This is a genomic window from Novacetimonas cocois, assembly GCF_003311635.1.
Lineage (GTDB): Bacteria > Pseudomonadota > Alphaproteobacteria > Acetobacterales > Acetobacteraceae > Novacetimonas > Novacetimonas cocois.
In genome coordinates, this window is sequence record NZ_QEXL01000007.1 from 360 (window position 1) to 49,359 (window position 49,000).

At 63.8% G+C, this 49,000-nt stretch carries 45 protein-coding genes, 3 tRNA genes and 1 pseudogene; 22 read left to right on the forward strand and 27 right to left on the reverse strand.

What is annotated here, in order from left to right; translation table 11 throughout:
* From NJLHNGOC_RS16280 to hpnK, 5 genes and pseudogenes are all read left to right on the forward strand, one after another.
* Positions 1-321: pseudogene (locus NJLHNGOC_RS16280) on the forward strand (transketolase C-terminal domain-containing protein); the annotation flags it as partial.
* 5 nt (positions 322-326) lie between these two features.
* Entirely contained in the window at positions 327-980 is a 654-nt protein-coding gene (locus tag NJLHNGOC_RS06260) for an MlaC/ttg2D family ABC transporter substrate-binding protein (RefSeq protein WP_239021369.1), read from the forward strand.
* A gap of 69 nt (positions 981-1,049) precedes the next feature.
* Positions 1,050-2,228, forward strand: a complete 1,179-nt coding sequence (gene hpnI / locus NJLHNGOC_RS06265; protein ID WP_113595745.1) for a bacteriohopanetetrol glucosamine biosynthesis glycosyltransferase HpnI — start codon at positions 1,050-1,052, stop codon at positions 2,226-2,228.
* 95 nt (positions 2,229-2,323) lie between these two features.
* On the forward strand, positions 2,324-3,748 hold the full coding sequence (gene hpnJ, locus NJLHNGOC_RS06270) for a hopanoid biosynthesis associated radical SAM protein HpnJ (RefSeq protein WP_110531123.1): 1,425 nt from the start codon (positions 2,324-2,326) through the stop codon (positions 3,746-3,748).
* 81 nt (positions 3,749-3,829) lie between these two features.
* Positions 3,830-4,684, forward strand: coding sequence for a hopanoid biosynthesis-associated protein HpnK (gene hpnK, locus NJLHNGOC_RS06275; protein WP_110531121.1), 855 nt, complete (start codon positions 3,830-3,832; stop codon positions 4,682-4,684).
* Between the two features lie 327 nt (positions 4,685-5,011).
* Here hpnK and trxA read toward each other — a convergent pair whose 3' ends face one another.
* From trxA to tsaE, 6 genes are all read right to left on the reverse strand, one after another.
* The gene (gene trxA, locus NJLHNGOC_RS06280; RefSeq protein WP_113595620.1) at positions 5,012-5,341 is read right to left on the reverse strand and encodes a thioredoxin TrxA; all 330 of its coding nucleotides are present in this window, start codon (positions 5,339-5,341) and stop codon (positions 5,012-5,014) included.
* Positions 5,342-5,529: 188 nt separating this feature from the next.
* On the reverse strand, positions 5,530-5,754 hold the full coding sequence (locus NJLHNGOC_RS06285; protein WP_133258675.1) for a hypothetical protein: 225 nt from the start codon (positions 5,752-5,754) through the stop codon (positions 5,530-5,532).
* Positions 5,755-5,913: 159 nt separating this feature from the next.
* A complete protein-coding gene (gene addA / locus NJLHNGOC_RS06290; protein WP_113595622.1) occupies positions 5,914-9,501 on the reverse strand; it encodes a double-strand break repair helicase AddA in 3,588 nt (1,195 codons plus the stop codon).
* Positions 9,498-12,524 (reverse strand): double-strand break repair protein AddB, encoded by a 3,027-nt coding sequence (gene addB, locus NJLHNGOC_RS06295; RefSeq protein ID WP_113595623.1) that lies wholly within the window; start codon positions 12,522-12,524, stop codon positions 9,498-9,500. Before addB ends, addA begins: the two co-directional genes overlap by 4 nt.
* The gene (locus NJLHNGOC_RS06300; RefSeq protein WP_113595624.1) at positions 12,524-13,294 is read right to left on the reverse strand and encodes a nucleotidyltransferase family protein; all 771 of its coding nucleotides are present in this window, start codon (positions 13,292-13,294) and stop codon (positions 12,524-12,526) included. The genes addB and NJLHNGOC_RS06300 overlap by 1 nt, the downstream gene beginning before the upstream one ends.
* Entirely contained in the window at positions 13,291-13,869 is a 579-nt protein-coding gene (gene tsaE / locus NJLHNGOC_RS06305) for a tRNA (adenosine(37)-N6)-threonylcarbamoyltransferase complex ATPase subunit type 1 TsaE (RefSeq protein ID WP_113595625.1), read from the reverse strand. Before tsaE ends, NJLHNGOC_RS06300 begins: the two co-directional genes overlap by 4 nt.
* 220 nt (positions 13,870-14,089) lie before the next feature.
* Between tsaE and NJLHNGOC_RS06310 the strand changes: the two genes are divergently transcribed.
* Both NJLHNGOC_RS06310 and NJLHNGOC_RS06315 read left to right on the forward strand, forming a co-directional pair.
* Complete coding sequence (locus NJLHNGOC_RS06310; RefSeq protein WP_113595626.1) at positions 14,090-15,112, forward strand: NAD(P)/FAD-dependent oxidoreductase; 1,023 nt, start codon at positions 14,090-14,092, stop codon at positions 15,110-15,112.
* Between the two features lie 150 nt (positions 15,113-15,262).
* Complete coding sequence (locus NJLHNGOC_RS06315; RefSeq protein ID WP_113595627.1) at positions 15,263-16,519, forward strand: D-amino acid dehydrogenase; 1,257 nt, start codon at positions 15,263-15,265, stop codon at positions 16,517-16,519.
* A gap of 244 nt (positions 16,520-16,763) precedes the next feature.
* On the opposite strand, the gene NJLHNGOC_RS06320 is transcribed toward NJLHNGOC_RS06315, so the two are convergent.
* The 3 genes from NJLHNGOC_RS06320 to NJLHNGOC_RS06330 all read right to left on the reverse strand — a co-directional run bounded on the left by NJLHNGOC_RS06320 (position 16,764) and on the right by NJLHNGOC_RS06330 (position 20,309).
* Positions 16,764-17,036, reverse strand: a complete 273-nt coding sequence (locus NJLHNGOC_RS06320) for a hypothetical protein (protein WP_113595628.1) — start codon at positions 17,034-17,036, stop codon at positions 16,764-16,766.
* 238 nt (positions 17,037-17,274) lie between these two features.
* Positions 17,275-19,098: a translational GTPase TypA gene (typA, locus tag NJLHNGOC_RS06325; protein ID WP_110531101.1), complete on the reverse strand. Its 1,824-nt coding sequence runs from the start codon at positions 19,096-19,098 to the stop codon at positions 17,275-17,277.
* A gap of 188 nt (positions 19,099-19,286) precedes the next feature.
* Positions 19,287-20,309, reverse strand: a complete 1,023-nt coding sequence (locus tag NJLHNGOC_RS06330) for an adenosine kinase (RefSeq protein ID WP_113595629.1) — start codon at positions 20,307-20,309, stop codon at positions 19,287-19,289.
* 286 nt (positions 20,310-20,595) lie between these two features.
* Between NJLHNGOC_RS06330 and NJLHNGOC_RS06335 the strand changes: the two genes are divergently transcribed.
* A complete protein-coding gene (locus NJLHNGOC_RS06335; RefSeq protein WP_408890631.1) occupies positions 20,596-21,183 on the forward strand; it encodes a bactofilin family protein in 588 nt (195 codons plus the stop codon).
* Between the two features lie 196 nt (positions 21,184-21,379).
* Here NJLHNGOC_RS06335 and NJLHNGOC_RS06340 read toward each other — a convergent pair whose 3' ends face one another.
* Positions 21,380-22,111 carry a GcrA family cell cycle regulator gene (locus NJLHNGOC_RS06340; RefSeq protein WP_113595631.1) on the reverse strand — a complete coding sequence of 244 codons (732 nt, stop codon included), beginning with the start codon at positions 22,109-22,111 and terminating at the stop codon, positions 21,380-21,382.
* A 145-nt stretch (positions 22,112-22,256) separates the two neighbouring features.
* Positions 22,257-23,444 (reverse strand): ribonuclease D, encoded by a 1,188-nt coding sequence (gene rnd, locus NJLHNGOC_RS06345; RefSeq protein ID WP_113595632.1) that lies wholly within the window; start codon positions 23,442-23,444, stop codon positions 22,257-22,259.
* A 126-nt stretch (positions 23,445-23,570) separates the two neighbouring features.
* Here rnd and queF point away from each other — a divergent pair, with 126 nt between their 5' ends.
* Positions 23,571-24,050 (forward strand): preQ(1) synthase, encoded by a 480-nt coding sequence (gene queF / locus NJLHNGOC_RS06350; protein WP_113595746.1) that lies wholly within the window; start codon positions 23,571-23,573, stop codon positions 24,048-24,050.
* A 267-nt stretch (positions 24,051-24,317) separates the two neighbouring features.
* Here queF and atpC read toward each other — a convergent pair whose 3' ends face one another.
* From atpC to NJLHNGOC_RS06385, 7 genes are all read right to left on the reverse strand, one after another.
* Entirely contained in the window at positions 24,318-24,743 is a 426-nt protein-coding gene (gene atpC, locus NJLHNGOC_RS06355) for an ATP synthase F1 subunit epsilon (protein ID WP_110531089.1), read from the reverse strand.
* 31 nt (positions 24,744-24,774) lie between these two features.
* The gene (gene atpD / locus NJLHNGOC_RS06360; RefSeq protein ID WP_110531087.1) at positions 24,775-26,256 is read right to left on the reverse strand and encodes a F0F1 ATP synthase subunit beta; all 1,482 of its coding nucleotides are present in this window, start codon (positions 26,254-26,256) and stop codon (positions 24,775-24,777) included.
* Positions 26,257-26,287: 31 nt separating this feature from the next.
* Positions 26,288-27,169, reverse strand: a complete 882-nt coding sequence (locus NJLHNGOC_RS06365) for a F0F1 ATP synthase subunit gamma (RefSeq protein ID WP_113595633.1) — start codon at positions 27,167-27,169, stop codon at positions 26,288-26,290.
* 16 nt (positions 27,170-27,185) lie between these two features.
* A complete protein-coding gene (atpA, locus tag NJLHNGOC_RS06370; protein WP_110531083.1) occupies positions 27,186-28,724 on the reverse strand; it encodes a F0F1 ATP synthase subunit alpha in 1,539 nt (512 codons plus the stop codon).
* The gene (locus NJLHNGOC_RS06375) at positions 28,724-29,320 is read right to left on the reverse strand and encodes a F0F1 ATP synthase subunit delta (RefSeq protein WP_113595634.1); all 597 of its coding nucleotides are present in this window, start codon (positions 29,318-29,320) and stop codon (positions 28,724-28,726) included. The genes atpA and NJLHNGOC_RS06375 overlap by 1 nt, the downstream gene beginning before the upstream one ends.
* Before the next feature lie 294 nt (positions 29,321-29,614).
* Positions 29,615-31,129 carry an MFS transporter gene (locus NJLHNGOC_RS06380; protein WP_113595635.1) on the reverse strand — a complete coding sequence of 505 codons (1,515 nt, stop codon included), beginning with the start codon at positions 31,127-31,129 and terminating at the stop codon, positions 29,615-29,617.
* A gap of 156 nt (positions 31,130-31,285) precedes the next feature.
* Positions 31,286-31,359, reverse strand: a tRNA-Gly gene (locus tag NJLHNGOC_RS06385).
* Positions 31,360-31,603: 244 nt separating this feature from the next.
* On the opposite strand from NJLHNGOC_RS06385, the gene NJLHNGOC_RS06390 reads away from it, so the two are divergent.
* From NJLHNGOC_RS06390 to NJLHNGOC_RS06405, 4 genes are all read left to right on the forward strand, one after another.
* Positions 31,604-31,680, forward strand: a tRNA-Trp gene (locus NJLHNGOC_RS06390).
* 139 nt (positions 31,681-31,819) lie between these two features.
* Entirely contained in the window at positions 31,820-32,014 is a 195-nt protein-coding gene (gene secE, locus NJLHNGOC_RS06395; protein WP_040512887.1) for a preprotein translocase subunit SecE, read from the forward strand.
* Positions 32,015-32,022: 8 nt separating this feature from the next.
* Positions 32,023-32,553: a transcription termination/antitermination protein NusG gene (gene nusG / locus NJLHNGOC_RS06400; protein WP_110094708.1), complete on the forward strand. Its 531-nt coding sequence runs from the start codon at positions 32,023-32,025 to the stop codon at positions 32,551-32,553.
* 268 nt (positions 32,554-32,821) lie between these two features.
* Positions 32,822-33,250, forward strand: a complete 429-nt coding sequence (locus NJLHNGOC_RS06405; RefSeq protein ID WP_113595636.1) for a cupin domain-containing protein — start codon at positions 32,822-32,824, stop codon at positions 33,248-33,250.
* 229 nt (positions 33,251-33,479) lie between these two features.
* On the opposite strand, the gene NJLHNGOC_RS06410 is transcribed toward NJLHNGOC_RS06405, so the two are convergent.
* Genes NJLHNGOC_RS06410 through NJLHNGOC_RS06420 form a run of 3 tightly spaced genes read right to left on the reverse strand, consistent with a single transcriptional unit; the run spans position 33,480 to position 37,310 of the window.
* Positions 33,480-34,130 carry a PqiC family protein gene (locus NJLHNGOC_RS06410; RefSeq protein WP_239021370.1) on the reverse strand — a complete coding sequence of 217 codons (651 nt, stop codon included), beginning with the start codon at positions 34,128-34,130 and terminating at the stop codon, positions 33,480-33,482.
* Between the two features lie 4 nt (positions 34,131-34,134).
* Positions 34,135-35,802 carry a PqiB family protein gene (locus NJLHNGOC_RS06415; protein WP_110531073.1) on the reverse strand — a complete coding sequence of 556 codons (1,668 nt, stop codon included), beginning with the start codon at positions 35,800-35,802 and terminating at the stop codon, positions 34,135-34,137.
* A complete protein-coding gene (locus tag NJLHNGOC_RS06420) occupies positions 35,799-37,310 on the reverse strand; it encodes a paraquat-inducible protein A (protein ID WP_113595638.1) in 1,512 nt (503 codons plus the stop codon). Before NJLHNGOC_RS06420 ends, NJLHNGOC_RS06415 begins: the two co-directional genes overlap by 4 nt.
* Positions 37,311-37,405: 95 nt before the next feature.
* Between NJLHNGOC_RS06420 and NJLHNGOC_RS06425 the strand changes: the two genes are divergently transcribed.
* Positions 37,406-37,480 (forward strand) — tRNA-Thr (locus NJLHNGOC_RS06425).
* A gap of 261 nt (positions 37,481-37,741) precedes the next feature.
* On the opposite strand, the gene NJLHNGOC_RS06430 is transcribed toward NJLHNGOC_RS06425, so the two are convergent.
* The 3 genes from NJLHNGOC_RS06430 to NJLHNGOC_RS06440 form a co-directional block, all read right to left on the reverse strand.
* On the reverse strand, positions 37,742-38,197 hold the full coding sequence (locus NJLHNGOC_RS06430; RefSeq protein WP_113595639.1) for a hypothetical protein: 456 nt from the start codon (positions 38,195-38,197) through the stop codon (positions 37,742-37,744).
* Positions 38,198-38,283: 86 nt separating this feature from the next.
* The gene (locus NJLHNGOC_RS06435; RefSeq protein ID WP_239021371.1) at positions 38,284-39,297 is read right to left on the reverse strand and encodes an AAA family ATPase; all 1,014 of its coding nucleotides are present in this window, start codon (positions 39,295-39,297) and stop codon (positions 38,284-38,286) included.
* A gap of 392 nt (positions 39,298-39,689) precedes the next feature.
* A complete protein-coding gene (locus NJLHNGOC_RS06440; protein ID WP_110531065.1) occupies positions 39,690-39,881 on the reverse strand; it encodes a hypothetical protein in 192 nt (63 codons plus the stop codon).
* Between the two features lie 137 nt (positions 39,882-40,018).
* On the opposite strand from NJLHNGOC_RS06440, the gene NJLHNGOC_RS16145 reads away from it, so the two are divergent.
* The 6 genes from NJLHNGOC_RS16145 to NJLHNGOC_RS06465 all read left to right on the forward strand — a co-directional run bounded on the left by NJLHNGOC_RS16145 (position 40,019) and on the right by NJLHNGOC_RS06465 (position 45,440).
* A complete protein-coding gene (locus NJLHNGOC_RS16145) occupies positions 40,019-40,444 on the forward strand; it encodes a hypothetical protein (RefSeq protein WP_206059728.1) in 426 nt (141 codons plus the stop codon).
* Positions 40,445-41,193: 749 nt separating this feature from the next.
* A complete protein-coding gene (locus tag NJLHNGOC_RS06450; protein WP_113595640.1) occupies positions 41,194-42,705 on the forward strand; it encodes an aldehyde dehydrogenase family protein in 1,512 nt (503 codons plus the stop codon).
* Positions 42,706-42,928: 223 nt separating this feature from the next.
* Positions 42,929-44,209 carry an NAD(P)/FAD-dependent oxidoreductase gene (locus NJLHNGOC_RS06455; RefSeq protein ID WP_113595641.1) on the forward strand — a complete coding sequence of 427 codons (1,281 nt, stop codon included), beginning with the start codon at positions 42,929-42,931 and terminating at the stop codon, positions 44,207-44,209.
* 179 nt (positions 44,210-44,388) lie between these two features.
* On the forward strand, positions 44,389-44,619 hold the full coding sequence (locus tag NJLHNGOC_RS06460) for a hypothetical protein (RefSeq protein WP_110531059.1): 231 nt from the start codon (positions 44,389-44,391) through the stop codon (positions 44,617-44,619).
* Between the two features lie 15 nt (positions 44,620-44,634).
* Complete coding sequence (locus NJLHNGOC_RS15870; RefSeq protein ID WP_165837858.1) at positions 44,635-44,778, forward strand: hypothetical protein; 144 nt, start codon at positions 44,635-44,637, stop codon at positions 44,776-44,778.
* Positions 44,779-45,083: 305 nt separating this feature from the next.
* Entirely contained in the window at positions 45,084-45,440 is a 357-nt protein-coding gene (locus NJLHNGOC_RS06465; RefSeq protein ID WP_239021372.1) for a hypothetical protein, read from the forward strand.
* 212 nt (positions 45,441-45,652) lie between these two features.
* Here the strand turns inward: NJLHNGOC_RS06465 and NJLHNGOC_RS15875 are convergent, their stop codons facing one another.
* On the reverse strand, positions 45,653-45,814 hold the full coding sequence (locus NJLHNGOC_RS15875) for a hypothetical protein (protein WP_165829348.1): 162 nt from the start codon (positions 45,812-45,814) through the stop codon (positions 45,653-45,655).
* Positions 45,815-45,980: 166 nt separating this feature from the next.
* On the opposite strand from NJLHNGOC_RS15875, the gene NJLHNGOC_RS06470 reads away from it, so the two are divergent.
* Complete coding sequence (locus tag NJLHNGOC_RS06470; protein WP_113595642.1) at positions 45,981-46,394, forward strand: DUF3310 domain-containing protein; 414 nt, start codon at positions 45,981-45,983, stop codon at positions 46,392-46,394.
* Between the two features lie 155 nt (positions 46,395-46,549).
* On the forward strand, positions 46,550-46,834 hold the full coding sequence (locus NJLHNGOC_RS06475; RefSeq protein WP_133258676.1) for a hypothetical protein: 285 nt from the start codon (positions 46,550-46,552) through the stop codon (positions 46,832-46,834).
* A gap of 346 nt (positions 46,835-47,180) precedes the next feature.
* Here the strand turns inward: NJLHNGOC_RS06475 and NJLHNGOC_RS15620 are convergent, their stop codons facing one another.
* Positions 47,181-47,879 carry a hypothetical protein gene (locus NJLHNGOC_RS15620; protein WP_133258677.1) on the reverse strand — a complete coding sequence of 233 codons (699 nt, stop codon included), beginning with the start codon at positions 47,877-47,879 and terminating at the stop codon, positions 47,181-47,183.
* Positions 47,872-48,432: a recombinase family protein gene (locus NJLHNGOC_RS06480; RefSeq protein WP_113595644.1), complete on the reverse strand. Its 561-nt coding sequence runs from the start codon at positions 48,430-48,432 to the stop codon at positions 47,872-47,874. Before NJLHNGOC_RS06480 ends, NJLHNGOC_RS15620 begins: the two co-directional genes overlap by 8 nt.
* Positions 48,433-49,000 lie beyond the last annotated feature (568 nt).

Here is a 49,000-nt window from a genome sequence, read left to right on the forward strand (position 1 = left end):
TGCCAAGCCGCTGGACACCGCGCTGATCGAGCAGCTGGCGCGCAACCATGCCGTGCTGATCACCATCGAGGAAGGCGCGCCCGGCGGGTTCGGCGCCTTCGTCATGATGCACCTTGCGAAAACCGGNCCTGCTGGACCGCGTGCGCTTCCGCCCCATGGCGCTGCCCGACCGCTTCATCGACCACAACACCCAGACCGCACAGTATCACGAGGCAGGCCTCGACGCGCAGGCGATCNACCAATACCGCGCTGGAAGCGCTGGGTGTCGGAATCAGCATGACCCAGCCCTTGCTAAAGACGGCAATCGGACCGAAATCATGATCATTATGAAACATGTCCTGAAAACAACGTCTCTGGCGCTGTGCGCCGGGCTGGTGGCAGCGTCGGCGCTTCCGGCCCTGCCCGTCCTCATCCCTCCGGCGCATGCGGCGGCCGCGTCCGATCCGCAGGCCCCCATCAAGGCGCTTTACGCCGAACTGACCCGCATCGAGGCCAAGAACAGTGGCTCGTTCGAGCAGCGGGCACAGGAACTGGGGCCGGTCATCGACCGCGTCTATGACCTGGAGGCGATCCTGTCCTCCTCCATCGGGCCGCATTACGCCACCCTGTCGGCCGAGCAGAAGCAGACGCTGCTGGCGACGTTCCGCCAGTTCACCATCGCCCGCAACCTTTCCAGCTTCAAGCCCGGCGCCGACGCGCGTTTCACCATCAATCCCGCCGTCCGTGACGCGCCGGTTGGTGGCAACAAGATCGTCGATACCCAGATCGGATCATCCGATGACCCGTCCGGCACGGCGGTCAATTACGTCATGCACCTGAACGGGGCCAAGGGATATCAGGTCGTTGACGTCCTGCTGAATGGCAACATCAGCCAGGTCGGCATGCAGCATTCGGACTTCCGCAGCGCGCTGGCTGGCGGGAATGTGCAAAATCTGATCGATCTGTTACAGAAGAAGATCAAGGTCTTTTCGGCAGGATGACCCCTTGCCCGGGTTACAGGCCGGATTCCCGATGTTATATCATGCACGCGCGACCCAGCCGGAAAGATGATGTCTGTTCTTAACGCCCTTGTCTCACCATCCGGTCTGGCCGCGACTGTCGCGGTGGCCGGGTGCGTACAGGCGACGCTAGGCACTTTTCTGGTCTCGCGCTTCCGCGTGCAGGAAAAAAGCGCCGATCAGGCGGTGCCCATGCCCCCGGTGACGGTGCTCAAGCCCCTGCATGGCGACGAACCCCTGCTGGAAGAAGCGCTTGAAAGCTTCTGCACGCAGGATTATCCCGTCATGCAGATCATCTTTGGCGTGCAGTCGGAAGACGATGCCGCCATTCCCATCGTGCGGCGGCTGCGCGAACGCCATCCCGCGCTGGACATCGAACTGGTCATCGACCCGACCTTTCACGGCATCAACCGCAAGATCGGCAACCTCATCAACATGATGACCCGCGCGCGTCATGACGTGCTGGTCATTTCCGATTCGGACATCCACGTGGCGCCCGATTACCTGCGCCACGTGGTCGGGGCGCTGGTTCCCGACCATGTCGGGCTGGTCACCACGCTTTACGCCGGCCTGCCCGCCTCGCCCACGCTGCCGCGCCTGCTGGCGGCGGGGCAGATCAACCACAATTTCCTGCCCGGCGTCATGCTGTCGCGCTATCTGGGGCGGCAGGACTGCCTTGGCGCGACGATGGCGCTGCGCCGTTCGATGCTGCAGGCCATCGGCGGGCTGGAGGCACTGGTCCCCCATGTCGCGGACGACGCGATGCTGGGCCGCTATGTCCGCGAGCAGGGCAAGGATATCGCCATCGCCGCGTGCATGACATGGACCACCGTGGGGGAAACCTCCCTGCGGGAGGTGCTGGCCCATGAACTGCGCTGGGGCCGGACGGTCAAGACGCTGGAACCGCTGGGCTATGCCGCGTCGGCCATCCAGCTTCCGCTGTTCTGGGCCACGCTGGCGGTGGTGCTTGCGCCGCATGCCACGTGGACATGGGTGTTTTTCCTGTTCGTATGGGCGGCGCGTGCCGTGTGCGCGTTCATCATGGACCGCGCGCTGGCGCAGCGTAGCCTGATTCCACTGTTCCTGCTGCCGCTGCGTGACTGGCTGTCGGCCGCCATCATGGTCGGCAGCGTGACAGGAACGCGCGTGGCGTGGCGCGGACAGACTATGCACATTTCGCCACATTCCGCTATGACATCCCGATCACAACCTGCCTCCCCCGGTGACTGACCCCGCCGGGGCCGGGCAGGCCGAACCCAACCAGTCAAGGCAACTGCGGTCGCGCGGGGGAGTGAGCCCCTTTCAGACCCGAGGATTCGCGTAACATGATGAAGACCCTGTTTCTCCAGCCGCCTTCCTTCGACGGATTCGATGGCGGGGCCGGTTCCCGCTATCAGGCCAAGCGGGAAATCAAGTCGTTCTGGTATCCGACATGGCTGGCGCAGCCCGCCGCCATGGTGGAGGGCAGCCGCCTGATCGACGCGCCCCCCGCGCGCATGGGCATGGAACCGATCCTTGAGGACGTACGCAACCGCGACCTCGTCATCATGCACACCTCCACCCCGTCCTTTGCCTCCGACGTGCGGGTGGCGCAGATGCTCAAGGACGCGAATCCGTCGGTCAAGATCGGCATGGTCGGCGCGAAGGTCGCCGTTCAGCCGGAGGAAAGCCTGCTGAACGCCGCCCCGGTCGATTTCGTGGCACGTAACGAGTTCGATTACACCATCAAGGAAATCGCCGAAGGCCGCGACTGGAAGGATGTCGATGGCATCACGTGGCGCGACCCCAACGGCAAGATCATCTCCAACCGCGACCGCGCGATGATCGAGGACATGGACAGCCTGCCGTTCGTGACCGAGGTGTACAAGCGTGACCTGAAGATCGAGGATTACTTCATCGGTTACCTGATGCACCCCTACATCTCGATCTATACCGGTCGCGGGTGCAAGTCGCGCTGCACGTTCTGCCTGTGGCCGCAGACGGTGGGCGGCCATCATTACCGCACCCGCAGCCCCGAACACGTGGCGGCCGAAATCCGCCTCGCACGGCAGTATTTCCCGCAGGTGAAAGAATTCTTCTTCGACGACGACACCTTCACCGACGACCTGCCCCGCGCCGAGGCCATTGCCCGCGAACTGGGCAAGATGGGCGTCACCTGGTCGTGCAACGCCAAGGCGAACGTGCCGCGCAAGACGCTGGAGGTCCTGAAGGAAAACGGCCTGCGCCTGCTGCTGGTGGGATATGAAAGCGGCAACCAGCAGATCCTGCACAACATCAAGAAGGGCATGCGGGTCGAGGTCGCGCGCGAGTTCACCAAGAACTGCCACGAGCTGGGCATCAAGATCCATGGCACCTTCATCCTCGGCCTGCCGGGCGAGACGAAGGAGACCATTCAGGAAACCATCAAGTTCGCGACCGAAATCAACCCGCACACGCTGCAGGTTTCGCTGGCCGCCCCCTATCCGGGGACGTTCCTGCACAAGCAGGCAACGGAAAATGGCTGGCTGGATGCAAGCAACGCGGAACTGATCGATGAAAACGGCGTGCAGATCGCGCCGCTGCATTACCCGCACCTGTCGCACACCGAAATCTTCAACAGTGTCGAGGATTTCTATCGGAAGTTCTATTTCCGCGCGCCGAAGATCGCCTCCATCGTGGGCGAGATGGTGCGTTCGCCCCAGATGATGAAGCGTCGCCTGCGCGAGGGGGTGGAGTTCTTCCAGTTCCTGCGCGAACGTCGCGCGGCCTGATCGCCGTCACGCATCTTTTGCGCCGGAACCCGCGGGTTCCGGCGTTTTTTCTGGTATCGTTACATCCGGTTCCCTGCCCCAATGAAACGCGTCATCATATCCGCCGATGATTTCGGCCTGTCGGAAGAGGTGAATGAAGCCGTCGAGATCGCGCATCGCGACGGCCTGCTGTCCACCGCCAGCCTGATGGTCGCTGGTCCCGCGGCGGAGGACGCGATCCGGCGCGCGAAACGCCTGCCGGACCTGCGGGTGGGGCTGCATCTGGTCGCGATCGAGGGACCGGCCACCCTGCCCCCGGCCGAAATCCCGCTGCTGGTGCCGCAGGACGGGCAGTTCCCTTCGGACCAGCTGAAGCTCGGGATCGAATATTTCTTCCGCCCTGCCGTACGGCGCGAACTGGCCGCCGAAATCGAGGCCCAGTTCCGGGCCTTTTCACGCACCGGGCTGGCGCTGGACCATGCCAACGCGCACAAGCACATGCACCTGCATCCCACGGTCGGGCGTTACATGATCGAAAGCGGGCTGCGCCACGGGCTGCGCGCGGTGCGCGTGCCGCTGGAACCGCCCGAACCGCTGTTCGCGGCGGGTACCTATGCCGATACGTTGGGCGATGCGGCGCTGCGGCGCTGGACCCGGCTGCTGCGTCATCAGGCGCATAAGGCGGGACTGGTGACCAATGACTGGTGCTTTGGCCTGGCGTGGAGCGGCCACATGACGACGGAGCGTGTCTCCGCCCTTGCGGCGCATCTGCCGGACGGGCTGTCGGAAATCTATTTCCATCCCGCCACGGCCAAGAACAGGCTGCTGCAGCGCCTGATGCCGACCTATGAACATGTGGCGGAATTCGAAACGCTGTGCAGCCCCGGCCTGCGCGCGGGCCTGCGCCATGCGGGGGCGACCCCGACGACATGGACGGACGTGGCGCGCGCGGCATAGTATTTCAGGGACGTGGCCCCAAAGGTCACGGCCCCCTGGATACCAGTATCTTCAGACAGATCAGGGTGCAGGGAGCCCGCTCCCTGCCGGGTCCGGGCAGCGCCCGGATGGTGCTGCATGCGACGGCGTTACATGCCGGGACACAGGTATTCAGGGGCGTTGCCCCCGAACCCCCACCAAAGGTCATGGACCTTTGGAAACCAGTACTTTCGGACAGATCAGGATGCAGGGAGCCATGCTCCCTGCCGGGTTCGGGCGGTGCCCGGGTGGTTCATGCACGCGACGGCACTACATGCCGGGACGCGGGCAATCAGGGACGCTGTCCCTTCAGGCGAGGCTGGTCTTCACCCATTCCTTGAGCTGCGTCTTGGGGGCCGCACCGACCTTGTCCGCAACCACCTTGCCGCCCTTGAACAGCAGCAGCGTCGGAATGCCGCGCACGCCATAGGTGTTCGGGGTTTCGGGGTTTTCGTCGATGTTGACCTTGACCACCTTCAGCTTGCCCTTGAACTCCGCGCCGATTTCTTCCAGCGCGGGGGCGACCATCTTGCACGGTCCGCACCATTCGGCCCAGAAATCGACCAGAACGGGCTCGCTGGATTCCAGCACCTGCGACTTGAATTCGGCGTCTTTGACGGCGACGGTGTTCTCGCTCATAGCATCACTCCTTTTCGTCGCGGCGGAACCCGCGACGTTATCAGCTTCCTTGCACATGGCGAGCCTGGGGCGCGGGGTCAAGTCATTGCGGCATCAGGAACCCTGCCGGTCGGGTGCGAAAGCCGTCCCCCGGACCGCCGCCGCGACGGCACCCGCACCTGCCGCAGCGTCATGGATGCGTCGGCGCCCTATGTCCCGACCTGCCCGGCCTGCCCTTTCTTCCAGCCCTTCCATCCCTCCCACAGGCCGTAAGCGACGCCGCAGGCGCTCAGGGCAAGCAGCGGGAGGCAGATGAAATTCAGCACTGCAATATTGATGTGAACGGGATGCCGGGCAATCCAGCTCCCTGCCCAGAAACCACCAGCAGCCGGACATATGACAAGCACTGTTTTCCAGATATTGCCGTATTTCATTGCAATTCCCCCGCACATCCCCAAACAAGGCCCCGAAACCGTAATAGACTGCCTGAAAGGTCGCTGCTCCAGCAAAAAACTCCCATCATGGGAAAGTTTCTGGTGAAGCTTTGTTAAAAAAAGGCGGCACCCGAAAACTTTTATACTTTCATCAACAGGTTACTGTATCCGCGACGGGGCATTGGCCGCGACCAGCGCATCGGGCAGGACGCTGACGCGCACATCCTCCGTCCAGACAAGGATGCAGGTGATCGCGCGCCCCGGATACAGCGCGCGCAGCAACGCGCGATAGGACGCCATCTGCCGCAGGTACAGCACCGGCGTGTCCTCGACGCGCGCGGGGGGCTGGCGGTTGGTCTTGAAATCGCACAGCAGCACCTCGCTGTCGGTCACCGCCATGCGATCGACCAGCCCCACGATCACCGTATCGCCCACCACGCCGGCCAATGGCTGCTCCGCCCGGCTGCCGGGGGCGAACAGGGGCGCCATCGCGGGCATGTCCATCACCGCCATCACCTGGGACGCGATGCGTTCGCACTGCGCGGGCGACAGGTCGCCGCCACGCCGCGACAGCCACGCGCGCGCCACGCCGGCCCGCGCGGCCGGGGCGCAATCAGGCAGGTACTGCAACAGCGCATGCACCATCTGCCCGCGTCGCAGCGCATTCATCCGCCGCGTGGCCGCACCCGGTCCGCCGGTCCCGCCGGCGCGCGCGATCTCCAGCGGGGAGCGCACGGCGGGCTGCGGGCCAAGGGCGACGTCATCGGGACGGCTGGGGGCCAGCGGCCGCGCCAGCGGTCCTTCCACCGGCGGGGCAACAGGCGTCCAGTCGGGGGCCGATCCCATCCATCGCGGCAGCGGCGCGGCGGCCGGGGGCGCCGCCTGCGCCACGGGGGCGGCGGGACGCGGGGCATAGGCTTCCTCGATCACCAGTGTCTCGCCCGGCCATCCCATGGCAAAGGGCTCGCGTGTCGCTCCCTCCGCCTCGAACGCCTGACGGCACAGGTCGTACCAGCTGTCCTCCGGCACGCCGCGGCGCGGTTCCCACCCGCATATCACCAGCCGCTCGCTCGCGCGGGTCAGGGCGACATATAGCAGGCGGTTATACTCCTCCACCGCCGCAAGCCGCAGATGCTCCTGCAGTTCCTGCGTCACCCCGGTGCCCAGTTCGCGGCGCGGCACCCACAGCGGGATTTCCAGCCCCTCCTGCCCGTCGCGCGCCCACAGCAGGCCGCTGTCGAATCGCGGGGTGCCCACCGTGTCGGGCAGGATGACAAGACGCGCCTGCAGCCCCTTGGACCCGTGGGCGGTCATGACGCGCACCATGTCCGCGCCGGCGTCGGGTTCGCGCTTCACCGTCTCGGCCGAGGCATGGAGCCAGTGCAGGAAGCCCTGCAGCGACAGGACATGCGTTTCCTCGAACCTCAGCGCCGCCGACAGCAGTTCATCGACCGGCTCCACCGCCTCCGGCCCCAGCCGCGCCAGCAGCCGCGCGCGTCCGCCCAGCGGGCCCAGCGCCTCGGACAGCAGGGCATAGGGGGAGGCATAATCCACCTTGCCAAACAGGGTGTCGAGCATCCGCCACGCCCGCGTCCAGTCGGGGCGTTCGGCGTGCCGCGCGCGCAGCACCGCCCACAGTGGCCGTCCATCCCGCCCGGTCGAAAGCCGCATCAGGCTGTCATCATCCAGCCCCCCCAGCGGCGAGGTCAGGACGCAGGCCAGCGTCAGGTCATCCTGCGGCAGCAGCAGCGCCGCGCACAGCGCCATCAGGTCACGCACCGCCAGTTGGTCCGTCAGCACCGTGCGCACCAGCGTCGCCACGGGCACATCGTGGGTCTTGAGCGCACGGATCAGCGCGCGTGCAAAGGCGGAGCGGCGCGGCACGAGGATCAGCACGTCGCCGGGCGCAAGCGGCGGCTGCCCCGCGGCGGGCGCGCGGCGCAGTTCGCGCGCGATCCACGCCGCCAGCGTATCGGCCAGCTGCTGCTGCGCCGTGGACTGTCCCGCGTTGCGGGTGGGCGCGCGCCAGGGATCGGCTTCTTCCCCGTCCTCGGTCGCCGGGGTGATGGGCCACAGCTCGACCCGGCCGCCGCCGCCGGGGCGCGCGGTGACATGGGTGGGAATGCCGCTGTCGGGTTCGGCCACGCCGCGCGCGGCGGCGGGAATGGAAAATACCCGGTCCACCAGCGCCAGCACCGGCGTGGTCGAACGGAACGACACCGTCAGCGCGGGTTCGCGCCAGTGCGCGCCCGCGTTGCGCGCCTGCCGGCGAAAATGTTCGCGCCAGCGGCGGAATGCCTCGGGGTCCGCGCCCTGAAAGGAATAGATCGACTGCTTGTAATCCCCCACGGCAAAGATCGTGCGCGGCGGGCCGTCGGGCGTGCGCGTGCCCTCGCCGGCAAAGAACTCCGCCGTCAGTCCGCCCGCGATGGCCCACTGTTCGGGGGAGGTATCCTGCACCTCGTCCAGAAGCAGGTGGTCGATCCCGCCATCGAGCTTGTACAGCACCCACGCCGCCCCCGGATCGCGCAGCAGCCCGAGCGTGCGTTCGATCAGGTCGTCATAATCCACCAGCCCCTGCCCGGTCTTGCGCGCGGCATATCCCTCCAGCACCGGGACCGCGACCGACAGCAGGGCGCGGCTGAGGTCACAGACCGTGATCGCGCGCAGTTCCGCCTCCACGTCCAGGACGCGCTGCGCCTCCGCCATCAGGGCGTCGCCGATCCCGGGATATTTCGCATCCAGCTTCGGGTTCAGGCCCCCGCGCTTGCGCGGGCTGCCGTCGCGCGTCAGCAGGCCGGCGCGCCAGTCGTCCCACCGGGCAATACGCGCCTCCACCCCCTCGCCCAGCCACGCCAGCATCTCCGCCGCCGCCGCGCGCACCTTGGTCGATCCTTCCTCCATGACCGTAACCAGCCCCGTGCGCAGCGTCTCCTCGTCGGGGATACGGGCGCAGGCATCGCGCAGGATGGCCGCCGCATCGTCGCCACGCACGCCCAGCACGCGGCGCAGCGCCGCGTTCACCGCCGCGGGGTCGGCACGCCACGATTCGGCCACCCGGTGGAACTGCCGCAGCCGCGCCTGAAGCCGCGTGACCAGCAGGGTGAAATTCGTCACCCCCACCTGCCCCGCAAGGGTGGCGATGGCAGGCCCCCCCCGGCCGATCACGTCCTCCACCGCGCCACGCAGGGCAAGGCGCGCGTCCGTTTCCTCCACCAGCGTGAAATGCGGGCTGATTGCCGCCTCCACCGGGAAACGCCGCAGCAGCGACTGGCAGAAGGCATGGATCGTACCGATACGCATGCCGCCGGGCAGGTCGAGGACGCGGGCGAACAGTTCCCGCGCCACCTGCCGGGTCCGTTCCTCCGCCGGGACGAACAGGCCGCGCAGTTCGGCGTCCAGTTCCCCATCCGGCAGCGTCACCCACCGTCCCAGCCGGTTCTGCAGGCGGATGGCCATTTCGGCGGCCGCCGCCTTGGTAAAGGTCAGGCACAGGATGCGCGCCGGGTCCGACCCCGGCAGCAGCACCGCATTCCCCTGCGCGTCACGCGCCGGGCGCGGCAGCATCAGCCGCAGAAGCCGGTCGATCAGCAGCTTTGTCTTGCCACTTCCGGCGGAGGCGGACACGAAGACCGAGGTCTGCGGGTCGGACGCCTGCGCCTGGCTTTTATTGGCAAGCGTGATCGCGTCGGGCGGGATCGCGCCGGGGACCAGCCTGTCGGGTCCGACCGTATCGGGGGGTGTCATCCCATGTCCTCCTCACGCGCGGCACTCCATTCCGCGACACGCGCCAGGTGCGCGTAATCGGCAAAGCGCGGTTCCTCCCCCGGATAGGGATGCGACAGGTAAGGCTGCTGCGGATCGTCATAGGCGGCGATCAGCCCGCGCAGCCCGGCGCGGCATCCCGCGATCAGCTCCGACAGTTTCTCGCCCCGCGCGATGTCGAGCGCCTGCGCCGCGACATGCCCGCCCGTCAGCCGCCAGTACACCAGTTCCGTCACCCGTCCCGCCGCCTGCGGGGCAAAGCCCCCGGCCTCGATCATCGCGGCCTCCAGCACCAGCTGCGACTGCCATCCCGCCATCACGCTGCGCAGCGTCGGCAGGGTCCCGGTCTTGTAATCGAACAGGCTCAGCCCCCCGTCCGCGTCGCGGTCGATCCGGTCGGCCCGGCCACGCAGGGTAAAGGTGCCAAAGGAAAAGCCCGACAGTTCCATCCGCCCCGACAGTTCGGTCATGACGACGCGCGGCGCGCCATCGGCCCGGCGCGCGGCCTCGGTCATCGCGCACCACCGCGCGATCCGTCCCAGGCGCGGCGCCCACCACGCCGCCAGCGCCGGGCGTAGCCGCGCCTCGGCCAGCACCTCGTCAAAGGTGGCGAGCATCCGCGCCTCCCCATCCCCGGGCCAGTGGTCGGGATGGCGCGTGAACCAGCGTTCCAGCGCGGCATGCACGATTTCCCCGTAATCGGCGGCGTCGGCCATTTCCTCCAGATCCGCGAGGCGTTTCAGCCCAAGGACGCGCCGGGCGTAAATGGCATAGGGATCGCGCATCCATGTCTCGATTTCGGTCACCGACAGGCTGCGCGGGCGCAGGGCCACGGGCGGGCACGGACGCGGCGGGGCAACAGGCGCGGGCGCGCCGGGCGGGCGGTCCAGCTGCTCCAGCCACGACAGGGCGGGATGCGCCGGCAGGCTGGCCCCGCGCCCGGAGAGGTAGGCGTCAAGCCGCACCATCCAGCGGGCGGCCACGGTGGGCGCGCCCTGCCGCCGGCCCGGCACCGACAGGACGACCCGGGGTGCCGCACAGGCGCAGGCGATGAAATCGTGCGCCGCCTGTCCGATGGCGCATTCGGGCGACGGCAGGCAGATACGCGCGCGCATCGGGCGGCTCATCCACGGGCCGGGGTCGGTCGCGGGCGGCCAGACGGTTTCCACCAGCCCGCCCAGTACAAGGGTCCCCGCCGTCTGCAGCCGTGCCTCCAGCAGGCCCCAGATGAAGACGCGCGGATGGGCCACCGTCTGTTCGCGCCCGCGCAGGGCGCGGCGTCCATGCACGCTGACCCCCGCCAGCGACGACGCCACCAGCCCGTCCAGCGCGCCGATACGCTGCGCCGGCAGGACGTCGCACCATGTCAGCAGTTCCGCCAGGTGCTGGCCCAGCGCGTTGCCTTCCTCCCCCGACCACAGGCGCGATGCCCCGTCCGCATCATCGGTGGTGGCCAGCGCCTGCGCCACCTCGACCAGCGCGGACAGCAGGTCCACAACCTCCGCCGGGCCGGAGGCAAGTGAAAGCAGCGGCGCGAGGGCCGCCTCCAGCCGGTCGATAAAGGCGGAAAGTTCCTGTGGCGCGTCGGGCGCATCGGCCAGCGCGCCGTATTCGTCGGCCGTCGCGCGCGACAGCGCCGCGCGCAGCCCTGCGATGCCCGGTGGCGGGGCGGGACCACGCAGGACCGCGCGTTCCAGAAGGCGCGCCGACGCGCGGCAGTTCCCCGGCGACAGGCCACATGCCGCCAGCGGATGCTTGAGCATCGACAGGAGTGCGACGGGCGAAAGGCCGCCATCGACAGCCTGCGCGATCAGGCGCAGGAACGTCGCCTGCGGCGTGGTCGCCAGCCCCTCGCCCGCGCTGTCATCGGCCACGACGCCCCATCGCGCCAGTTCGGTCGCAACCCGCCCCGCAAGTGCGCGGTCCGGCGTGACGAGGGCCGCGACATGCCCGCGCTGTTCAATGGCGTGACGCAGGATCAGGGCGATGGCGGCGGCCTCCTCCTGCTGGTCGGCGGCATGCAGGACTGACAGCCCCTCCAGCGCGGGGGCGGGCGCGGGGTCAAGCCACCGTCCCAGCGCGGGCGCAGGCAGCAGGGCCGCGGACAGCAGCGCGGCGCGACCGGCGGGGGCGGCCGCCGCGCATCCCGGCGGCGGTTCGTCCCAGACGCCGAGCATGTCGCGCGTCACCCCCAGATCGCGGAGCATGCGCGCGCTCCCGGCCTGCGGATGGCCCGGCGGCAGCGCCTGCCACGTCTCCTCATCCATGTCGAGGTCGACCGGTGGCAGCACCAGCCGGCCGTCGGGCATGTCGAGCACCGTGCGCAGCACCGCAACGGTGGAGGGCACGGCATCCGCGAATCCCGCCGCCCACAGCCTCTGCCCGGCGGGCAGCGGGTTTTCGCGCCAGTGCGCGGCCTGCGCATGCAAAAGCGCGACCTGCCGGGCCACGGGGTTCATCACGCCCTGCTCCTCCAGCCAGGCGGGCCAGGCGGAGGTGACGATCGACAGGAATTTCAGCGTCAGGTGCCAGTGCTGCGCGAAATCGCCATCCGCCGCTTCGGGCAGGCGTTCGCGCAGGTCGCATTCCGCCCATTCCGCCTCGTCCATCAGGTCGGCCAGCGCGCGCGCCAGCGGCCATGCCTGATCGACGGTGCGCACGTCGCCGAACGCCTCGCCCGCCTGCAGCACCAGCAGGGTCAGCGTCGCAAGCCGGCGGACGGTTTCCACGGCGGGGGGCAGTTCCAGCGCGGCCTCCCCCGACAGGGCGAGCGCCGCCTCGTCCAGCGCCGCGATGGGTGCGATGCGCGGCAGCAGCAGGGCGCGGCCGTCGGCGCGGCGCAGGAACGCCTCCGTCAGGGCGCGGGCCGCGCGGCGGCTGGGCAGGAGGATCAGGCCCGCGCCGGTGCGCTGCGGGTCGTCATCGACCTCCGCCATCCAGCGCGCGGCAAGCTGGTCAAGAAAGGGCACATGATGGGCGACGGTGACAATGGCGGGACCGGACATCAGCCGTGCACGTCCGGGCTGTCATGATCGGGGTCGAGCGTCCGGCGCAGCGTCGCCTCCGCCGCCTCGATATCGCGCGGGCGCGACAGGTGGAACCACAGCGAATCATGGACGATCATCCCCAGCCGCCCGCGTTCCATCGCCCGGTCCCACAGCAGGTTCAGGCTGAACGCCCCGTCCGGCGCGCCATCAAACAGCGCGGGGGAGACGATCTGCACCCCGGTATAGACATAGGGCGTCAGTTCATCCCCCTTCGGCCGACGCGGCCTGCCATGCGCGTCCACGGCGAAATCGCCACGTCCGACCTCCCCCACCGCGCGGGTCGTCGCCCCCAGCAGCAGCATCGCGTCCATCGTGTCGGGATCGAACGCCGCCGCCAGACGGCGCAGCGCCGCGTGCGGGCCATTGAGCCACATCGCGTCGCCATTGAGCAGAAAGAACGGCCCCGGCCCGATCTGTCCCGCGCGCAGGGCGGCGGCCGCACTTCCCCCCGTTTCCAGCAGCGTATCCTCACGCCGCAGGATGGTGCGCGGCCCGTCGCCCGCCGCCCGCCGGGCCTCCAGCGTGGCGGCCACCATGTCGGCGTGCCAGTGGGCGTTGACCACGACGCAGTCGACGCCCGCACGGTCCAGCCGGTCCAGCGCGTGTTCCAGGATGGACTGTCCGCCCACCTTCAGCAGGGGCTTGGGGGTCGCCTCGCTCAGCGGGCGCATCCGCCGGCCCATCCCGGCGGCAAAGATCATCGCCGTGTGTGGCATCTTCACGCTCATCCCCGTCCTCCTGCCTGTATCATGCGCGCGGCCGCATGCGCATGCGCGCCCCAGCCCCGCAGAATGGCGTCCCGCCCGCCATCGGCGCGCACCGTAAGCTCGATGCCGCGCGCGTCGGGCGGCGCAAGGGCACCCAGCCGGTCGGGCCATTCCACCAGCACGATCCCCTCGCACGCGTCATCCCAGCCCAGTTCCACCAGCGCGTCGGGACCATCCAGACGCCACAGGTCGAAATGCGACACCTCCACCCCTGATGCATCCACCCCGGGCGCGTCATAGGTCTGCACCAGGGTATAGGACGGGCTTGGTACCTCCATCGCCGCATCATCGCATAACGTCCGCAGCAGCGCGCGCGCCAGCGTCGTCTTGCCCGCGCCCAGATCCCCGCGCAGCAGCACCGCGTCCCCCGCGCCCAGCGCCGGGGCCAGCGCGCGGCCCAGCGCCATCGTCGCCGCGTCATCGGGCAGGATGATGCGCACCGTATCGGTATCCGTTGCCCCGGCGTCCGCCGCGGGAGCCACTGTCAAAGCTGGTGTCGATGCCGCCGTCCGGGCGGGCGGCCGGGGTGGTTTCATGTCCGTCTCCCTCATTGCCGCATATTGTGCGCCCTTGCCCCCCGCGCAGACAAGCGGACAAGATGCAGCCATACTGATGAAGCGACCTGTCGCGATGCACGTTGACGCCGGCGTGCATTTTCGCATGCGCCGTCCCCTTTTTGTGGGTTGCGCTGGTGCGCCGCGCAACGCACAACGCTGCCGACAGCCTGAACAGCCACGGATTGCAGGATACACAGCAATGACCGACACCCGCAGCCTTTCCACCGATGTCGCCATTATCGGCGCGGGGCCTGCCGGCCTGTTCGCCGCGTTCGAATGCAGCATGCTCAAGCTCGGCTGCGTCCTGATCGACGCGCTGGACGAGGTGGGCGGACAATGCTGCGCGCTGTATCCCGAAAAGCCGATCTATGACATCCCGGCCCATCCCTCCATCACCGGGGGCGACCTGATCGGCGCGCTGGACCGGCAGATCGCGCCCTTTGACGTCCCGCGCCTGCTGGGCCGCCGGGTGGAGGAACTGACGGGCACGCGCGGCGCGTTCACGCTGCGGACCGACGGGGGCGACACGATTCGCGCCCATGCCGTCATCATCGCGGCGGGCGCGGGCGCGTTCGGCCCCAACCGCCCCCCGCTGGAGGGGCTGGAGGCGTTCGAGAAAAGCGGCGCGGTGCGGTATTATGTCCGCCGTCGCGCAGATTTCACCGGAAAGCACGTCCTGATCGCAGGCGGCGGGGATTCGGCGGTGGACTGGGCGCTGTCGCTGCGTGACGTGGCATCGCGGGTTTCCATCGTCCACCGCCGCAACCGTTTCCGCGCGGCCCCCGAAAGCCTGCGCCAGCTGGACGAGGCCGTCGGCCGGGGCGAGATCGAGAAGCTGGTGGGATACCAGTTGCACGGCCTGCGCGGCACGGATGGCGTGCTGGAGGGCGTGGACCTTGTCACGCTGGAGGGCGAGACCCTGCATGTCCCGTGCCAGGCGCTGCTGCCGTTCTTCGGGCTGGCGACCGACCTTGGCCCCATCGCGCAATGGGGGCTGGATACGATACGCGGGACCATTCCCGTCACGCCCTCCACCTGTGAAAGCAGCATGCCCGGCATCTTCGCTGTCGGCGATGTCGCGTCCTATCCGGGGAAGCTGAAGCTGATCCTGCAGGGATTCAGCGAATGCGCGATGGCGGCGCACGCCATCCATCCCATCGTCCATCCCGACACCGCGCTGCATTTCGAATATTCCACCAGCAAGGGCGTTCCCACCACCTGAACGCATGGCGGCTGCCACCGTGCCGGGCCACATAATCTGACATATAATGTTATAATTGCCGCGTCGAGATCGGCGCCGTGATGCTTGACCCCATCGGGACGGGCGATAGCATCGCGCCCGAACTCCATGACATGACAAAAGGGGCAGCGGGTGAAGGTCATTATTCTCGGCGCGGGCGTCATTGGCGTGACAACGGCATGGTACCTCGCCAGACAGGGACATGAGGTGGAGGTCGTGGACCGGCAGCCCGCCGCCGCGATGGAAACGTCCTTTGCCAATGCCGGACAGATCTCGCCGGGTTATTCCGCCCCGTGGGCCAGCCCCGGACTGCCGCTGCAGATCCTGAAATGGATGTGCAGCCGCAACAGCCCCATGATCGTCCGCCCGCGCATCGATTTTGCGATGTTCGCATGGATGCGCCAGGTCCTGCGCAACTGCAACGCCCATTCCTATGACATCAACAAGGCACGCATGCTGCGCGTCGCGACCTACAGCCGCGACTGCCTTGACGCGCTGCGGGCCGAAACCGGCATTTCCTATGACGACCGGCAGCGCGGGCTGATCCAGCTGTTCCGCACCGACCGCGAGGTGGCGAAGGCGCACCGCGACATGCGCGTGCTGCGCCAGCACGGCGTGGCGCATGACCTGCTGGACCCGGACCAGATCGCGGCGTTCGAACCCGGACTTGCCGCCTCGCGCCACCTGCTGCGCGGGGGGCTGCGGCTGCCGGGCGACGAATCGGGGGATGCGCACATGTTCACCCAGCGCCTTGCGCAGAAGGCGGAGGAGCTGGGCGTTACCTTCCATTATGAAACCACGGTCAGGGCGCTCGACGCCTCGGCCGAGGAGATCCTGGGCGTGCGTACCTCCGCCGGACGGATGACGGGCGATGCGTATGTCGTCGCCCTCGGCAGTTACGCGCCGCGCCTGCTGCGTCCGCTGGGGCTGCGGCTGCCGGTCTGTCCGGTCAAGGGGTATTCGCTGACGCTGCCGGTCACGGACGAAGCCCGCGCGCCGGTTTCCACCGTCAATGATGATACGTACAAGGTCGCGATCACCCGCCTGGGCGATCGCATCCGCATTGGCGGGACGGCGGAACTGGCGGGATACAACACGCGGCTGAGCCGCGATCGCCGCGCGGGGCTGGAGGAATCTTTCTCCGAACTGTTCGGCGGGGGCGACCTGTCGCAGGGGGTGTACTGGACGGGACTGCGCCCCTGCACGCCCGATGGCACGCCCATCATCGGCAGGTCAGGACGTTTCGGCAACCTGTGGCTCAATACCGGTCACGGCACGCTGGGATGGACGATGGCCTGCGGGTCGGGAAAGCTGGTGTCCGACATGATCAGTGGCCGGCAGACCGAAATCCCCAGCCTGGACCTCTCGCTGGAGCGTTATTTCCAGTAAGCCGGGTGCCGGAAACAGCCCACCGGTCAAAACAACAGAGGTCTCCGGGCGCCATCTTTTTTTGAAAAAGGCGGCGTTCTTTTGAAGCTTTTTCGAAAAAGCTTCACCAGAAACTCCGGCATGGTTGCCGGAAATCAGGACAATAAAAAACGGGGCCGGAAATTCCCGGCCCCGTTTTTCGGGCATCATGCAACCGTGGCGCATCGCCGTCCGGATAAATCCGTCAGGCGACGTCCGGGCGACATTACTGCGCGGCAGGCGCTTCGCCAGTGGCGGCCTTCTTCTTGCCGTGATGCTTGCCGCCATGATGGTGGCTGCCGTGGTGCATCTTCTTTTCACCCTGGCCCGCGACACCCGCGGCCGCGTCAGGCGCGCCGGCTTCGGGCGCATGTTCCGGGCCGGAAACAGCCGGGGCGGTCGGTTCGGGGGGGGTGGTCTGCGCCATCAGGGGGGAAGCGACGCCCATAACGGCGACTGCGGACAGGGCGGCCAGGAAGCGGCGGGTCGAAACGATCATGAACTCTTCTCTCCAACAATCGGGATAATATCCCAATGCCTGTGCCGGACCAGCAACGATACCAGTCCGATCCGACACCACGCGGAATAACACGCGGAGAGGAGCCCCGTCTCGGATTAAAAAATTTAAATTTTCACAGCGAACCCCATAACTGCCGCATTCCCACCGCAATCACAATCCCCGAAACATTACGAATGGTTGCAACAGGTCTGCGGCACAGTCATGGTCAATGTGAAAATCAGTCCACGGTGCCCGAGCGCTCACGCTTCTTGCGCTCATGCGGGTCGAGGTAGCGCTTGCGGATGCGCACGGCCGACGGCGTGACCTCCACCAGTTCGTCATCCTCGATATACGCGATGGCCTGTTCCAGGTTCATCTTGCGCGGCGGGATCAGCAGCAGGGCCTCGTCCTTGCCGGCGGCGCGGATATTGGTCAGCTTCTTTTCACGGACCGGATTCACTTCCAGGTCGTTTTCACGCGAATGTTCGCCTATGATCATGCCGACATAGACCTTTTCGCCCGCGTCGACGAACAGCGTGCCGCGATCCTGCAGCGAGAACAGCGAATACTGCGTCGTCGCCCCGTCCTCGGACGAAATCAGCGACCCGTTGCGACGGCCCGCGATCGGCCCGACATACGGCTGATAGCCGGAGAACAGGCGGTTCATGATGCCCGAACCGCGCGTGTCGGTCAGGAATTCGCCGTGATAGCCGATCAGCCCGCGAGAGGGGATCTGGAACGTCAGGCGCACCTTGCCACCGCCCGACGGCTGCATGTCCTGCATGATGCCCTTGCGCAGTGCCATCTTCTCAACCACGACGCCCGAATACGGCTCGTCCACGTCGATCAGGACTTCCTCGAACGGTTCCTCGCGCTCGCCGGTTTCCTCGTTCGTGCGGAACAGCACGCGGGGACGGCCGATGGTCAGTTCGAAACCCTCGCGGCGCATCTGCTCGATCAGGACGCCAAGCTGCAGTTCGCCACGGCCCGCGACCTCGAACGCCTCGCTTTCGGGGCTTTCGGAAACGCGGATGGCGATGTTGCCCTCGGTTTCCTTGAACAGGCGGTCGCGGATCTGGCGCGACGTAACCTTCTTGCCCTCGCGACCGCCCAGCGGGCCGTCATTGAGGCGGAAGGTCATCGACAGCGTCGGCGGATCGACGGGGGTGGAGGGCAGCGGCTCCTTCACCTCGAGTGCGGCGATGGTTTCGGGGATCGTCGCTTCCGACAGGCCGGCCACGGCCACGATGTCGCCGGCCTCGACCTCTTCCACCGGCACGCGGTCCAGCCCGCGGAACGACAGCAGCTTGGTCAGGCGACCGGTTTCCACGACGGAACCGTCGGGACGCAGCACATGCACGGGCATGTTCATCTTCGCCGTGCCCTGTTCCACGCGCCCGGTCAGCACGCGGCCAAGGAAGTTGTCATTTTCAAGGATGGTCGCGACCATCGCGAACGGCGCGTCCTTGTTGACCTTCGGCGGCGGGACATGACGCAGGATCAGGTCGAACAGCGGGGAAAGGTCCTTGCGCGGGCCGTCAATTTCCAGATCCGCCCAGCCCTGCCGGCCGGATGCGTAGAGCATGGGGAAATCAAGCTGCTCGTCATTCGCGCCAAGGGCGGCGAACAGGTCGAAAATCTCGTTATGCACCTCGTCCGGGCGGGCGTCGCCACGGTCGATCTTGTTGACCACCACGATGGGCTTCAGCCCACGCGCCAGCGCCTTGCCCACGACGAACTTCGTCTGCGGCAGCGCGCCTTCGGCGGAATCGACCAGAACGACCGCGCCATCGACCATGCTCAGGATACGTTCCACCTCGCCGCCGAAATCGGCATGGCCCGGGGTGTCGATGATGTTGATGCGCGTGTCCTTCCACACCACGGACGTGCACTTGGCCAGGATGGTGATGCCGCGCTCACGCTCCAGGTCATTGCTGTCCATCGCGCGTTCCGCGACGTGCTGGTTTTCGCGGAACGAACCGGACTGTTTCAGAAGCTGGTCAACCAGCGTGGTCTTGCCATGATCGACGTGCGCGATGATGGCGATATTACGGATATCCATAACGGTTGTAACCTGACTTTCCTTGCGGGGGCGCCAAAAGGGCGCGCCGCCCGTGCGGGCAGTTCAGGCCCGAGCGACATGGCGGCATTGTTTGGTGCTGAGGCGTAGATAAAGGGGACTGGCGCGGATTGCACGTGAAACTTCACGTCATCCGCGCATGCCGGTGATGAATTCTGCCCTGCGTGCGATCAGAACCCCATGTCCTGGCGCATGTTGATCAGCGGCCGCGCGCCATAGTGGGAGATGACTTCGGACGCGGCGACGCTGCCCAGGCGGCCGCATTCGGCAAGTTCGCGCCCCGACGTCCACCCGGCAAGGAACCCGGCGGCATAGGCGTCGCCCGCCCCGGTGGTGTCGACCACCTGCGTGCGGACGCTGTCGATGGCGATCTGCTGCTGGTCCTGCACGATCACGCTGCCCTTTTCACTGCGGGTCAGGACGGCGAAATGCGTATCGGCCGACACGTGGCGCAGGGCCTCGTCGAATTCCCTGGCCTGGTACAGCGACAGGATTTCCATCTCGTTGGCAAAAAGGATATCGACATGCCCGCGCACAAGGTCAAGGAACGCGTCGCGATGGCGGTCGACGCAGAACGCATCCGACAGCGACAGCGCGACGCGGCGGCCGGCGGAATGCGCGATTTCGGCGGCACGGCGGAAGGCGGCCTGCGCCTCCGGCCGATCGAACAGGTATCCCTCCATATAGGTCACCTTCGACGCCGTCACGACATCGGGCAGCACGTCATCGGGCCCGAACGCCACGCATGCCCCGAGATAGGTGTTCATCGTGCGCTGCCCGTCCGGGGTGACAAGGATCAGGCAGCTTGCGGTCGGCTGCTGCGCCGCGTCCTTGCCCTTGAGCGGCTGTGACGGGAAATACACGCCCGCCGCCTGCATGTCCGCGGCAAAGGCCCGGCCCGTCGCGTCATCCGCCACCTTGCCCAGATAGGCCACGCGCGCGCCCATGTTCGACGCCACGACGCAGGTATTGGCGGCCGAGCCACCGCCCATTTCCTTTTCCCGCCGGATGGCGCGGCTCAACTCCTCCGCGCGGGGCGCGTCGATCAGCATCATGCCGCCGGGCACCATGTCGTTGGCCTTGAGGAAGGAGGGTTCGACAGGGGCAAGGATATCGACGATCGCGTTGCCGATCCCGAGGATATCGAACCTGCACTCGGTGGCCTGTCCAGAATTTTCCGTGTTCTTTTCCATCTTCGTCTCCCCTTTCCCCGCGTCTTACGGCGTTATTGCGCCAATATCGCCATGAAATAACCAACATTGCGGATAACTAAGTTGCGCATTCGCTATCACCGGGGCAGGGAAACCGCAATGGCGGCATGTTTTTCACCGCTGCGACATGACGTACGCCCTTGTCGCGAATACATGCGCGCGTATAACAAAAACAGAAAGGTAGGGCATGCCTGTCCGGTCCGAAAGCGATGACCGATCCGGACTATTCCCAGCACCGGATTACACAGCCAGATGAAGCGGGGTAATATTGTTCAGACGTCGTAAGCCAGAAGAGACCAAGCCGCCGGTCAAGCCTCAGGCAGCCACTCCGCAAGCCGCGCGCCCAGCGCCTTCTTCCACATCAGCCAACAAGGAAAACGCGCCGATGGCCCGTCCCCCTTTCCCCCCGACACCGAACACGTCTCCTGCCGCAGGTGGCGTGCGCCCCGGCGCCTCGGCCCCCGGCGCGAAAAAGGATAATGACCGCCGCACCCTCGTCGTGGGTCGTGGCATCAGCGTCCAGGGCACCATCCAGGACGCCGAACGCCTGGTGGTGGAGGGAACGGTTGAATCTTCCATGATCAACGCCTCCGAACTGCAGATCGCCCATGGCGGTATCTTCAAGGGCGAGGTCGAGGTCGAAGACGCCGAACTGGCCGGGACCATCGATGGCAAGCTGACGGTGCGCGGCAGCCTGACGATCCGTTCGACCGGTCGCCTGCTGGGCACGGCAAAGTGCCGCCGCCTGAAGGTCGAGGACGGTGGTCAGGTTTCCGGCCAGCTGGAAATGATCAGCACCCCCGCCCCGGTGGAACCGCCGGCCGCGGCCCCGCAGCCCAAGCCCGCCACGCCCTGAGGCCGGCCAGCCCTGCCCGACCATGATGCCCGTCCCGCACGGGCATCACGGTCCGCCCGCGCGACGCCATGCAATCGGGGCGCCACGCAGTCCGGGCGTCAGGAACAACCGGGTGCCATGAAAAAAGCCGCCGGAACGTCATGTTCCCGGCGGCTTTTTCATGCCCGCATGTCACGGGGTCATGTCATCGGCAATATCAGGCGACGTTATCGCGACGGTCGCGCAGCTTTACATACGCAAGCTGCGCATGCTCGGCGCAATAGGGCTTGCCCGGCAGTGGCGTTGCGCCACAGAAATGAAAGCCCGGCGTTCCCGGATCGCCCAGCGGCCAGCAGCAGGACTGGCTGCTGCGACGGCGCGGCGGGGTCGGGGCATGCGCCGCGGCGCGTTCGGCACGCGGGGTCGCGGCCTTGCGTGCCGGCTTGGCCGGGGCCGGTTCCTCAGCCTTGGGCGCGACGGGCGGAGTCGCCGGGGCCGCGGCTTTCTGGGCCGCGGGGGCAACCTGGGTGGGCTGCGCTGCGGGAGCGGACGCGACAGGAGCAGATGCGACGGGGGCGCTGGCTGGCGGTGCCACCACAGGTTCGGCCGGCGCGGGCGTTGCCGCAGGCGTGGCGGTGGCCGGGGCTGCTTCCGCCCGGGCCGGGTGCGCCGCCACAACAGGTGCCGGTCCGGCGGCCACGGGGGCGACAGGTACAGCGGCTGGTGCCTCGACCGCGGCGGGGGCGGGCGTCGCGGCGGCGGCCTTTTCCGCAGCCTTGCCACCCCGGCGAATGGGCGACGGGCGTGGTTTCAGACCCAGCCGATGCGCCTTTCCCACGACCGCGTTCTTGGTCACTGCCAACTGACGGCCGATTTCCGCCGTTGACAGTCCCTGCTGCCACAGGTCGCGAAGACGCGCGATCGTCTCCTCGGTCCATTCCATCGCCATCGCTCACACTCCATTACGCGGAATTGGGGGCAAAATAGGCTTATATTGTGGGTGACTCAACCGGCCAGACACAAAATATTGTGGACAAGACTGCACATAACCTGTTCGCAACCACGGGAAAACCCGGGGGATAACCCCGTCAGGATCAGGCGCGTATCAGCCGTATCGCCCCGTTTTCCACCCCCAGTGTCAGTTCGCCTGCCTTCAGCGCCAGCGCCTGCGTCCCGAAAACCTCGCGCCGCCATCCCTGCAGGGCCGGAATCTCCGGCGCGTCTTCCAGCGCAAGGCGATCGATATCATCGGCCGACGCCACCAGCTTTGGCGCCACGCGATGCCGTTCGCAGCATGCCGCCAGCAATACCTTGAGCATCGCCACCAACGCCGCCGATGGCCGGGGCGTGTCCTTGCCCCGTCCCTTTGGCGGGCGCGGCAGGCTGGCATCGGGTTCACGCCGCGCGACCGCGATCGCCTCCAGCAGGCCCTGCCCGCTGCGTCCCTCGGCAAAGCCGCGCGAAATGCCACGCACGCGCGCCAGCCCGTCGACATCACCGGGGCCGGTGGCCGCGATTTCCATCAGGCTTTCATCCTTGACCAGACGCTGGCGCGGGACGTTGACGCGCTGTGCCTCGCGCTCCCGCCATGCCGCGATGGCGCGCAGCATGCCCAGCATGCGGCGGTTGCTGGTGCGCGGACGCATCCGTTCCCACAATGTCTCGGGGTCGGGGCGGAAGGTCGCGGGGGAATTGAGGACGTCCATCTCCGCCGTCATCCAGTCCTGTCGCCCTTCCCGTTCCAGCTGCGCCACCAGCCGCAGATAGACATCGCGCAGGTACGTGACGTCCGCCGCGGCGTAGCTGATCTGCGCCGGCGAAAGCGGACGCGCGGCCCAGTCGGAAAAACGGTGCGACTTGTCTATCTGCGCGCCCAGAAGGGAGGAGACGAGGTTGTCATACCCCACCTGATCCCCATATCCCGCGACCATCGCCGCGACCTGCGTGTCAAACAGCGGCTGCGGCAGGCGGTCGAACAGGTGCAGGAAAATCTCCAGATCCTGACGGGCGGCATGGAACACCTTGATAACGTTTTCATCCGCAAGGAGTTCACCCAGCGAGGACAGGTCCATGCCCGGCGCCAGCGCATCGACCACCACCACTTCGTCCGCGCCCGCCAGCTGCACCAGGCACAGTTCGGGCCAGTACGTGCGTTCACGCACGAATTCCGTGTCGATGGTGATGAAGGGTTCGCGGCGAAGGCGCGCGGTCACCGCGTTCAGGTCGGCTGTCGTGGTCACAAGGACCGGATCGGGAAATTCGGTTCGGGATGCAGGTGCCATGCCTTGTGTGTTATCACGTGCCGCAGGCTTGCGACAGCAGGCAAAATGACATGGCAATCCATTGACGCCGCCATATCCCGTCCGCCATCACGCGGCCATTACGTGAACCATGGAAAGAACACGCCCATGACATCCCCCACCCCGTCCGATGATGGCAGCCAGGTCCTGACGCAGCTGGGACGCAACACGGCCCAGCCCGCCAGCCCGGAAGAAGCCGTGCTGGAACGCGTCCCCGCGCCGGACCCGGACAAACGTTACGTCGTCCGCTTTACCGCGCCGGAATTCACCTCGCTGTGCCCCGTCACGGGACAGCCGGATTTCGCGCATATCGTCATCGACTACATCCCCGGCAAATGGATCGTGGAAAGCAAGTCGCTGAAGCTGTTCCTGACCAGTTTCCGCAATCATGGCGCGTTTCACGAAAAATGCTCCATGCAGATCGCAACCACCCTTGTCGATCTGCTCGACCCCGTATGGCTGCGGATCGGGGCCTACTGGTATCCGCGCGGCGGCATGCCCATCGATGTCTTCTGGCAGACCGGAACCCCGCCCGAAGGTACATGGATCCCGTCGCAGGACGTCCCCGGATATCGCGGGCGCGGCTGACAACCAGACCCGGCAATGTCCTGAAACTACAAAAAGTTTTTGGTGAAGCTTTTTGCAAAAAGCTTTGAAAGACATCGCCTTTTTGAAAAAAGGCGATACCCAAAAACTTCTGTTATTTTTCCGCAAGGGACTGTTTTCAGGCAGCCCCCAAAAGCCGATCGGGAAACATCCTGACGCCCCGTGGAACGGTTCAGGAACCTGCCAAAAAAAAACGGCGCCCGCTATGGGGCGCCGTTTTCCTGACTGATCAGGCCGGAAACCGCGATATCAGATCGACATCTCAGGCGTGGCGCTGTTGGCGGCCTCGATTTCCGCGCGGGCGGACTGCATCTTGTCCATCAGGATATCCAGCGCAGGGACATTCATCTTGTCCGCCTCGTCATAGGATTTTTCCAGAGCGGCCAGACGGGATTCCGCATCGGTCGCGGAAAGTTCCGTAACCGGCGTCGCGTGGTCCGCCAGAATGGTGCAGTGGTCCGGCGTCATATCGGCAAACCCGCCCGACACGAAGAAACGATGGGCGATGGCATCGCCCTCGTAAATCTCGACAACGCCACCGCGCAGCATCAGCATCAGCGGCGCATGCTCGGGCATCGCGGCGATATCGCCCTCGGACCCGGGCATGACCACCATGTCAGCCTTGTGGGAGAAAAGGATTTTCTCCGGGCTGACAATCTCGACCTTAATCGGCATGGTCTGTCTTCCTTGCGTCAGGGGCCAGTAATCAGGCCGATTCCTTCATCTTTTCGGCCTTGGCCACCGCTTCCTCGATCGCGCCGACCATGTAGAACGCGCTTTCGGGCAGGTGATCGTATTCGCCGGCGACAATCGCCTTGAACGAACGCACGGTATCAGCCAGCGCAACCAGCTTGCCCGGCGCGCCGGTGAACACTTCGGCCACATGGAACGGCTGCGACAGGAAACGCTGGATACGACGCGCGCGCGCCACCACCAGCTTGTCGTCTTCCGACAGCTCATCCATGCCCAGGATGGCAATGATGTCCTGCAGCGACTTGTAGGTCTGCAGGATGCGCTGCACGTCGCGCGCCACCTGGTAATGTTCGTCGCCCACGATTTTCGGATCCAGCGAGCGCGAGGTCGAATCCAGCGGGTCAACCGCGGGATAGATGCCCATTTCCGCGATGGAACGGTTCAGCACCGTCGTCGCGTCAAGATGGGCGAACGTCGCGGCAGGCGCCGGGTCGGTCAGGTCATCGGCAGGAACGTAAACGGCCTGCACCGAGGTGATCGACCCCTTCTTGGTGGAGGTGATGCGTTCCTGCAGCGCGCCCATTTCGGTCGCCAGCGTCGGCTGGTAACCCACGGCGGAAGGAATACGGCCCAGCAGCGCGGACACTTCGGCGCCGGCCTGCGTGAAGCGGAAGATGTTGTCCACGAAGAACAGCACGTCCTGACCTTCGACATCGCGGAAATATTCCGCGACCGTCACGCCGGACAGCGCCACGCGGGCACGCGCGCCCGGCGGCTCGTTCATCTGGCCATAGACCAGCGCAACCTTGGAACCCGCGGTGGAATCACCATCGAGCTTGATGACGCCCGCATCCTGCATTTCGTAATACAGGTCGTTACCTTCACGGGTACGTTCACCGACACCGGCAAAGACGGACACGCCGCCATGCGCCTTGGCGATGTTGTTGATCAGTTCCTGGATGATGACCGTCTTGCCGACGCCCGCACCACCGAACAGGCCGACCTTGCCGCCCTTGAGGTAGGGACAGAGCAGGTCGACGACCTTGATGCCGGTCGGCAGGATTTCGGTCGCGGCGGCCTGTTCGTCAAAGGCCGGGGCCGCGCGGTGGATCGGCGAACGGCCCTTCGCCTGGATCGGGCCACGATCGTCGATCGGCTCACCGATGACATTGAGGATACGGCCCAGCGTGCCCGGTCCGACCGGCACGGTGATCTGCGTGCCCGTGGCGACGACCTCGGTCCCGCGGCTCAGGCCGTCGGTCGTGTCCATCGCGATGCAGCGGACTTCGTGTTCGCCGATTTCCTGCGCGACCTCGAGCACCAGCGTCTGGCCATTGAGCGAGACATGCAGCGCATCGAGGATGTGCGGCAGCGTGCCTTCGAACTGGACATCGACGACGGCGCCGCGGATCTGCGTCACACGGCCGACGACGTTGCTTTTCTGCGACTGCCCCTGTGTGGAGACAGGAGCCTCGTGAGTTGTGGTTTCCGACATGGGACAGCTCCTGGAGCGTGGAGACCGATCTTCAGACTGCCTGGGCGCCCGAAATGATCTCGATCAGTTCATTGGTGATGTTGGTCTGGCGGGTGCGGTTATAGGTCAGCGTCAGCCGGTCGATGGCCTTGCCCGCGTTACGCGTGGCACTATCCATCGCCGTCATCCGCGCGCCGTTTTCACCCGCGGCGGTTTCAAGCATGGTCGCATAAAGCTGGACCTGCAGGTTGCGTGGCAGCAGTCGCGACAGCAGCGCGCCCTCGTCCGGCTCGAACTCGTACTGCGCGGTCTCGTCGCCCGCGTCATTGTCGTTGCCCGGCAGCGCCAGCGGAATCAGCTGCATTTCCGTCGGGATCTGCGACATGACGTTCTGGAAGCGGTTGTATATCAGCGTGCAGACGTCGAATTCATCCCGGTCCAGCATGCCGGAAATCCGTTCGCCCAGGTCGGAGGCAACCTTGAACGAGACTTCCTTGCCCGACGACATGTGGATGTGCCCGACAATCAGGTCGGCAAAATCGCGCTGCAGGTATTCATATGTCTTACGCCCGACCGGCAGCAGACGCACGGTCTTGCCCTCGGCCTGCAGCTTCAGGATCATGTCGCGCGTCTTGCGGTTGATGTTGGCGTTGAAGGCCCCGGCAAGACCACGGTCGCTCGACATCGGTATCAGCAGGTGGGTGGTGTCACCCCCCGTGCCGGACAGCAGCTTGGGCTGGCCGCCCTCGCCCGCCATGCTGCGGGCAACCTCGGCGAGCATGCGGCGCATCGCGTCGGCATAGGGACGCGCCGCCGCCGCGCGGGTTTCAGCCCGACGCAGCTTGGCCGCGGCGACCATTTTCATCGCGCTGGTGATCTTTCGCGTCGATTTGACGCTGCCGATCCTTGCGCGCAGTTCCTTCAGGGAAGCCATGGATGCGCGTTCTTCCTCAGTTGACGAACTGACGGCCGAACGTCGTCAGGAAATCGTTCAGTCGGCTTTCGATATCCTTGGTCAGCTGACGCTGGGTCCGGATGGATTCGAGGATGTCCTTGCCCGCCGAACGCACTTCCTCAAGCAGACGCTTTTCATAGGTCGTGACCTCGTTCACCGGCACGGCATCGATATAGCCACGGGTGCCCGCGAACAGGACAACCACCTGCTCCTCGACCGAAAGCGGGGAGGTTTCGGGCTGCTTGAGCAGCTCGACAAGGCGCGCGCCACGGGCAAGCTGCTTCTGCGTCGCGGGATCAAGGTCCGATGCGAACTGCGAGAAGGCGGCCATTTCGCGATACTGCGCCAGTTCCAGCTTGATCTTGCCGGCAACCTGCTTCATCGCCTTGATCTGCGCGGCGGAACCGACGCGCGACACGGAACCGCCAACGTTCACCGCCGGGCGGATGCCGCGATAGAACAGGTCGGTTTCAAGGAACACCTGACCGTCGGTGATGGAAATCACGTTGGTCGGGATATAGGCCGACACGTCGCCAGCCTGCGTCTCGATCACCGGAAGCGCCGTCAGCGAACCCGCGCCGAACTTGTCGGACATCTTTGCGGCGCGTTCCAGCAGGCGCGAATGCAGGTAGAACACGTCACCCGGATACGCTTCACGTCCCGGCGGACGACGCAGCAGCAGCGACATCTGGCGATAGGCGACGGCCTGCTTGGACAGGTCATCATACACGATCAGGGCATGCATGCCGTTGTCGCGGAAATATTCACCCATGGAGCACGCGGCATACGGCGCCAGATACTGCATCGGGGCCGGGTCGGACGCGGTGGCCGCCACGACGATGGAATATTCCATCGCGCCGGTTTCCTCCAGCGTGCGGACCAGCTGCGCCACGGTCGAACGCTTCTGCCCGATCGCGACATAGATGCAGTACAGCGACTTGGATTCGTCACCCAGGGCATTGACGCTCTTCTGATTGACGATGGTGTCGATCAGGATCGCGGTCTTGCCGGTCTGGCGGTCACCGATGATCAGCTCACGCTGGCCGCGCCCGATGGGCACCAGCGCGTCGATGGCCTTGATGCCGGTCTGCATCGGCTCGCTGACGGACTGGCGCGGCATGATGCCGGGTGCCTTGATTTCCGCGCGCTTGTTGATGATTTCGCCAACCAGCGGCCCCTTGCCGTCGATCGGGTTGCCCAGACCGTCGACCACGCGGCCCAGCAGGGCCTTGCCGGTCGGGACCTCGACCACCTTGCCGGTACGCGCGACGGTGTCGCCTTCGCGCATGGAGGTGTCATCGCCGAAGATGACGACGCCGACATTGTCGTTTTCGAGGTTCAGCGCCATGCCATGCTGGCCGCTGGCGGGGAAGACCAGCATTTCGCCGGCTTCGACGTTCTGCAGCCCGTAAACACGGGCGATGCCGTCACCAACCGACAGGATGGTGCCGGTTTCGGCAACATCGACAGCCTGGTCGAACGTGGCGATCTGCTGCTTGAGGATATCCGAAATCTCGGAGGGGCGGATTTCCATCACGCGGCTCCCTTCATGGCATGATGCAGGCGGGTAAGGCGGGATCTGAGGCTGGTATCATACAGGCGGGCGCCTATGCGCACGACCAGACCGCCCAGCAGCGCCGCGTCAACACGCTCCTGGATATTGACTTTGGAATAGCCGGCCTCGGCGAGGCGGCCGCGAAGCTGTGCGCGCTGCACGTCGTTGAGGGGATGGGCGGACACGACGTCCGCCACCACCTCGCCCCGGCGGGCAGCGGCAATTGCCGCCAGGGCGGCGAGAATTTCACGAAGATGCGGCAGGCGGCGGTTTGCCGCCACCACGCCGACGAAATCACGGATCAGGGGATCGAAACCCTCCTTGTCCAGCACCGCAATCAGCGCGCGCGTGGACTGGCGGATGTCAAGGGTGCGATCAACCAGCACCGCGGACAGGTCCGCGCTCTGGTCCAGCATGGAGGACAGGGCCTTTGCCTGATCCAGCACGAGGTCGAGCTTCTGCTGGTCGGAGGCAAGGTCATAGAGCGCCGTCGCATAACGGCCCGCAAGACCATTGGCAATGGAGGCGATTGGTATTGAGGTCGTTCCAGTCGAATCCACTGTCCGCTTTTCCAATCCAGAATCGTGGGTCACACAAACACACTGCAGGCCCCGGAACACGACCGCCCCAGCCACTGCTGGCGCGGCTCTAGCACGCTGCGTTGACCCACGCAACCGGCACCATACCTGCCGCGCACCACAAAATCCATCGCGCGCCCGACCCGGCCGTCCGGCAGGTCACGCCACCGTCCCACAGCGGGTCGTAGCATACATATCCACCCCCGCTTCGGAAATAGAGTTCATGAACGATTCGTCACGAATATCCCGCCTTACGTTGCACATTACGCATCGCAGTCATGCGCCATTCGATCAGGCGCGGCGTGACGCCCCGCCCGCCATGCCCCGGCCTGCCATGTCCCCGGCCTCCGCCCCGGCCAGCACGGCCGCCACCGCTTTGGTGCTGGCGCGCGCCCGCGCGCTGGTGACGACAATGCCGATCACCCCGATCAGGATGGCCGCCACCAGCATCGCCCACCACACGGCATGCGTCGCCCGCGCGAACGCCGCCCACTGGACCGCCCCGATCTGCCCCGTCGGCGCGCCGGTCATCGTGCCCGACAGCGCGATGCCCAGCAGCACCCCGATCTGACGGCTGGTGGAGGCCAGCGCCGCCGCCACCCCCGCCTGCGTGCGCGGCATGCCGGAGACGGCGGCATTGGTGATCGGGGCATTGCACATCCCGAATCCGCAGCCACACAGGCCATACGCCACCAGCAGCACCGCAAGCGGCGTCGCATCCGATAGATCCGTCAGCAGCAGGGCGCTGACGCCAAATCCCGCGGCGGAAACCAGCAGCGGCAGGCGCGCGCCCACCTGCCCCACCAGCCGTCCCGACAGGGGGGAGCAGATGCTGCTGCACACCGCGAACGGCAGCGTGCACAGCCCCGCATGCAGCGCCGACATCCCGCGCGAACCCTGGAGATAGAGGGTATTGAGGAACAGGAACGCGCTGAAGACCGCAAAGGCGAGGATGGCGGTCACGATCGCCCCGGAAAAGGGCAGCGCATGGAAAAACCGCAGATCCACCAGCGGCGCGGGACTGCGCTGTTCCACGATCACGAAGCCGATCATCGCAAGGACGCCCAGCGACAGGAACCCAACGATGACCGGATTGCCCCAGCCGAGGTCACGCGCCTCGATCAGGGCGGCCGTCAGCATCGCCAGCGTTACCATCACCAGCAGCTGCCCCGGCCCGTCGAACGAGCGCGTGCGCGGCCCGTGGGATTCGGGGATGAAACGCAGGCTGAGGAAAATCCCGATGATCCCGATGGGCACATTGACCCAGAACACCGCCTGCCAGCTGACCCAGTGGACAAGGATGCCCCCCACCACCGGCCCCAGCGCCAGCGCGACGCCGGACGTGCCGCCCCATATCCCGATGGCCTGCGCCCGCGCGCGCGGATCGGTAAAGACGTTCGCGATGATAGACAGCGCCACGGGGTTGAGCATCGCGCCGCCGATTCCCTGCAGCATGCGCGCGAACACCAGGAACGGGATCGACCCCGACAGCGCGCACAGCATCGATCCCCCGCAGAACACCGCGATCCCGGCGACAAAGACGCGCCGCCGCCCCACCCGGTCGGCGATCGCGCCCATCAGCACCAGCAGGCTGGCGACCATCAGGGTATAGCCGTCGACCACCCATTGCAGGGTGGAAAAGCTGCCGTGCAGGGCGACGCGGATGGAGGGCAGCGCCACGTTGACGATGGTCACGTCCATCATCACCAGCAACAGGCTGAGGCAGCACGTCACCAGCACAATGGTCGGATGAATCGCGGCAGGACGGGACGCCCCGGTGCGCGTGGGGGGATTGGTGGGGGTCATGGCGTGGTCGGGTTCCCGTCGGTCGGAAGCTGCCCGCGGCCGCAGGGCCCGTTGGGGAGGACCCAGCCCGGCCACCCGGCATTTCCGGGACGAAACCCGTTCCGTGCGAAGCGGGAGCCACACTCATAGATATATGCTTGAAGGATAACGAAGGAATGGAGCGGGCGAAGGGAATCGAACCCTCCTCAGAAGCTTGGAAGGCTACTGCATTACCACTATGCTACGCCCGCCCATTTCGGGGCATGTATAATGCGCGGCGATGACGCATGGCAAGTCCCGATGACGCGACCATGTCACTTTCATCGGGACGGGGAACGTTTTTTTTACCCCCGTGCATGAAATCATCCACGCCCCCTTGACTTTCTCCGTCAGTCGTATTCTTTTCCGCTTCACTGTGCCGGGTACGCATGGGCAGGCCGGAAGGATCGGAACAACGGTTCCGTTGCGATCCGGCCACGTCGATAGCGGCTTTGCAGGGGTGTAGCTCAATTGGCTAGAGCGCCGGTCTCCAAAACCGGAGGTTGCGGGTTCGAGACCCTCCACCCCTGCCATTCTCCGGTCGGGATCATTCCCCCCCTTCCGGCTTGGCATGTTTTGGTCAGGACAACGCCGTGCTGACCGGATTTCAGGCCCCCGCGCCAGCCGGGCACCCCCGGTCAGGCGCGTCGGGTGTTGCAGGAAGGATGTTTCGTGTCGGTCAGTCCCGCGAAATTTGTAGAAGAAGTCCGCGCCGAGGCGAAAAAGGTCACGTGGCCCACGCGCCGCGCGACCCTGATGACGACGGGCGCGGTTCTGGCGATGGCCGGGCTGGCATCGGTATTTTTCTTCCTCGTCGACGAGGTGATCGGCCTTGGCGTGCGTAAACTATTTGGACTGGGAGGCTGAGTTCAGCCATGGCCAAGCGGTGGTATGTCATCCACGTCTATTCGGGTTTTGAAAAGAAAATCGCCCAGCACATCAAGGAACAGGCCGCCCAGAAGGGGCTGGCCGACCATTTCGGGGAAATCCTTGTGCCGTCCGAGGAAGTGACCGAGGTCCGTCGCGGCCAGAAGGTCAATTCGGAACGCAAGTTCTTTCCCGGCTACGTGCTGGTCAACATGGAACTGACGGACGAGGCGTGGCACCTGGTCAAGGACACGCCGAAGGTGACCGGCTTCCTGGGCAGCAAGACCAAGCCCTCCCCCATTCCCAAGGTCGAGGCCGAGCGGATCATGAAGCAGGCGCAGGAAGGCGTCGAGCGCGTGCGTCCCTCCGTCACGTTCGAGGTGGGCGAGCAGATCCGCGTGGCGGACGGCCCGTTCACGTCCTTCAACGGCACGATCGAGGAAGTGGACGAGGAAAAGGGCCGCCTGACCGTCAGCGTTTCGATCTTCGGACGCTCCACGCCGGTGGACCTGGAATACAATCAGGTGGAAAAGGTCTGATCCTTTTCCATCCTGCGATGTTTTGAGACAAAGGCACCCTTCGCGGTGCCTTTTTTCATGTCCGCGCCCCAAGGCCGGCAACACACTGAAGTCATGAAAGTTTTTGGTGAAGTTTTTTGTAAAAAGCTTCAAAAGACGCCGCCTTTTTAAAAAAATCCGGCACCCAAAAACTTTTGTTCTTTATTATCAGTTTGTGATTTTCGACCGGTCGTCTGGCCCCGGATGATCGCATCACGATACACTCCTCCACCCAACGGGAGGAACCGGAATGAACGAACGTTACAGATTCGCTGATTTTGACGAGATCATAAAGCAGTTCCCCGACCAGTCGGACACGCTGATCGTCGATGCCTACCTGAGCGATTCGGCGGAGGCGAGCATGCGGCTGTTCCGCATCTACCATCCCCTGCCCCGTCATTATCATACACAGTGCGACGAACACCTGCTGCTGCTGCGTGGGGAACTGGAATTCCTGATCGAGGACGAACCGCCACGCACCCTGCGCGCGGGGCAGATGGTCTCGTTCCTGCGCAATGTCGTGCATGGGGTGCGACCGATCGGCACAGCGCCGGTGGTCTTCTTCGCCGCCGACACCCCGCGCCGTGCGCCTGATGACGTGCATTTCGTGGACCCCGAGGCCACGAAGGGGTTGAAATTCGTCAGCCACCTGAAGAATTACGCCAACACCCTCGCCTGATCCTCGTCCGGCGCCGTTTGAAACGACCGGTCCAACAATACCCTGAAATCATAAAAGTTTTTGGGTGTCGCCTTTTTTCAAAAAGGTGACGTCCTTTGAAGCTTTTTTAAAAAAGCTTCACAAAAAACTTTTATCTTATCAATAGGTTGCCTTCAAACAGTCTCCAAGACCATGAAAGCCGGCATGGGGCCGGACAGGTGCCCGATCCCCCATGCGGCGGCCTGCCACGTCAGCGCGCGTGACGGGTGGTGGTCTCTTCTGCCGGCAGGGCGCGCAGGCGCTGCGCCGCGCTGTCGGCCACCTGCCCCAGAAGCTGGCTCAGCCCCGCGACCATGGCGGTCGTGCCGCTGCCCGAACTGGTGGCAAGGGAGAAAGGCTGCGCCGTGCCCTGTTCAGGATCGCCCGCGCGATGGACCGACAGCGTGCCCGACAGCCGTACCTCCCCCGAAGCATCGCGGGCGAACTGCGTCACGTCGAGTTCGACGAACGCCTTCGCCGGCATGCTGGTGGCGTTGTTCTGCGCAAAGATGCTGCTGCCCGGCAGGCGCTGCTGCAGGTCGGATGTCAGGGTATCGCCGATCATCTGGGGCAGCGGCTCGCTCCACGATGCGCCGGACAGGGTGGTCAGGCTGTAATTCGCCTGCTGTCCCACGATATGGTCGCGATCCAGCGCGGGCGGCACGCCGGGGGTACGGACCTCGACCACGGCGGGGGCCTGTCCCACGGCGCTGCCCTGCGTCGGGGCGAGGCTGTAGAGCGTCGGGTCCGCCGATCCGCAGGCCGCCAGCAGCGGGGTCGCCGCCGCCAGCGCCAGTGCCGCGCGCCGGACGGCACGCCCCGGCTGTGTGGTGCCGTTCATGAAGCTCAAGGGCCAGGTCATCGCATTATCGTCCCGTAATCAGCGCCGAGGGATGGCGGGTAAGGAAGTCGGACAGGAACCGCAGCGAACGCGCCGCCTCGTTAAGCTGCACGACCATCTGTTGCAGGTTGCGGTGGAAGTCCGTGTCGCCGCCATAGCTGGACAGCAGCGAATTCGCGTTCTTCAGCGTGGAATCCAGCCCCGCCAGCAGTTGCGGCATCCGCGCCCGCGCATCGTGGGAGATGACCTGCAGGTTCTCCATCGATGCCCGCAGCGACGCCAGCCCCTGACGCATGTCGGCGCTGTTGATGCGGGCATCCGCATGGGCCAGCAGGTTGTTCAGGTTTTCGCCCACCTGCGTCAGCGGCATCGCCGCGACCTTGTCCGTAATGGTGGACACCGAATCCATGATGCCCGCCATGCCGCCCGCCTGCCCCGGCAGGACCAGCGCGTCGCCTTCCTGCGTCATGGCGGCGGGGCGCGCGTTCTTGACGAAGGTCAGCGCGATTTCGGATTCGCCGGTCAGGAAGCTCGCGCTCTGGACCGAGGCGCGAAGCCCGTTCGCCACCTGCGTATGCAGCAGGCTGCGCAGGGCGTCGGCAGGGACCTCCTGGTCATTCAGCACGCGTTCGGGCTGCAGTTCCATGGCCACGCGCACCCGCGCCTGTCCGGTATGGGGGTCAACCAGCAGCTTCACGTCGTCGATCATGCCGACCTGAATGCCGAACATGGTCATGCGCCCGCCCTTCGTCAGGCCCGAAACGGGACTGGTAAGGTAGGTGACAAGGGGGATGCGTTCGCGATACCCGGCGGCATCGGCCTCCTCCTGGCTGTCATACAGGCGAAAGACGGTGCCGGAATTGGGCTGCACCAGCTGTTCATCGCGCGCATCGGGCGGCGCGAAGGCGATGCCGCCCGACAGAAGCGCCTGCAGCGACTGGAGCTTGACCTTCAGCCCGCCCGCGCCAAGCCCGACCTGCACGCCCGAGACGTTCCAGAAACGCGTGTCAGTGCGCAGGTACTGGTCATACGGGGCCTGCACGAAAATCTGCACCTTGATCGGCCCGCGGCCGCCCGGCGGCAGGGTATAGCCCAGCACCTCGCCCGCGACGACATCGCGGAAGAAGATCGGCGCCCCCTGCCCGATGGAGCCGAGGCTGGGCGTCATCAGGGTATAGGTATGGCCCGGCTGGTCCGAACGCACGCCCGGCGGCGATTCCAGCCCCTTGAAGAACGTGGTGTGGCGCCCGCCGGGTTCGCCGGGGTCCATGGCGATATAGGCCCCGGACATCACGGTTTCCAGCCCGGTGATGCTGGCGCCGTTGATGCGCGGGCGCACCACCCAGAACCGCGCATGGTCGGTCATCATCCGCGACGCGGCCGAGGTCATGCGCACCCCGACCTCCACATGGTGCATGTCATCGCTCAGCCGGATCGATTCCACCGTGCCGAGGGAGACGGACTTGCTCTTCACCTCGGTCTGGCCGCTGGTCAGGCCGTCGGCGGTGTCGAAGGTGATGGTGATGACCGGCCCGCGTGTCGTCAGGCCGCGCCAGCCAAGGTAGCCCGCAATCAGCAGGGCGACGATGGGAACCAGCCAGATGACGGAAAACTGGTATGTGCGCGTTTCGGACTGCGGGATGGAAGTCTGCGACCGCCCGTTCCGGGGATCGTTCGGGGTATCGTCGTTCACGCCTGATTCGGCTCCATATTGGCGGGACGGGGGGTCGCCGCGGACTTGGTTGATGCGGGGCCGGACGGCCCCTGCGTGGTGTCGCCGTCATGCGCCGTCAGCACGGCGCGGGGAAGCCCGTCGACCAGCGTGCCGTTCATGCCGGCCGCGTCCCACATGATGCGTGGGTCAAAGCTCCATGCCGCAAGCAGCGTCAGCACCACCACGGCGGCGAACGCCACCATCCCGGCATTGGCGGTCACTGTCGCCATGGCGTTGAAGCGCACGACCGCGACAAGGATGGAAATCATGAAGACGTCGATCATGGACCACCGGCCCACCATGTCGACAAGCCGGAACAGGCGCGTGCGCCGCACCAGCCCCTGCCGCGCGCCGCGCCACGTCATGGCGACCATGGTGGCAAGGCTGACGATCTTGAGCATCGGGACGGTGATGCTGGCGAAAAAGACCAGAAGCGACAGCGGGATCATGCCGTCGCTCCATAACTCCAGCGCGCCTTCGATGATGGTGTGGCCCCCGCCGCCGCCCATGCGCATGAAGGTCATGACCGGGTACAGGTTGGCCGGGATATAGAACGTGACCGCCGCGATCAGGTACGCCGTGGTGCGCGTCAGCGACTGCGGCGCGCGGCGCCAGACACTGTGGCCGCAGCGCGGGCACGCGCCGACGCAGTGCAGGTTGCTGACGGGATGCTCCATCTCCCCCACCAGGCCGCATGAGGGACATGCGACAAGGCGTTCGACGGGGGGCATGCCGACATCCCCCACATGGACGTACTCGACCGGCACGGCCTCCCCATCCTCCAGCCGGGCCAGGGAATCCACGCGGCGGTGTTTCCAGATCCGTTCGGTATCGAGGGTCGAATCGGTCACCGCCATCGTCAGCATCAGCCCGCCGATCAGATAGACGGCAGGCCCGACATCGACATGCGCCATGTCCGTCAGCTTGGTATAGGCGACGAAGATGCCGAGGATATAGACCTCCACCATCGACCAGGGCCGCAGCTTTTCATACCAGATCAGGATGGCCGGCGCCCAGTTGGGCAGGGTGGGACGCGTCCCGGCGTACAGGATGGCGAACATCAGGGCGATGGCGACGGCGGGCGCCATGATGGTCACGGCGCCCACCAGCACCCCGGCCTCCCCCCAGCCTTCGTGCATCAGTTCCATCGGCCCGGTCAGCAGGTCGACGGTGCGTTCGCGCCCATAGACATTCAGCGTCATGAGCGAGGACGCCAGCGCCGCGAGGTAGAAGGCGGCCGAGCTGATGCAGAACGCCAGCGGCGCCGCCACCGGCGCGGTCCGCCTGCGCCGCTGCAGGTGCTGCCCGCAGCGCGGGCATGCCGCAAGCTGTCCCGGCTGCAGTTCGGGAACGTGCTGGTACAGCCCGCAGCCCGGACATTCCGCCAGTCCGCCGATGACACGCACATGCTGCACGGGCGGCATCGGCGCGGGCCCGACCGACTGACAGCCAAGCCGGGCGGGAAGGGTCGTGATGAAAGTTCTCATGCCAGCGCCACCATACAACGCGAATTAAATTGAGGAATGGTGCATTTGGCATATTGCATCCGCGTCCAACGTCGGATATCAAGCGCACAACTTCCGCCGACATAGCTCAGGGGTAGAGCAACTGATTCGTAATCAGTAGGCCCTCGGTTCAATTCCGAGTGTCGGCACCATTTTTCCCAAAATCAGGTAATTATTCCTAATGCCCCTACAGGGGCACACGGGGTCGCGCGCAATTCGTGACAGGACAGCCCACGCGGGGCCGCGCGGGATGAACGTGTCCCTGCGCCCGCGCCTGCCGGCACGGGGAATGGCGCAATATTATGTAACAAAATTTTGGCCCGCGCCATGCCGAAACCGGACGCGGGACTCCGTCCTGTCCCGCCCGTTTCACCGCGCGGGCGTCGTGCCCCCGCTGTCGGGATGCCCGTCCTTCAGTTTCCCGTATGCTTGCGCAGAAGCGGGATGGCATGCGGTCCCTCCGCCACGGCAGCGTTGAGGAGGTCGCGGCCAAGCCCCTTCAGCGTCAGGGGATGCATCGTCTGCAGCGAGGTCAGCAGGTCCTTGCGCTGCCCGTCCGACAGGCTGGCATCGTCCAGCACGCGCTGGCGCAGTGCCGCGACCGTGGTCGGGCCATCGAGCGTGATTTCCATGTTTTCGGGCCGGGCGAGGAAACGCCGCCCCGCATCGGTAATCGTGCAGGTCCCGCCCACCCGGAATCCCTGTGGCGTGGCGCTGACGCCGCCGGTGGACAGCCCCTGCAGTTCAAGGTCCAGCAGGTTACGGGCGCATTTCTGTTCATCACCGTCATGCAGGGAACCCGGGTCGATCGTACCGCCCGCCTTTTCCATGCGCCGCAGCATTTCAACCTGCCAGTCACGATCAATCACCCACGCGCCCTCCGCATATCATGTTGTAACATATATGGTTCGGGCTGACGCCGTTACAATTCCGCCGCCGCCATTTTCTCCTCCCGTCAGGCGCGGGGCCAGTGGCGCACCTGTTCGCGCAGGACAATTTCCACACAGCGGCGCAGCATGCGCATGTCGCCTGCGAAAACATTCTGCAGCTGCGCCAGTTCGTACGTCGACAGGTCGAACCAGCCGGGCTGCAGGTTCCGTTCGACCTCGATTTCGCGCACGATGTTCCATGCCAGCGCGGGCACGTGTTCGACCGTCGGGGCCGGGACATGCACAACCGCGCAGCGCGACCGCAGCGGGGCGGGAATCGCCTCCAGCGAATTGGCGGTCATGACCCAGCGGATATGGCTGACATCGACGGGCACGTTCAGGAACACGTCGCGGAAGGTCCGGGCCTCCGCCAGGTCAAGGAACTGCAGCAGCGCGTCCTGTACCGTTCCGTTCCGGCATTCGCGCGGGGACTTGTCCACCTCGTCCATGATCATGCAGATATTGGCCATGCCGGTGCGGGCCATCGCCTCCAGCACGATGGAGGGCTTGGAATCGCCATAGGTCTGGTGCGTTCCCATCAGCGACAGGGCATCGGACATCGCGGCGACGTTCTGTTTGTGCACCGCATGTCCCATGGTCTCGTGATACAGGCGCGCAACCGTGGATTTGCCCGACCCCGGCGGCCCGACCAGCAGCACCGGGCGCATCCGTCCCGGCGTGCCCCATGCCATCAGTTCACGTTCGGCGTTCGCCATCGCCTCCACCGCGTCGGTCGCGTGGGGACAGGACTGCAGCGCAAGATCGATGCGGGATTCCACGAAATCCGGGACATGCAGCCTGAGCGGCTGTTCCAGCCGCCGCACGGAGGCATAGCGGTCCGGCATGCGGGCATTCCGGGGAATGGCGGGAAACGCGAACTCTTCAGGCAGGACGCGGATCATCCGGTCGGACGGCGGGACGGGATCGGCCTCCTCTTCGGCGGGGACGGACGCTTCATCCTCATCCGGCCAATACTTCATCAGTACTTCGAGGGAGTCCGCGTCATCTGTGGCGGAACTGGAAAATCTTTTTCTGCTCATATCATGATGCCCTGACATACTTGATCATGAAGGTTTTCCGGCTCGTGACAAGAGCAAAACGTATAGGCTTCGGCATGGGGCGGATCGCATGCCGGAACGGATGCGCGGGGCGGCGCATTCAGGTGGGATCATGCCCGCAGGATCCCGTCATCAGGAGACACGGGATACATGGGCGCGACGCAGCAGCATTCCGGTCAGCATCCGTGACATAAGTGCAGTGATCGGGGCGTAAAAGACAGAAGGCGGCACCCCCGGTGAAAGGAATGCCGCCAACCTGAGAACAGTCACAACCGTTCGGAAAAACAGCCGTTACTGTCCGTTATTAATGACACACGTGAATAACCATACAACACAACTGTGGTAACAACGTGCTGAGGTCACATTATTGTAACTCATGCCTGATCCAGCGGATCCTCGTCGCCGTCGTTCTCACGCACGCTCCACCAGCCCGCCGACCACTGCGCGAATTCGGGGGTGTCTTCTTCATACGGGTTCTCGATCAGGGGCTGCCCCCCGACGGCGGCGGCCTTGCCCTTTGCCGTCGGGTCGTCGCTGGCGGGGGTGGCCGGGGTCTGCTGTGTCATTGCCTGTTTCCTTGCAACGTCTGCTGTATGCGCGTGAGATACCGCATGCACCCGCCTGCGTCAGCCCCATCCGTCGCCCGTGCGCCATGCGCGCCACGCGGCACGCAATCCCGAAGGACCATAATGGAACGCATGCCATGATCGCGCGCCCGCCGACGTCAGCCCCGCCGGCATCACCCCAATCGGGATCATCCCCGCCCGACGGAACGCCGGCCGCACGGTACGGCATGCGCAATGCGTGGTACCGCACCGATACGTCGCGCGGATATTCCCACGGCGACGGCACGACGCGGGGCAGCGTGTTTCCCGATCCCCTGATCCGCCATGATGACACGGGGGATACGATGTGGCTGGAACATGTCCGCGCCCATGATGGCCGCGGCGACCTGTTCTGGCTGATGTGGTACGACCGCGACGGACATCCCCGCCTGCGCAACAGCGCGATCATGGGGCCACGCGACCTTGCCATCCTGCTGCGGGGACTGGGGCGGAGCCTGCCCGACGGGCACGTGCCGGAATCGGACGCTTCCCCCGTGGGGGACAATTCCGGTTCATCGCGATGACAGGCAGGCGCCGATTCCGCCATTGCGGGTAAAAATCCGTTATCCTGCCAACAAAGATCCGGACACTTCCTTTACGCCCCGCGCACGGCGGCATGATGGCCGCCGCCTTCCGCCATACGCTGGAAATGTTTTTTCGCTGTATTTTACGGCAACGTTCACAATCAATCCCGCCATTTCATCCGCATGGGAAAAGCCGGTCCCGGCGGCGGGTCACATTCCCGCCAGCCCCGGCATGACCAGGCCGGATCAGCGGGTGGTTTTATGCAACTGCTCTTTCATTGTATTTCAGTTGTTGAAAATGACTGCCGGACATAACAAACCAACATATTGATATATAACTGTTTTAATGGGACACAATATGACATCGGGTGTCCACCTCACGTTTACGTGATTATCCGGACGCTTGTGGTTCACGATTTATCTATATACCAGTGGATATAGACATTCCGCTGTATCCGGCGGTTTTGTTCTTTCCTCGCCGATCCTTGCAACCGGCAGACTGGGGTGGTGACACGCAGATACGATTTTATCCCGGTACAGACGTTCAGAAACACGGTGAACAGATAACAGGAAATGCAGGATGCAACCCATTCCCTGTACCGTTCGGTCCTGCCTGCGGGACATGAACAGTCGCCGGACCACGCACCGGGATCAGCAACGCCGGACAAATGGGTAACCATGAAACTGTATTTCATATTCCCATGAAATACGGACATGGACACTGTATAACAACCAAGGGAACATGGCTCATGTCTTCCGATTTCACGACCGAGAAGCCGCCGTTCAAGGCGCGTTACGAAAACTATATCGGCGGCAAGTGGCTGCCCCCGATCGCGGGTCATTACCTGACGAACACGTCGCCCGTCGATGGCCGCGTGCTTTGCGAAGTTCCCGCCTCCACCGCCGCTGATGTGGAACTGGCACTCGATGCCGCGCACAAGGCGAAGACCGCCTGGGCCCATACCTCCCCGGCCGATCGCGCGCTGATCCTGCTCAAGGCCGCGGACAAGATGGAGCAGAACCTCGAGCTGCTCGCCCGTGCGGAAACATGGGACAACGGCAAGCCGATCCGTGAAACCCTGACCGCCGACATCCCGCTGGCGATCGACCATTTCCGTTATTTCGCCGGCTGCATCCGCGCGCAGGAAGGCACGCTGAGCGAAATCACCGACACGACCATCGCCTATCACTTCCATGAACCGCTGGGCGTTGTCGCACAGATCATTCCGTGGAACTTCCCGCTGCTGATGGGTTCGTGGAAGCTGGCCCCGGCACTGGCCGCCGGCAACTGCGTCGTCATGAAGCCCGCCGAAAGCACGCCCGCCAGCATCCTTGTGATGATGGAACTGATCGGTGACCTGTTCCCGCCCGGCACGCTGAACATCGTCAACGGCCTGGGCAAGGACGTGGGCGCGGCCCTGTCCAACAGCGACCGCATCGCCAAGATCGCGTTCACGGGTTCCACGCCCACGGGCAAGATGATCGCCCATGCCGCCGCCGAACACCTGATCCCCGCGACGCTGGAACTGGGTGGCAAGTCGCCGAACATCTTCTTCGCCGACGTCATGGACCGCGACGACGATTACCTGGACAAGGCGATCGAGGGCTTTACCATGTTCGCCCTGAACCAGGGCCAGATCTGTTCGTGCCCCAGCCGCGCGCTGGTTCAGGAATCGATCTATGAAAAGTTCATCGAACGCGCCCTGCCGCGCATCAAGGCGATCCGCCAGGGCAACCCGCTGGATCCCAACACCATGATGGGCGCGCAGAATTCGCACGGCCACCAGGAAAAGATCCTGTCCTACATCGACATCGGCAAGGGCGAAGGCGCGCAGCTGCTGACCGGTGGCGGACGCCCCGACCTGGGCGGCGACCTGAACAAGGGATGCTATGTGCAGCCGACCGTGTTCAAGGGCAACAACAAGATGCGCATCTTCCAGGAGGAAATCTTTGGCCCGGTCCTGGCCGTGACGACCTTCAAGACGGAAGAAGAAGCGCTGGCCATCGCCAACGACACGCCCTTCGGGCTGGGTTCGGGCGTGTGGAGCCGTGACGCCAACACCTGCTTCCGCATGGGTCGCGGGCTGGAGGCCGGCCGCGTGTGGATCAACTGCTATCACGTCTATCCCGCGCATGCGGCGTTCGGCGGATACAAGAAGTCCGGCATCGGCCGCGAAACGCACAAGATGGTTCTGGAACACTACCAGCAGACCAAGAACCTGCTTGTCAGCTACAGCGAAAAGAAGCTCGGCTTCTTCTGATCGCGGGTCGTGGCGGCGAAGGCCGCCACGCCATGATACGCAGGCGGTGCGGCCGGGCCGGTTTTCTTTTGCCGGGTCGGCCGTTGCCGTCTTGCCGCCCGCCGCCCCCGCAACGGGCGCGGGCCGGCACGGACATGAACAGTTTTTCGATATATTCGTAATGCGACAGGGTTTTTCCCACGGGGGCCGGGACACTGTGCGGCAGGGGTGAAAGAGGCATAGGATGGCACAAAAGTTTCGGGTGGTGATTGTCGGCGGTGGTATCGCGGGCCTGGCGCTGGCGACGCGTCTGGGCGATTCCATCGGCAAGTCGGGACGCGCTGAAATCACACTGGTGGACAAGAGCTTCGCCCATGTGTGGAAGCCGATGCTGCACTGTTTCGCGGCAGGCACGGCGGCCAACGAAAACGACCGCATCAGCTTCCTGTCGCAGGCCAGCCGCCATCATTTCGATTTCTGGCCCGGCGAGATCTCCGGCCTTGACCGCGCGGCCAAGTCCATCACGCTGGCCCCGGTAAAGGAACCCTCGGGCGAGGTCATCCTTGACGAACGCACGCTGGAATATGACGCGCTGGTGCTGTCGATCGGCAGCCGCGCCAACGATTTCGGCACGCCCGGCGTGGCCCAGCACTGCCTGTTCATCGACAACCTGGTCGAAGCCAACGGATTCAACGAACGCTTCCGCATGGAACTGCTCAAGGCGTTCGGCAATAACGAGGAACTGGACATCGCCATCGTCGGTGGCGGTGCCACGGGCACGCAGCTTGCCGCCGAACTGCACAAGGCGCTGGACCTTGCCTCCCTCTACAGTTTTGGCAAGAAGCCGCCCAAGCTGAAGATCACCCTGCTGGAAGCCGGCCCCCGCATCCTGCCGGCCTTCCCCGAAGCCGTGTCGGCGGCGGCGAAAAAGCAGCTCGAGGATATCGGCGTGACGGTGCAGACCTCCGCCATGGTCAGCGGCGCGGATGAAAAGGGCTACATGCTCAAGGACGGTACGCGCATCCCCGCGACCCTGCGGGTATGGGCGGCAGGCGTGAAGGCGCCTGACGTGACGCGCAACTTCGCGGGGCTGAAGCTCTCGCGCTCCGGACAGCTTGAGGTGCGCCCGACCCTGCAGCTTCTGGAAGATGACAACATCTTTGCCATGGGCGACTGCGCCTTCATCGCGGAAAAGCCCGTCGCCCCCACCGCGCAGGTCGCCCGCCAGCAGGCGCATCACCTGGCGCGTTACATGCCGCGCTGGATCAATGGCGCAAAGCTGCCGCCGTTCGCCTTCCACAACAAGGGCGCGGTCGTGGCACTGGGCGATTACAACGGATGGGGCACGTTCCCCGGCGGCAAGGTCTTTGGTGGCGGGTGGCTCAGGGGCATTACCGCGCGCATGGTTCACCTGATGCTGTATCGCCAGCACCAGTTCGAACTGTATGGCACCTTCCGCGGCCTTGTTTCGTGCCTTGTGGACTGGCTTGACGTTTTCGTCCGCCCGGCGGTCAGGCTCGACTGACGCTGGCGGGTGATCGCGGCATTTGAAACCGCCTTATCTGATCACAACATTTCATCTTTCCTCTTTGCGCACATCCAGTCACCGGGCCTGCGGTCATCGCGGGTCCGGTGATGTGTTTTTTACCGGAACCCCCGTCGGGGATGTCTCGTTGCCTGCCTTATATGCAAGGGAGAACAGACATGCGCTTTGCCTTCATCCCGCATGGCCTTGAACAGCCGCCGTCCCCCGCGCCGGTGCCCCCGATGCCGCCCGGCGTGCCGGTGCCCCCCACCAACCCGCCGGAACCGGGCGAGGATCCGCAGCCCATCGACGACCCGCAGCCCTATCCCCCGCCGCTGCCGATCTGTGGGGGCGCGATGTATTTCCGGAACTCCTGCCCGATTACGCTGTTGAACAGTTCCGCCATATAACAAGGGAGAATCCCGATGTCGGATATCAGGAACCAGACTGAAAAACCCCTTCCGAAGACCGAAACGGAAAAGGACCAGGACCGTGACGAGGCGCTGGAGGAAACCTTCCCCGCCAGCGATCCGCCGTCAAAGGGCGAAACCACGGGGCCGGAGACATGAACCCGTCCCCGTTGGGGGGGGGCCGGAAACGACTGACCGAGAAAAATGGTAAAAGTTTCCGGGCGCCGCCTTTTGTCAGGAAGGTGGCGTTTATCGAAGCTTTTTGAAAAAAGCTTCACCAAAAACTTTCTTATGATTACAGAGGGTTTTTGGAACTGCTTTTCGTGCGGGGCGGGTGGTGAGTGATGTACCATCTGGTCAAAGGGGAGACGGGAGCAGGGAGATCCGGGCGGGCACGCAACCTTTTCGCGCATGGGCGGTTGGAATTCATGTCCGCCGCGCATTTCATAAAAAAAGGAAGCGTCATGAAAATTCTTGCCAGTTCCCTGTTCATGCTGACGGCCTTTGCCGGGGTGCCGTCCATCGCACTTGCGCAGACAACGCCCCCGCCACAGCCCAACGCGGACTCCGCGGCGTCCGAAGTGGGCAAGAACCCACCCTCCGCCACAGATCGTAATGGACAGCGGATCGACCCGTCGGACAAGCTGTGGAACAACCCCCGCACCGTCAGGGAACAGCCCGGAACGCAGCCGCCACCCAACGATTCCACGACCGGGACCGCCACGCCCAATACAACCGGGACCACTGGCCCCCATACCGGCCATTCATGGCACGGGCACAAGCATACGAAATACCATACCACCACGCCCACGCAGGAATGACGCCATCCCCCGGTGCGCCACCAGCAGGCGATGTGACGCGCCCGGGCGGGGCCGTTCCCTGCTGATCGCGTCACCGTCCCGCAGGGTCAGGACGGTTCGGGCTGACCGCCCTGCCCTGCAGGACGGCGCATCATCATCAGCCGGGCGGACGATGCTGGCATCCCGGCGCGACATGCCCCCGTCCGGTCATTGCTGGCCGGGGGCGATGCCGCTCACAGCTCGTCGAAAAGAAAGTCTTCTTCAAAAACCGGATAGGCCGTATCGGTCGGACGTGTATAGCCACGCCTGTTTTTCCATGCCTGAATCAGGGCCAGTCGCCATTCCTCATGGGGATCGCAAGGGGTCTTGGTGGGGTAATCGGATTGTGTGTTCATGATCCGCAAACCTCTATTGCTGGCCCGCGATGCTGCGGGTAACGGTTCCTTAGCAGGCCGCCCGCAGCCATGGTGTGACGATTGCATGAAGCTTGGTTGCGATCCCGCATGGACGCAGAACCGGCCCGCGCGTGGATCATAGGGGACAAGAAGGAAGAAACACCCCGTGGAAGAAGCGTCAGAGTCCGCCGTCGCCCCGTCCCCCTCCTACCGTCATCCATCCGGGGTGCAATGCATCGAGATCGTGCGCCACATGTCGTTCTGCCTCGGCAATGCGGTGAAATATGTCTGGCGCGGCTGGTGGGCCCCCGACCTTGCCGACACCGGTGATCTGGAAAAGGCGGCGCGCCATATCCGCGAATGGCTGTCGATGGAGGTACGGCCCCGCATGCCCATGTGCCACGTCGTCACACGCGCGGTCTCCCGCTTTGCCACCGTGGATCAGGAAGGACGGTTTTCCACCATAGTGCGCGACCTGTGCCGCGCCGATTTCACGCACGGAAACGAAAACGCCGCCCGGCATGCGCTGGGACTTATCATGGCGGAAATCGCAAGACGGAAAAATACGAACGCCGCATAGGGCGCCGAGCGGATGCGGTGCATCCCTGATGCGTCGCCAGAACGCCGCGTCGTCTGCCAGGGCTGATGACCGCCGGGACCAAGCAACCGGAGTGCGACATGAACACACACTCACAGTCAATCTGACACCTCATGCCCTGATCATGCATGCATCGCATGGATGGTGATGTCAGAAGGCTTTTTGAGATGGTCGCCGGGCATCTTGAAAACAGCATCGAGATGATCGAGCATGTTTATTCCCCGACAAGCTACGTCAGGCGGCGCTGGTCCTGTCAGGAGCCTGAAAGTTTTCTGTGCCAGCTGGCACAGGAAATGATTCCGGGCAAAACAAAAATATATAAGGAAATCATGGTGCTGCTGGACAGGATTGAACTGTCGACCTCTCCCTTACCAAATAGACGAAACGCACATAACATACTGATATTTTTGTTTAAAAAATAATATGCGCTTAAACTGTGCTAGATTTTGTCAGTTGATTTCTTACTATATTGTAATGTGAAATATTTTTAATCTCTGCCGCACAGATTAATCCACGAAGGGCATTAATCAACACCATGCGTCCTTATAATGCCCTTCGTGTTCATTCGCTCCTATAAGGAATTCTCGTAGCGAAACCATTTTATAATCTGCGGCATCCTATATCGCTGATCAACCAAGGTATGAAGTATGGTAATCAGCATAAAAATTCTGGAGAAATTCTACATTCACCACACCAATAAATGTCAAAATAATACACTACACCATAACGATATTATCTATCACCGTGAATTACTACAAAATATCAATTCTAATCTTTTGAGACATCTTGAGGAATATTCAAATATGGTTTCATCATATTTGGTAAAATATTCATGTAAAAATTCCTGACATAATTAAATGATTGATTTTTTTGATTTATATAACCGATCATTTCCATTCTATTCGCCTGTATTGCTTCAAAATCATTTTCGGATATAATTTTCTTACGTTGTATCACGTCATATAAAGAATCAGCATACCCCCGAGCTTCAAATATATTTCTTCTAGCTTCGGAAAGTTTACTATAAATTTCGTCATTCATTAAAAACCTAGATTGTTCACAAAAAGCGTTTAAATCATCTATATGTTTCAGATAGTTTTCTTTATTACTCTCATATCTATTTTTAAGAAATTCCGCTTCTCGTGTTAACTGATCAGGTTCATAACTATTTTCATATATAGAAGTAGACCATATACTCATATTCAAAAATATTTCGTATATCGCAAATCTTTTATCATACAAATCTAAATTTAACTTGTTTTTTGATATATTTTTTTGTTGCTTGGAGACTATATGTTGTTGATAAGCTATATATGCTGTAATGACACCAACAACAAATGTAGGAAACAGTTTTATGTAATCAGCATATTCTATAGGTTTTCTTGTATCAAGAAACAATGCTGGCATAAAAAAGGACATACATAAAATAGAAATAGCAGCCGCATATCCTTGCGATTTATTATACATCTCTTAATGCCCTATATACGCTCATACGACTGATATTCAGAGTTTTAGCGATATCTGTAGCTTTCTGCCCTTCCGCCTTCATCTGCTGAATCTTTAATGCCTGATTCATAGCAGTTGGCTTGCGCCCTTTATAGCGACCATCTGCCTTTGCCTTGGCAATCCCTTCCGCCTGCCTTTCCTTCATGAGATCGCGTTCAAACTCCGCGACAGCGGCAAGCATGGTTAGCATCAGTTTGCTGGTCGGATTGCGGGTATCCAGTTCCTGGCCTCCCATTGAAAGGATCAACAGGGCAGCATCTTTGGCTTCAATATCTTTAACCAGAGCCAACAAATCCGCCGTTGAACGTGCCAGACGATCAGGCTTGGCAACCACCAGCACATCACCAGCCCGTAGGTTATCCATACAAGCTGTCAGTTCTGGCCTACGGGCGGAGGTAGCTGATATCTGCTCCGCATACACCTTGGCACAGCCCTTGGCTTTCAGTTCCCTAACCTGACCTTCCAAACCGGCCACCTGATCCGTTGTGCTGGTCCGTGCGTAACCGATAAGCATGCGCCACCTCCGAATGTGTAACTTTAGAATCTAAGACTCTGACGAATGTATGTCACATAAATCCAAAAACAACCCTAAAGTTACATAAAAGTGTCACATCCGAAAGGTAACTTTAGAGCAAGGTCTAAAGTTACAATTTATGCGGAGTCATTCATTGCTGGATAGATAGGAGGAATACTATTTCCATAACGGAGACGGAATGACATCAGAAGAAAAATTAATGCGTTTCATGTCCACAGATAGCGCAATCGAACATGCGGCCATTAAAAGCGATTATGAACTGGATGAGTGGGATGGGGCCATTATCTGCTGTGGCCCCTATTCAGCGAACCTAATGGACGAGTGCTATCAGATATGGGCTAGGAATGAGGGATTGCCCGATAATCTATATGACTGGACACCTGAACATATCGGGAAGTTCCACACATTCGTGAATTGATAAAAAAAGAGCCGGAAATGAACCCGGCTTTTTTTTGAGCATTCACTTTTTTAAGGTGTTACCTCACTTAACCTGCCAAATTTTTAGCGAAATACCTATTATATAATAGGGTTTTCGCTAAATTTTTGG

What these genes read in the sequence shown, in the direction of transcription:
- NJLHNGOC_RS06465 (WP_239021372.1), top strand. Translation starts at nt 45,084, where the DNA reads ATGAAAATTCTTGCCAGTTCCCTGTTCATGCTGACGGCCTTTGCCGGG.
- NJLHNGOC_RS06300 (WP_113595624.1), bottom strand. Translation starts at nt 13,294, where the DNA reads ATGAGCGTGAAGATGCCACACACGGCGATGATCTTTGCCGCCGGGATG.
- NJLHNGOC_RS15620 (WP_133258677.1), bottom strand. Translation starts at nt 47,879, where the DNA reads ATGTATAATAAATCGCAAGGATATGCGGCTGCTATTTCTATTTTATGT.
- NJLHNGOC_RS06460 (WP_110531059.1), top strand. Translation starts at nt 44,389, where the DNA reads ATGCGCTTTGCCTTCATCCCGCATGGCCTTGAACAGCCGCCGTCCCCC.
- NJLHNGOC_RS06405 (WP_113595636.1), top strand. Translation starts at nt 32,822, where the DNA reads ATGAACGAACGTTACAGATTCGCTGATTTTGACGAGATCATAAAGCAG.
- NJLHNGOC_RS06435 (WP_239021371.1), bottom strand. Translation starts at nt 39,297, where the DNA reads ATGAGCAGAAAAAGATTTTCCAGTTCCGCCACAGATGACGCGGACTCC.
- NJLHNGOC_RS06455 (WP_113595641.1), top strand. Translation starts at nt 42,929, where the DNA reads ATGGCACAAAAGTTTCGGGTGGTGATTGTCGGCGGTGGTATCGCGGGC.
- NJLHNGOC_RS06260 (WP_239021369.1), top strand. Translation starts at nt 327, where the DNA reads ATGAAACATGTCCTGAAAACAACGTCTCTGGCGCTGTGCGCCGGGCTG.
- NJLHNGOC_RS06480 (WP_113595644.1), bottom strand. Translation starts at nt 48,432, where the DNA reads ATGCTTATCGGTTACGCACGGACCAGCACAACGGATCAGGTGGCCGGT.
- rnd (WP_113595632.1), bottom strand. Translation starts at nt 23,444, where the DNA reads ATGGCACCTGCATCCCGAACCGAATTTCCCGATCCGGTCCTTGTGACC.
- atpA (WP_110531083.1), bottom strand. Translation starts at nt 28,724, where the DNA reads ATGGAAATCCGCCCCTCCGAGATTTCGGATATCCTCAAGCAGCAGATC.
- NJLHNGOC_RS06420 (WP_113595638.1), bottom strand. Translation starts at nt 37,310, where the DNA reads ATGAGAACTTTCATCACGACCCTTCCCGCCCGGCTTGGCTGTCAGTCG.
- trxA (WP_113595620.1), bottom strand. Translation starts at nt 5,341, where the DNA reads ATGAGCGAGAACACCGTCGCCGTCAAAGACGCCGAATTCAAGTCGCAG.
- NJLHNGOC_RS06320 (WP_113595628.1), bottom strand. Translation starts at nt 17,036, where the DNA reads ATGATCGTTTCGACCCGCCGCTTCCTGGCCGCCCTGTCCGCAGTCGCC.
- atpC (WP_110531089.1), bottom strand. Translation starts at nt 24,743, where the DNA reads ATGCCGATTAAGGTCGAGATTGTCAGCCCGGAGAAAATCCTTTTCTCC.
- NJLHNGOC_RS15870 (WP_165837858.1), top strand. Translation starts at nt 44,635, where the DNA reads ATGTCGGATATCAGGAACCAGACTGAAAAACCCCTTCCGAAGACCGAA.
- NJLHNGOC_RS06285 (WP_133258675.1), bottom strand. Translation starts at nt 5,754, where the DNA reads ATGAAATACGGCAATATCTGGAAAACAGTGCTTGTCATATGTCCGGCT.
- NJLHNGOC_RS06330 (WP_113595629.1), bottom strand. Translation starts at nt 20,309, where the DNA reads ATGGAAAAGAACACGGAAAATTCTGGACAGGCCACCGAGTGCAGGTTC.
- NJLHNGOC_RS06310 (WP_113595626.1), top strand. Translation starts at nt 14,090, where the DNA reads ATGACCGACACCCGCAGCCTTTCCACCGATGTCGCCATTATCGGCGCG.
- NJLHNGOC_RS16145 (WP_206059728.1), top strand. Translation starts at nt 40,019, where the DNA reads ATGATCGCGCGCCCGCCGACGTCAGCCCCGCCGGCATCACCCCAATCG.
- NJLHNGOC_RS06475 (WP_133258676.1), top strand. Translation starts at nt 46,550, where the DNA reads ATGGATGGTGATGTCAGAAGGCTTTTTGAGATGGTCGCCGGGCATCTT.
- NJLHNGOC_RS06365 (WP_113595633.1), bottom strand. Translation starts at nt 27,169, where the DNA reads ATGGCTTCCCTGAAGGAACTGCGCGCAAGGATCGGCAGCGTCAAATCG.
- nusG (WP_110094708.1), top strand. Translation starts at nt 32,023, where the DNA reads ATGGCCAAGCGGTGGTATGTCATCCACGTCTATTCGGGTTTTGAAAAG.
- queF (WP_113595746.1), top strand. Translation starts at nt 23,571, where the DNA reads ATGACATCCCCCACCCCGTCCGATGATGGCAGCCAGGTCCTGACGCAG.
- typA (WP_110531101.1), bottom strand. Translation starts at nt 19,098, where the DNA reads ATGGATATCCGTAATATCGCCATCATCGCGCACGTCGATCATGGCAAG.
- hpnK (WP_110531121.1), top strand. Translation starts at nt 3,830, where the DNA reads ATGAAACGCGTCATCATATCCGCCGATGATTTCGGCCTGTCGGAAGAG.
- hpnI (WP_113595745.1), top strand. Translation starts at nt 1,050, where the DNA reads ATGTCTGTTCTTAACGCCCTTGTCTCACCATCCGGTCTGGCCGCGACT.
- atpD (WP_110531087.1), bottom strand. Translation starts at nt 26,256, where the DNA reads ATGTCGGAAACCACAACTCACGAGGCTCCTGTCTCCACACAGGGGCAG.
- NJLHNGOC_RS06340 (WP_113595631.1), bottom strand. Translation starts at nt 22,111, where the DNA reads ATGGCGATGGAATGGACCGAGGAGACGATCGCGCGTCTTCGCGACCTG.
- NJLHNGOC_RS06440 (WP_110531065.1), bottom strand. Translation starts at nt 39,881, where the DNA reads ATGACACAGCAGACCCCGGCCACCCCCGCCAGCGACGACCCGACGGCA.
- addB (WP_113595623.1), bottom strand. Translation starts at nt 12,524, where the DNA reads ATGTCCGGTCCCGCCATTGTCACCGTCGCCCATCATGTGCCCTTTCTT.
- hpnJ (WP_110531123.1), top strand. Translation starts at nt 2,324, where the DNA reads ATGATGAAGACCCTGTTTCTCCAGCCGCCTTCCTTCGACGGATTCGAT.
- NJLHNGOC_RS06410 (WP_239021370.1), bottom strand. Translation starts at nt 34,130, where the DNA reads ATGACCTGGCCCTTGAGCTTCATGAACGGCACCACACAGCCGGGGCGT.
- addA (WP_113595622.1), bottom strand. Translation starts at nt 9,501, where the DNA reads ATGACACCCCCCGATACGGTCGGACCCGACAGGCTGGTCCCCGGCGCG.
- tsaE (WP_113595625.1), bottom strand. Translation starts at nt 13,869, where the DNA reads ATGAAACCACCCCGGCCGCCCGCCCGGACGGCGGCATCGACACCAGCT.
- NJLHNGOC_RS06380 (WP_113595635.1), bottom strand. Translation starts at nt 31,129, where the DNA reads ATGACCCCCACCAATCCCCCCACGCGCACCGGGGCGTCCCGTCCTGCC.
- NJLHNGOC_RS06450 (WP_113595640.1), top strand. Translation starts at nt 41,194, where the DNA reads ATGTCTTCCGATTTCACGACCGAGAAGCCGCCGTTCAAGGCGCGTTAC.
- NJLHNGOC_RS15875 (WP_165829348.1), bottom strand. Translation starts at nt 45,814, where the DNA reads ATGAACACACAATCCGATTACCCCACCAAGACCCCTTGCGATCCCCAT.